The organism is Azovibrio sp. (assembly GCF_049658005.1).
Classification (GTDB): domain Bacteria; phylum Pseudomonadota; class Gammaproteobacteria; order Burkholderiales; family Rhodocyclaceae; genus Azovibrio.
The window spans coordinates 1-55,000 of sequence record NZ_JBASOH010000036.1; the positions used below are offsets into that span (position 1 = coordinate 1).

Genomic DNA, 55,000 nt, shown 5'->3' on the forward strand with positions numbered 1-55,000 from the left:
CGACAACCGCCTGCGCCAGTGGGAACAGCGGCTCGATGGCCTCGCCGCCCGCCTGCCCTCCCCAGCCCGGCAACTGGGCACCCGCCGGGAACGGCTGCGGGAACTGCAGCAACGCCTGGAACAGGCCGGCCAGCGCCAGATGGACGCAGCAACCCGCCATCTCCAGCATCTGGCCTACCGCCTGCAGCGCAATCAGCCCGCCCTGGGAGCCTATCGGGAAGCGGTGGATATGGCGGCCCTGCGCCTCCGGCATGCCTGGCGCCGCCAGCAGGAACACCGGGCCACCCGGCTCGAACAGGCGGATCAGGGCCTGCGCCAGCTCGATCCCCACGCGGTCTTGTCGCGCGGCTATGCCATGGTTTTTGCCCCCGGCGGCACCGCCGTGCGCGATGTCAGGGAACTAAATGCCGGAGACTCCCTCAAACTTGTCTTCGCCCGGGGAGAAGCGCGTGCGACCGTCGCTCAGACCGTCGCTCAAGTTGCCACCCCCGAGGAAGCCCAATAGAATCATCGGCTCACAACCCCAACAACCGGAGAAATACAAGATGGAACATCAACTTCCCGCCCTGCCCTACGCTCAAGACGCCCTGGCGCCGCACATCTCCAAGGAAACCATCGAATACCACTATGGCAAGCACCACAACGCCTACGTGGTGAACCTGAACAACCTGATCAAGGGCACCGAATACGAGAGCCTCGATCTGGAAGCCATCATCAAGAAGGCCCCCGCCGGCGGCATCTACAATAACGCCGCCCAGGTCTGGAACCACACCTTCTTCTGGAACGGCATGAAACCCGACGGCGGCGGCGAACCCAGCGGCGCCCTGGCAGAAGCCATCAACAAGAAGTGGGGCTCCTTCGAAGAATTCAAGAAGGCCTTCCAGGCTTCCGCCGTAGGCAACTTCGGCTCCGGCTGGACCTGGCTGGTGAAGAAGGCCGACGGTTCTGTCGACATCGTCAACATGGGCGCCGCCGGCACCCCGCTGACCACCGGCGACAAGGCCCTGCTCTGCATCGATGTGTGGGAACACGCCTACTACATCGACTACCGCAACCTGCGCCCCAAGTTCGTGGAAGCCTTCCTGAACCACCTGGCCAACTGGGACTTCGCGGCCAAGAACTTCGCCTGACCGACTTCAGTCTGACCGGCTGACGTTCCACTATCACCCCAAGGGCTCGACAGAGCCCTTTTTGCATCAGCAAAAAAGGCGGCCAGCCGCCGCCTTGTCCTGCATCACCTGCATCAGCAAACGAGCATCAGCAAACGAGCCAGCAAACGAAGTTCAGTCCTTGATACGGAAATCGTCGTGGCAGGCCTTGCAGGTTCCGCCCACCTTGCCAAACTGGGCCTTGACGGCGGCAGCATCGCCGGTGGCGGCGACGCGGGCCAGTTCATTGGCCTCCTGGTTGAAAGCCAGGGCCAGCTTGCCGACCTCCTGCTGCTTGGTGAAGAACTCGGGCTTGACGCGGGTCTTGACGCCCTTCACATTCTTTTCGGAACCCGGCACATACAGCGCCCCCATGCCGGAATTGGCAATGGCGGCAATGGTATTGGCGGCCAGGATCACCTGCTCCTTGTCATAAGTACCTTCGAGATTGGCCTTGATCTTGCTCATGGACCAGCTCATGTAGGCATAGCCGGACTGGCGATACTTGATGGCATCTTCCGGCTTCAGTGCCTGTTGGGCAAAAGCGGCACCGGTGACGGCCAGGGCTGCAACAGCAAGCGTGATCTTCTTCATCATGATTTTTTCTCCGTTTATCTTGTAGGACGATTCCCCGGGATGGGGAGTCCGGGATTATAAGTCAACAGCATGACGCTGCCACGACCAGGCCATCTTTGCTGCATGCCTGCATATCACACGGCAAAAACATGCTTCACTCTCAAGGCCGGACTGCCGGCCTCGATTTTCAGCAGGCGGTCGATATTGGGGTGCTTGCCCGGATTCTGGCGGGCGTCCTCGCCATGTTCGGCATAGATTTCCAGGCCTTTCTTCGCGGCTTCCTGGGTGATGGAACCGTAGGTCTGGGCCAGGTGGTTGTACACCGCCACGGAGCCGGCGCTGCCGGGCTTGTTCTCGATCAGGGCCACTTCCTGCCCCTCGCCATCCAGAAGCTGGAGGGCGGCCAGATGGGAAATACCGGGCAGTTTTTTCAGATTTTCGGCAAACGACATCGATCCATCCTCGTAAAAAGGCCGGTCCGCCTGGACGGCCGGGTATGAGAATCAAACTCGGAATCAAACTCGTGGAATCAAACTCGTGGAATCAAACGCAGGATCAATCGCAAGATCAATCGCAAAATCAGGCGCTCAGATGCGCCGGGCCAGCTCGGCGGCCTTGCCGATATAGTTCCAGGGGGTGAGCTCCAGGAGCCTCGCCTTGGCGGCTTCGGGGATCTCCAGGGATTGCACGAAGGCCTGCATGCCTTCCCGGGTGACCCGGGTGCCGCGGGTCAATTCCTTCAGCTTCTCGTAGGCGCCGGGCACGCCATAGCGGCGCATCACGGTCTGGATCGGCTCGGCCAGCAGTTCCCAGTTGGCATTCAATTCATCGAGCATGGCCTGGGCATCGACTTCGAGCTTGTTCAGGCCCTTTAGCAGGGAATCGTAACCGAGCAAGGTGTAACCCAGGCCGACGCCCATGTTGCGCAGCACGGTAGAGTCGGTCAGGTCGCGCTGCCAGCGGGAAATGGGCAGCTTCTCGGAAAAATGCCTCAAGACGGCGTTGGCCAGACCCAGGTTGCCTTCGGAGTTCTCGAAGTCGATCGGATTGACCTTGTGCGGCATGGTGGAAGAGCCCACTTCGCCGGCCTTCACCTTCTGCTTGAAAAAGCCCAGCGAGATGTAGCCCCAGACATCGCGGTCCAGGTCGATCAGGATGGTGTTGGCGCGGGCGAAGGCGTCATAGAGCTCGGCCATCGCGTCATGGGGTTCGATCTGGATGGTGTAGGGGTTGAATTCCAGCCCCAGGCTCTCGACGAAGCGCCGGGCAAAGCCTTCCCAGTCGAAATCCGGATAGGCGGCCAGGTGGGCGTTGTAATTGCCGACGGCGCCGTTGATCTTGCCCAAGAGGCTTACCGCGGCGATGCGGGAGCGGGCGCGATCGAGGCGATACACCCCGTTTGCCATTTCCTTGCCCAGGGTGGTGGGGGTGGCGGGCTGGCCATGGGTGCGGCTCATCATCGGCACCTCGGCGAGTTGATGGGCCAGCTCGCGCAGGCGGCCGATGACCTCGTCCAGGGCGGGCAGCAGCACCTCGTCCCGGCCGGCCTTGAGCATCAGGGCGTGGGCGAGGTTGTTGATATCCTCGGAGGTGCAGGCGAAGTGGATGAATTCGGCGACCCTGGCGACTTCGGCATTCCCCTTCGTCTTGTCCTTGATCCAGTATTCCAGGGCCTTCACGTCGTGGTTGGTGCGGGCCTCGATGGCCTTCACCTCGGCCGCCTGCTCGGGGCCAAAAGCCGCCACCAGGGCATCGAGCTCGGCCACGGTGGCGGCGGAGAAGGCGGGAATCTCGGTGAATCGGGGTTCGGCCGCGAGGGCCTGCAACCATGCGATTTCCACCTCCAGGCGGCGGTGGATCAGGCCATATTCGGAGAACCGGGGGCGCAGGGCATCCACCTTGCCGGCGTAGCGGCCATCGAGGGGGGAGAGTGCCGTGAGGGCGTGCAGGGACATGGGCAAATCCTTGAAAAACAAGGGCGCGATTCTACCCTCCGGGAAGAGCGGCGGCAAACCAGAGCCCACTACGCCGCCCCATGACGATCAGGCATCCCCCACCTCCGGACGCGCCAGCTTCAAGCGATCGGCGTTCTGAAGCAGGGTGCCGCAGCGCCAGGAGTCCGGGTCGCCACCAGTGCCGGCATGAGTGGAGGGACGAGCTATAATCCGCTCACGCTAACTCACGAGATTTCAATGAAGCTGCTTGGCTCCTTGACCAGTCCTTATGTGCGCAAAACCCGTATCGTGCTGGCAGAAAAAAAGATCGACTACGACTTCGAGCTCCAGTCGCCCTGGAGCGAAGATTCCGTTGTGCCCAACTTCAATCCGCTCGGGAAGGTTCCCGTCCTCATCCTGGATGATGGCACCGCCTTGTTCGATTCCCGCGTCATCGTCGAGTATCTGGACAACGTCACCCCCAACAACAAGCTGATGCCCGGCCCCAACCGCGAGCGCACCGAAGTCAAGCGCTGGGAAGCCCTGGCCGACGGCCTGCTGGATGCCGCCGTCGCGGCCCGTCTGGAAAGCCAGCGTCCGGCGGCAGAGCAAAGCCCGGCTTTCATCCTCCGGCAGCGGGAAAAAATCATGCGCAGCCTGGCGTTCATGGCCCGGGAACTGGGCGACCAGCCCCACTGCATGGGCATCCCGATGAGCCTGGCCGACATTGCGGCAGGGACCGCTCTCGGTTATCTGCGGTTCCGTTTCCCCGACATCGAATGGAGCCAGGCCCATCCGAATCTGGCCTGGCTCTATGACAAACTGTCCCAGCGCCCCTCCTTCCAGGACACGGCGCTTCGAGAAGAGTGATCACGGACGTGCGCAAGGCCCGCCCCGGCTCGTTTCAAGCCCTTCCGGCGACCCCTGAGCCGTCTTTTCTCTCCGGTCTGCCGCCGCCCTCTCCTGGCTTTCATGTTGAAGACATGAAATAATCCGGAAAGAATCACTCTCGCCGCATCGGCCGAAAAACGCATCCTGCGGCGGCATACTCCACAACTGCGCCCACAACTGCGCACCCCAAAAAATGGCAAATGAATTTACCTGGTCAGACAGCTACAGCGTCGGCATCCCGGAAATAGATGAACAGCACAAGGCCCTGTTCGATCTGATCGAACGCCTGCACAAGGCCATCGCCGCCCGCCAGGGCTCGGCCGCCTGCATCGAGATCCTCAAGGAGCTGGTGGACTACACCCGCATCCATTTCACCCTGGAGCAGAGCCTGATGCACCTGGGGGGCTACCCCGGTTATGACGACCACTGCCTGCTGCACAAGAATCTGGTGGCCGAGGTGGAGAGCCTGCAGAAGAAGATCGATTCCGGCACCGTGGCCATCAGCTTCGAGCTGCTGCACTTCCTGCGCAACTGGCTGACCCAGCACATCCTGGTGGAGGACATGAAATATGCCGCCTTCTTCCAGAAAAGCGGCCACAAGCAGTTCGACCACTGGGCCCGGAAATCGGAACAGGCCCTGCGCTCCCACAAGAAGAAGTGGTGGAAATTCTGGTAAGCCGCCCCCCGGCAGTGCGCTGATCCATGCGTGGCCGTTCGGGCCGAGCCTGGCGAAGCCCGGGCTTTTCCCGGCAAGGCCCGGCAAGGCCCGGCGATGAGACCGGAACGAAGAGCAGGGTTCAGCCCGAGCAGATGATCCCGCCGCCCAGGCACACCCGGCTTTCATAGACCACCACCGACTGGCCCGGCGTCACGGCCCACTGCGGCTGGGCAAAGCGGAGCTCGCAGCGCTCCCCATCCACCCGCTCGATCTCGCAGGGCGCATCCTCGCTGCGGTAGCGCGTTTTGGCGGTGTAGACCCAATGCGTGCGTGGGGCTTCCCCGGCCACCCAGGAGAGTTGTTCGGCCACTAGAACATCGCGGGCCAAGGCCGGATGATCGTGGCCCTGGACCACGTACAGCACATTTTTTTCCATGTCCTTGCCGGCCACGAACCAGGCCTCGTGCTCGCCTCCCCCGGGCTGGCCCTTTTCCTTCTGGCCGCCGATGTGCAAGCCCTTTCTCTGGCCGATGGTGTGGTACATCAGACCGTCGTGCTCGCCCAGCACCTTGCCGTCATCCAGACGGCGGATTTCTCCCTTTCTGGGCGGCAGGTAGCGGGCGAGGAAGTCCTTGAAGGGCCGCTCGCCAATGAAACAGATGCCGGTGGAATCCTTCTTCCCGGCCACATGCAGGCCGGCGGCGGCGGCCATCTTGCGTACCTCGCGTTTGTAGAGACTGGCCAGGGGAAACAGGGTTTTCGAGAGCTGGGCCTGGTTCAGGCGGTAGAGGAAATAACTCTGATCCTTGCTGCCATCCTCGGCCTTGAGGAGCTGATAGCGCCCGGCGAATTCCCGCACCCCGGCATAATGGCCGGTGGCGATGTAATCGGCACCCAGCCCCAGGGCATGATCGAGGAAAGCCTTGAACTTGATCTCGGAATTGCACAGCACGTCCGGGTTGGGAGTGCGGCCGGCCTGATATTCGCGCAGGAACTCGGCAAACACCCGGTCGCGGTACTCGGCGGCGAAATTGACCACTTCCACGTCGATGCCGAGCACATCGGCAATGCTCATCACGTCAATCAGATCCTGGCGCGAGGAGCAGTATTCCTCGGTGTCGTCGTCCTCCCAGTTTTTCATGAAGAGGCCGATCACATGGTAGCCCTGCTGTTTCAGCAGCAGCGCCGAGACAGCGGAATCCACGCCTCCGGAGAGGCCCACGACAACAGTTTTTCCCTTGCTAGACATCCGGACCTTCTCCTTGCATCCAGGCCTCCAGCGGCAAAATTACCGCCGGCTTGCCGTTATCCACAAACCAGCTATCGACCACGAAACGCCGGGCCGGCACGTCATCCGACGCCACCCGCGCTTCGATGACGGCGGAGTAATGCTGGAAAATGATGCCCCGGGTGCGCCGCGCCGGTTCCAGCACCCGATGCCAGTGCAAGCCACCCTGCTGCTCCAGCAACTGCAGCAAGCGGGTCGTGGTGGTGGAATGGTCGACGCAGTCCATGCGGCCAAAGACGCCCTGGTCCGCGTAATTCCCGCCCCGGTCTTGACCAATGGGCGTCTGCTCCGCCGCCAGGGCATACAAGTCGCCTATCGCCACGGCCAGACGAGCCCGCTCCTCTTCCGGGCTCCCGGCCTCATCCAGATTTTGCAGCACGGCCTGTAGCCGCTGGGCGTCAAAAAGGACGGGCCGATGGCTGACACAGCCGTAATTGAAGCACACCTCCACGGCCGGCAAGGCGGACGGGGCCGCCATGCCGGGCAGGGCCGGGAACAGGCCCAGCAGGAACAGCAAAGGCGCCCGGCTCATCCGTAATGGGTGATCGCATCGAGGGGCAGACGCCGCCCGGTCAGATAATCTTCGACACAGCGCAGGATCAGGGGACTGCGATGGCGTGCCACCGTTGCCCGCACTTCTTCCAGGCTCAGCCAGCGAGGGCCGAGGATGCCTTGATCCAGCGGCCGCTCGGGATCGTGACCGCGCAACTCCCCCGTAAAGGCAAAGCGCAGATAAGCGGCCTCCCGATCGGGCCGGGGCCATTGGTAAATCCCCAGCAGGTGCTGGGGATGAAAAGAGTAGCCCGTTTCTTCCAGGCACTCCCGCACCACCGCCTCGATCAGGGATTCCCCTGCCTCCAGATGCCCGGCAGGCTGGTTGAAGCGGACACCTTCGCTGGTTTCCTCCTCCACCAGCAAAAATTTTCCATCCCGCTGCACCACGGCAGCAACGGTCACATGGGGTTTCCAGACAAGTTCGGACATGGTCGGAGCCAATGGGAAAAGACGTTATTCTAGCGGACGAAATCCGCTAAAATGAGCAGCTTTCACGCTTCAGGTTAAATTAAAGGAGACTAGCATCATGTCCATGGCGGATCGCGACGGGTTCATCTGGTACGACGGCAAACTGGTGCCGTGGCGGGACGCCACGACCCACGTTCTCACCCATTCCCTGCATTACGGCATGGGGGTTTTCGAGGGGGTGCGCGCCTACAAGACCGAGGCGGGCACCGCCATCTTCCGGCTCAAGGAACACACCAATCGCTTCTTCAACTCTGCCCACATCTTCCAGATGGACATGCCCTTCGACAAGGACACCGTCAACGAAGCGCACAAGGAAGTGCTGCGCGCCAACAATCTCGATTCCGGCTACCTGCGCCCGCTGGCCTTCTACGGCTCGGAAAAGATGGGCGTATCTCCCAAAGGCGCCAAGGTGCATGTGATCATCGCCGCCTGGCCCTGGGGCGCCTACCTGGGTGAGGATGGCATGGAGCGCGGCATCCGCGTCAAGATTTCCAGCTACACCCGCCACCATGTGAACATCACCATGGTGCGCGCCAAGGCTTCCGGCTCCTACATGAATTCGATCCTCGCCAACAACGAAGTGACCACCGACGGCTACGACGAAGCCATGCTGCTCGACCCCGAAGGCTATGTCGCCGAAGGGGCCGGCGAGAACGTCTTCATCGTCAAGCAGGGCAAGTTGTACACCCCCGACCTGACCGCCTGCCTGGAAGGCATCACCCGTGCCACCATCATCACCCTCGCAGCCGAGCTGGGCATCGAGGTCCAGGAAAAGCGCATCACCCGCGATGAAGTCTATTGCGCCGACGAGGTCTTCTTCACCGGCACCGCCGCCGAGGTCACGCCGATCCGCGAACTGGACAACCGCACCATTGGCACCGGCAAGCGCGGCCCCGTCACCGCCTTGCTGCAGCAGAAGTATTTCGAAGTGGTGTACGGGCGCTCTCCCGACCACAAGGACTGGCTCGCCTACGTGTGAGAGAAAGGGAATCCGGACATGGCAGATCAAAACCGTACCGTCGAAATCACCGCAAGCGACCTCCCCCTGTGCTGCCCGCCTCCCGGTGCCGCCCTGTGGAGCCAGCATCCCCGGGTATTTCTGGAGGTAGCCCACACCGGCGAAGTGCGGTGCCCCTATTGCGGCACCCATTATGTTCTCAAGGGTGATCTGCCCAAGGGACACCACTAGGAGTCATCGGTGAAGCCCGGCGGCTCCCCCGGCGGCTCCCCTGGCGGCTCCCCCGGCGGCTCCCCTGTGCGGGCCTTGATTGTGGCCCCCGCCTGGATTGGCGACGCCATCATGGCCCAACCCTTGTTTGCCCGCCTCAAAGCCCGCGAACCCGAGCTGATGCTGGATGCCCTGGCGCCCGTCTGGGTCGAGCCGGTACTGGCCCGCATGCCGGAAATCACGCATATTGCGGAAAACCCCTTCGCCCACGGGGAACTTGCTCTCAAGAAACGCTTCGCCCTGGCCCGTGAAATCGCCCAGCAGGGCTATCAACGCGCCTACCTGCTGCCCAACTCCCTGAAGTCAGCCCTGATCCCCTTCCTTGCGGGAATACCCCGGCGCATCGGGTTCACCGGCGAAAGCCGTTTCGGGCTGGTCAATGTCCGCCACACCCTGGACAAGACCGCGCTCCCCCTGATGGTGGAGCGTTTTGCCCAACTGGCGGAAACACCGGGCCAGACCATCGAACGTCCCATCCCCAATCCGCGCATCACCTCCACCCCGGAACAGCAGGCCGCCGCCCTCACGGCCCTGGGCCTGGAAAAGCCCAAACGCCTGGTCGTGCTCTGCCCCGGGGCCGAATTCGGCCCCGCCAAGCGCTGGCCGGTGAATCATTTCGCCGCCCTGGCCCGGGTCCTGGTAGAACGCGGCCACCCGGTCTGGCTGCTGGGTTCCGGCAAGGACAAGCCAGTGGGAGACGCCATTGCCGCCCAGACGCCGGAGAATTGCCTCAATCTTTGCGGCAGCACCAACCTCGCTCAGGCCATCGACCTGATCGCCCTGGCGAAACTGGTGGTCTGCAACGATTCGGGCCTGATGCATGTCGCCGCCGCCCTGGACCGGCCCTGCATCGCCCTGTTTGGTTCCTCCAGCCCGGAATTCACCCCTCCCCTGTCGGATCAGGCCACCGTGCTGCGCCTGGACTTGCCCTGCAGCCCCTGTTTCAAGCGGGAATGCCCCTTCGGCCACACGGACTGCCTCGCCAAGCTGGAGCCCGCCCGAGTCCTGGATGCCTGCCTGAGCCGCCTGGGTAGCTGAGAGAATCTGACCATGAACCCGCCTGTCCCCCCCTTGTTCGCCACGCCGGAAGATGTGGAATCCGCCTTTTACGACGCCATTGCCCGGGGCGATCTGGAAGCCCTGATGGCGGTCTGGTCCGAAGATGAAGAAGTCATCTGCACCCACCCCACCGGCCAGCAACTGGTAGGGCTGCCCACCCTCCACGAAAGCTGGCGCCAGATTCTTGCCAGCACCCGCCTGCAGATCAATAGCAGCCGCATCGCCCAGTGGCAGAGCATGCTACTGTGCGTGCATCAGATCACGGAAACCCTGCAGGTCGGCCAGGAGGTGACCGGCCCCCTCCAGGCCACCCATGTTTATATCCGCGGCCCCCATGGCTGGCGCCTGGTCTGCCGCCATAGCTCCGCCGCAGCGGAACCCAGCGTCAGCGAAAGCGATCACCGGGTCTTGCACTGATTCAGTCTTCCCCTGCGCCAATGCTTTACGCATTGCGCGTCGCCCACTACACTCCCCCACCAGCATGACGAGAAAATAATGACGAACCTTCCCGCCGAAATTTTCAAGGCCTACGACATCCGCGGCATCGTGGATCGCTCCCTGACTCCGGACGTGGTGCGGCTCGTGGGCCAGGCCCTCGGCTCCCTCGCCCGGGAACAAAACCAGAGCGCCATCGCCGTCGGCCGCGACGGCCGCCTCTCCGGCCCCAGCCTGGCCGGCGCCCTGATGGACGGCATCTGCGCCGCTGGCATGGACGCCATCGACATCGGCTGCGTGCCCACCCCCCTTACCTATTTCGCCGCCTACGAGCTGGGCTGTGATTCCTGTGTCTCGGTCACCGGCAGCCACAACCCTCCCGACTACAATGGCCTCAAAATGGTGATCGGCGGCACCACCCTGGCCCTGGACGCCATCTTGCAACTCAAGACCCGGATCGAGGCCGGCCATCTGCTCACCGGCCAAGGGCAGCGCCGCAGCGCCGAGGTGCGCTCCGCCTATCTGGAACGCATCCTCTTTGACGTGAAGCTCGCCCGTCCCATGAAGATCGTCATCGACTGCGGCAATGGCGTCGCCGGGGCCGTGGCACCGGAACTGTTCCAGGGCCTGGGCTGCGACATCGTGCCCCTCTACTGCGACGTGGACGGCACCTTCCCCAATCACCATCCGGACCCCTCCAAGCCCGAGAATCTCGCCGACCTGATCCAGGCGATCGAGGAGACCGGCGCCGAGCTCGGCATCGCCTTCGATGGCGATGGCGACCGGCTCGGTGTAGTCACCCGGGATGGCGAGATCATCTATCCCGACCGGCAGCTGATGCTGTTTGCCGCCGACGTGCTCTCCCGCGTTCCGGGCGGCCAGATCATCTACGACGTGAAATGCACCCGCCTGCTCGCCCCCTGGATCCGCAAGCATGGCGGCGAAGCGCTGATGTGGAACACCGGGCACGCCCTGGTAAAAGCCAAGCTCAAGGAAACCGGCGCTCCCCTCGCCGGCGAGATGAGCGGCCACATTTTCTTCAAGGAACGCTGGTACGGCTTCGACGACGGCCTTTACGCCGGCGCCCGGCTGCTCGAGATCCTGTCCCGCAGCCGCGATGCCAACCCGGTATTGAAGGCCCTGCCCAAGGCCGTCTCCACCCCGGAACTCAACATCAAGATGGCCGAAGGCGAACCCTTCGTGCTGGTGGACAAGCTCAAGGCCAGCGCCGGATTCGCAGGCGAAGTGGAGCGCATCACCCTCGACGGGCTACGCATCGAATACGCCGACGGCTTTGGTCTTGCCCGCCCCTCCAACACCACCCCGGTAGTCGTGCTGCGCTTCGAAGCCGACGATGAAGCTGCGCTGGCCCGCATCCAGGCCGATTTCCGCCAGGCCCTCCTGGCCGCCTGGCCGGGCCTGGCGCTGCCATTCTAGGAAGCCACATGAACAGTTCCTCGATCTACCTGGGCCGCCAACCCATTCTGGATCGACAGGGGCTGCTCTATGGTTGCGAGTTGCTGTTTCGTTGCGCCCAGTCGCAGGACCGGGCTCTGGTGCTGGATGACAGCGCCGCCACGGCCACGGTCATCACCCACGCCTTCACCGAACTTTCCCTGGGCAATGCCCTGGATGGCAAACATGTCTTCATCAACGTGGGGGAAGAACTGCTGTTTTCCGAAGCCCTGGAATTCCTCCCCACCCACCAGGTGGTGCTGGAAATCCTGGAAACCATCACCGTCACGCCCCGGGTGGTGGAACGCTGCCAGGCCCTGAAAGCCCGGGGCTTCGCCCTGGCCCTGGACGATCTGCTGGAGATCACCCCGGCCGTCCAGCCTCTGCTGCCCCTGGCGGACATCATCAAGGTCCCCCTGCTGGACGACTGGGAAAACCAGTCTGCCCTGCTGGCCTACCAGCTCCAGCCCTATCCGGCCCGGCTGCTGGCCGAGCGGGTGGAGACCCTGGACCAGTACCGCAAGTGCAGCGCCCTGGGCTTTCAGTTGTTTCAAGGCTATTTCTTCGCCCGCCCGGCCCTGCTCCAGGGACGCAAGCTCAGCCATGACAAACTCACCCTGCTGCAGTTGCTGGGGCAGATCCTGGCCGATGCCGAAACCGCCGATCTGGAGCGCACCTTCAAGAGTGCCCCGGACCTGACCATGAACCTGTTCCGCCTCACCAACTCCGTCGCAGCCGGACGCCGGACCCAGATCACCTCCCTGCGCCATGCCATCACCCTGATGGGCCGCCAGCAACTGCAACGCTGGCTGCAGCTACTCCTGTTCGCCGGCAGCCATCAGGAAGACCCGGGGCGCAATCCCCTGCTGCAGATGGTGGCGATCCGCGCCCGACTCATGGAAATGATGGTGCTAAGCCAGACCCCACCCGACAAAGCCCTGGCCGATCAGGCCTTCATGGTCGGCATCATGTCCCTCACCCCGGCCCTGCTGGACATGGGCATGGAAGAAGTGCTCAGCCAACTGAGCAATCTGCCGCCCCGGGTGCGCGAAGCCCTGCTTTCCCACACCGGACACCTGGGCAAGCAGCTCCTGATCGTGGAGGCCCTGGAATGGCAGGACAGCGAACAACTCCCCTCGCTCCTGGCCGAGATTCCCGGCCTGCGCCAGGAAACCCTCAACGACCTGCTCTGCGAAGCCATGGCCTGGGCAGCGGCGCTGGGACAAACAGCCGCCCTGAACGACGACTGAACCGTTCTGCTCCCTGGCGGACCACTGCACCGAATACGTTCAACCGTGATCGGGAGCCATTGCGGCATTCCCGGATTCAGCGCTCCAGGCGCAGGCGACAGGCGTCAACGACCGATTTTATCTCCCGCGCCATAGCCGGCCTGATCTGAACGCGATCAAACCGCTCAGCCAATGAGCTTGCCTGCAGCAACATCCGGTCGATGACCTCCTCCGCCTGTTTCGTCGGGACGCCACCTTCCTCCGCCAGACGCAATAAATGCCGGCGTTCGATGGCAGCACCTGCGCCGCACACGTCCAGGTGGTGCTGACCCATCGGGCCTTCGCTGAAGGTCAGATCAAAAGCCGGCGCCAGCCGCCAGCGCCGGTCACGCCCGAGACGCCAGGCGAAGTTTTTCGGATGGTCGTCACGGTTGTGGAAGAGCACATTGAAGACGGCTCGTGCATAGGCTTTCTCCACTTCGCGTTCGTCGCGCGTCAAGAAGCGGGTGGCGCGCAGGAAGGCGGTGTAGTCGGTGGCACCGGGCAGGCGAAAATCCACCTGCAACAATCCAGCCAGACTGTGCACCGGGACGCGTTGCCCACCTTCCCGGTCGAAGCGCGCGACGCCGAAGGCGGCCAGTTCCGGGCCAAGGTCGAACCAGCGACTTTCGGGCACATCCAGTCCGCAATCCCGAGCCAATTCGGCATAGAGCTGCTCGATGACGCAGACCTCCTTGTGTTCGTTCTGCGCCGGGAACTTGACCAGCCAGGGACTGCCGGGCGCATCAGGACGGGTGCTGACTTGCCCGGTCGCTGCGTCGTACTGCACCAAGGCCTTGGGTCGAGCCCCTTGCGGCGAGCCGCCAGTGAGCGCGAGTTCGCGCAGGGCTGCCCCCGCCTCGCCCGCGAGCGCGAGACGGCTTTGCTCGGCCAGCACCCGCAAGGACCAGTCGGGCGCCTGGGCGCCGGCATCGCTCGCCGGAACAAAGCGCAGAGCGCCCATGGCGCGCTCACCAATGCAGGCCAGACGGTCCAGTGGCCCGGGATGACGCAAGCCGTGTTGACGGAACAGGCGATCCATCAGCAGCAAACCCCAGCCGTCAGGCAGACTGTCGGCGATCAGGCCCGGAAGGCGATGCAAATGGGTCGGAAAGCTCCCATAGGCTTCGGCACGCAGCTTCAAATGCAGGGGTGACAACTCCAAACCCTGAGCCAGAGCCTCGGGGGAATATTCGAAGAGCAGGGTTTGGCCGTCATCGGCCAGTCGCCCCAGCGGCCAGTCCTCGCCCCAGCCGCAATAATGCACGGTGAGCTGCTTCATGAGGTCTTCTTGCGCGGCGCGCGCCGGCGTCGACTGACGGCGTCAATCTGTTCCATCTGGGCGATGGATTGCCGTTTGAGGACGAAGAGATCATCCATCGCCTCCTGTAGCCCGAGCGCCTGCGCGACGCGGATCAGCGTTTCCAGCGAGCACTGGCCGTTGCTTTCGAGTTTGCGCAACGCCCCCAGCGACAGTCCGGCCATTTGCGCCAGTTCACGTTGCGTCAGCGACTGGGCAAGGCGCTGCTCCCGCAGACGAACACCCAGCGCGTGCTGGATCTCAGCGGAAGTCGAGAGATGAAAAGTCACTTTAATGACCCTTAACGCCAAAAAAATTGCGTAAGCGCCATTTTAGCGGACTTTACTTATTCTTGAAAGCAGATGGCTGCGATAGCTGCCGCGAGCGATCATGCGGTGACCATCGTAACGCTACGATAACGTAGCGCTACGATGTTACGGTGCAGGCTCCTGTCCAGCCGCAGGCGCCCCCAGCAGTACGGAAGGCTCCACCCCCAGTGCCTCGGCCAGCTTGAAGATGTTGAGCAATGCGATGTTGCGCTGCCCACGCTCAACCCCCCCCAGATAGCTGCGTGCCAAGCCACTTTCCAGTGCCAGGCGTTCTTGCGACCACCCTCTGGTCTTTCTGATTTCTATCAGCTTCAGGCCGAAGCGTAGTCGGGGATCAAGGGCCATATTTCTCTCTGCTTAAAGAGAAATGACTCTATGAGTACCCCCTCTATAGGGCTACGCCCGATAAGTACCCGCACTATACGTGACAATTGAATTCAAACGCCATAGAATGGCCTCTATGAGTAACAAAATGGAGGAGATGACGTATGGCAAGCGTCTGGAAGACTGCTGGGATGGAAGCGGCTGCGGGGCTTGCTGTTCCGGTGGCTGGGCTTTCAGGTCTCGCTGCCGCTGGTCTTACGCTGATTTTTGTTCTGGCGATGTTCGGCGTGGGGCCTGCGCGCCTGTCACAGACATCGCTTTGGGGGCTGCTGACCAGTGAGCTGATGCTTTATCTGCTGATTTCACTGGCGATCTTCACGCTGTCCTTCCGCTTTCTGGCGCGCTTGCAGGCCCGCTGTCAGGCACTTGTCGCCAGGATCAACGCCCAGCAGGGCCTGTCATTCGATGCTGGACATCTCTTGGGCTATCCCGCGCCAGCCTTTCTGGTGTTTGACCGGCAGCATCGCAAACTGGCTGTCTGCTCAATCGTGGATGAAGCCTGGCGCATCTACGACTTCTCTTGGCTGCTCGGCTGGCGAATGACCTGGCGCGAGGTCGAGAGCATGGAGATGAACAGCGGTAGCCGTCAGGTCAACGCCAGCGGCATGAGCGTGCCGACCTTCGAGCGCACGGTACGCGCCAAAAACTTCGCCATCGAGCTGCAAACCGCCGATCCGCAACGATCAGTGCTCAGTTTTCCCATGAGCCGTCGGGCGGCGGAAACCTGGTGTGCCCGGCTCAATGCCATCTTCAACGGATAACCTCGCGAGGAACTGCGATGAAACACTACCGGAGCTTGCTGCTTCTGCCTTTTGTATTGACGGGTTGTGCCACAACCGAAATGCAGGGGGCGCTGGATTCCCTGAACGGACTGGGACAATCCATTGGGACCAGTCTGTCGCAAGCGGCTACGCCCGCAAGCGCGGCAAACCGCAACAGCTTGCTGGGCACTCCACTGCATAACGCCTTGCGCCAGAATCTGTCTCCCGACGGTCGCGCCCCGGAGTGGCCCAAGGTGGTGATCAGCAATCTGCAAATTCCGGCGGATCAGATGACCCTGACCCGTAGCCTCACGCTCAAAGCCAGTGATTGCATTCGCTTTGACGCAGTGCTCTGGCACGACGCCAAGCGCTCCGAGCGCTTCAGCAATCTGTCGCTCTGCGCGCCGGAGCTGCCGAAACAGTCGAACAATTTCGTGCTGACCTGGAAGAGCTTTTCCATCTCCGGCAAAACCACCGGTCAAATTCGTAGCGATGGACCGACCCCACCGTACAGCAAGCTGCTTAACATAATGGTTTTGCATACCTGAGAACCCAAGCTGGATGGGTTTGCAACAGTGGGAATGGATGCATGAGCCGGCACCATCGAAAGCAACGCCCTCCCTTCAGCTCTTTGCCACGGCATAAGCGAAGCGATGAGGTCATCCGCCTCAAAGGCAAGATGCGTCGCGACGCCGCCGAATATGGCGGGCGATTCACCAGTCACCTTGTGCTAATCGAGCCGGGCCGCCCCGATCTGTACAACCAATGGTTCGACTTTTACTTCCCCGGCAGGGATCGATTCACGATCTGGAACGCCGAGATCGTAACGGCACGGCAAGCGTTCTGGGATGCCGCGCACAACGAGGCGTCCTCGCGGGCCTACGCAGCACTGGGAGACGCCGACCTGGACAGGGAATCAAAGCTGGATTTCGAGCCCGCCGATGTCTCGCGCACGGGGAAGGTTCTCACCTATCGGAGGGTGAAGCGAGAACCTGTTCGGTACGTACAGTTCGACGGACGGACACTCTCCGAGCAGATCGACCTGCTGGAAACCGCCATCATTCGCGACGAGCCGCCTGTGATCTACGAATCGTTCAAGCTCGACTGGAGCTACGCCTACGGGATTGGCCTTCGTATCGTCCAGGATGTGGAGGTCATCCATCAAGCAGCTATCGAAGCTGCGATTGACCGCTTCCTCGCGATTGGAGAAACCGACGGGGTGTCGTCCGAGGCGGTGCCGCGTGATCACCTGCCATTGGTGCGTGAGCAAGAGGCACTGGCAAGCGTTGACTACCCTTCTGCCCAACTTGGGATGCCAGTTCGATGAAGCCGAAGAAAAAGCCGCTGTTGCCTGTGGACATCAAGTTGCCCGAGCGCGTCTTGCTTGAGGATTTTGTCATGTTTGCCACCCTGCGGACACTCGATGAGCTTGAGCAATTCCGGGAAGAGCACAAGGGGGAAGAGCACAAGGGGGAAGAGCACAAGTGGGAAGAGCACAAGAGGGAAGAGCACAAGGGCCAATTCGAGCTTGCCTGCGAGGGCAAAGGCGTAACCAGCGGACAGACCTTCTTGCGCGAATACGAATGGGGGTTCGGCACGTCGAAGTCTGCCGTCGTGCGAACCGTTATGAGTCCTGGCTTGGTCATTTCGTACCCGCTTTCATACCCGCTTCTGAAAATCCATCCACCCGGTCAGGCGATGGCCTGGATGCCGTTCTTTTCCACCACGGTCAGCAGGCGCAGGGCCGGGCCGCCGGGCTTCTTCACGCCGCGCTCCCAGTCGGAAACCAGGTTCTTGCTCACGTTCAGGTAGAGGGCAAAGATGGGCTGCGACAGGTGTTCACGCTCACGCAGGGCGCGGATGCGCTCGGGCGGCATGGGTTGCACCGGCGTCAGGCAGCTTTCGTCGAACTTGCGCATGGTTTGCTTGTCGATGGCGCCGACTTCATGCAGGGCCTCCATCGTCTCGTGGATGGCCGCGTAGGCTTCACTCCGGTATTTCTTCGCCATGATCGTGTACCTCCGTAAATTGCCCTGCCTCGATCAGCTTCGCCAAGTGCGCTTCCGACAGCCCCAGCACATGCTCCGCCGCCTTCTTGAAGTCGGCCTCTTCGTCATCGTCGATGTTGTCGCGGTCGCTCTTGGCGAAGCCGTACACGAAGAAAGCCCGCTCCGCCGTGCGGTACAGGATGATGGTGCGGAAACCGCCCGACTTACCCTGCCCAGGCCGCGCCACGCGCTGCTTGATGACGCCGCTACCAAGGTCAGCATCCACCAGGCCCTGCTCGGCGCGCTCGATGGCCTCCATAAGCGCCTTGTCCGCGATGCCCTGCTTGCGGGCAAACCGCTCGAACCAAGCGTTCTTGAAAACCCTCACGTACTAGCCTCGGCAAATTTAATATAACACATAGTATTACACCATGCAGGGAAAGGCAAGGACGGGCAAAGAGTGGTCAGGCCGTCTTTTTCAGCACGGCCCGGTTGATCTCGAACCCCTCGCGCACGACCTGGCCGCAGCAGGGACATACATCCTTGTCTTGGCGCCGCCCCATTGCCCGATACACCGTACTGGGGGCAATCCCCATTTCTTGGGCGGCGGCATAGGGCGTCATGCCATTGTCGATGAGTTCTAGCGCCGCCTGGGTCTTCGATTTCGTCACGGGTATGGCTCCTTTTATGGCTCCTTTTTCACAGGTGCAGTATGCCAGTAGCAGGAAGTGCTTGACAAAATGTATGTCAGTTCCTGCTATAGGCATGACAGGGAAGCGAAAGCGCCCTGGAAAAAACGAAGCCCGGCAGTGCAGCAACACCGCCGGGCCTCTAGCCACCACGCCGAACCCTTGAATGTCATCATCATCCTGAAAACCTCGGTCACCCCATACCGTTTGCATGTTTTTGCAGCAAACGGAGGGATTTTGGTGGTCCGATAGAGGCGAGGGTACGTTTGAGATGATCACAGCACAGGCTCCAGACCGAGGTGACGCCCAACTGCTCCGCAGCTTCACTCACCCAGGCTTGAAGCTGGCTGGAGATGCGCATCAGCACCTGCCGTGCTTTGTCGAAGTAGGCATGCTGGCCGGTCAGTGCGATCACGGTCTGGCCGGCGTGCTCGGTACGCCGGCCAGACCGAGGACATCAGCCAGGGTCGGCGGGTCATGGCTTCCAAGCGGGCTTCGGGATTGGCCAGGCGCACGAATAGACTCCACCCGTTGTAGATCAGCGCCACTGCGCGCGCCGATAGTTGGCAGCGATGCGGGTCGTGCGTGGTGAAGCCGCCCCAGCCCCACTGATTCTTGAGTTCATCGAAATCGTTTTCCGCGTCCGCCCGGTCGCGGTAGAGCTGGCCGAGCGAGAGGATCTCGTGATCAAGATTGGTGACCCGCACAGCGTACTCGTAGCCGGTGATACAACTCGATGAAGTACGCCAGTTGCCCCATCGGCGTCGCCGCACTGTCGGCTTCCCAACGAACCCGCACACGGCTCCCCCGCCGTCTGCACGCCAGCACAGGACAAAAGCATTTCTTTGCTCTGCAAACGCTTCAATTTCGACTCACCCATCGGGTGACTCCCTTGATCAACCCCCAAAACCATAGCTTGCCAGCCGTTCCGACTAAATGCACGTCTCCAACTGAGATTTTCAGGGTTATTCGAACCGAAGAGGGTGAGTGCAGCTAACTCATCAAAGAAAATCGACCGTACTTCGTCGGGAAGCGTCTTGAAATCACGGTGTCGCCGAATTTTGGCAATCAGGCGCTCCCTGAACAGCGAACGTCCCGCCTCCGTGTCGGGCAGAAACTCATTACGTTCAACAGGCTTCACCTGCGACCTCCTGCTTCCAGAGTTCGAGCTTGTCCGCCCACGCCTTCATCATGACCCGCCGCTCTTCGAGGTAGGTGGCATGGTTATAGGTGCGGCGCACCGAGTTGGGTTCCGCATGGGCAAGCTGCGCTTCGATGGCGTCCGGGCGATAGCCCATCTCGTTAAGACGGGTACTGCCGCTGGTCCGCGTGGCGTGTGGGCTATAGGCGCCACTCCACCCCAAAACCTTGAGTGCCTGGCGAAGCGATGCGGCGGACAAAGGGGCGTTGCGATCATCCCGGCCAGGAAACAAGTGCTTGCGATTGCCGGTAATGGCATGCAGTCCTTTGAGCATCTCCACTGCCTGTCGTGGCAGAGGCACGACGTGCTCCTTGCGTGCTTTCATGCGCTGCGCCGGGATACGCCAAACAGCCTTCTCAAGGTCAAACTCATCCCATTTTGGCTCTGCCGCTGCGCTCGGGCGTGCCAGTTTCCACCACATCAACTGCATGCAGAAATTGACCTGATAGCCGTAGCGGTGGTTTGCGAAGTCACTCAGCAGTTTGCCGATCTGCTCTTTACTCAGCGCCGTCTTGTGCTGCGTTTTGTTGGCGGGCAACGCCTTGCGGACGGGCCAGACGGGATCGTTGTCTGCCCGCAAGGTGGCAACCGCCAGTTCGAAGATGCCGGACAGGGTGCGCTTGGCTTCGGCTGCGACGGTCGGCGCACCGCGTTTTACGGTCTTGGTGAGGATGTCGAGAACGGGCGCAGGGGTGATGTCGCGTACCGGGAGTTTGCCGATGCTGGGGAATACCCCCCGTACCAGCATATCAAGAGCTTTCTTGAAATGAAAATCCCCATTAAAACCGGGGATTTTTCGTTGTTTTCAGGTTCCAATGCAATCTTGTGAAACCTCCAGAAAGAGCTTGAGTTACTTTAGACGTTGAACAGGAAGTTCAGCACATCTCCGTCCTGGACGACGTAGTCCTTGCCTTCCGAGCGCATCTTGCCGGCTTCCTTGGCGCCTTGTTCGCCCTTGTACTGGATGAAATCTTCGTAGGCGATGGTCTGGGCGCGGATGAAGCCGCGTTCGAAGTCGGTGTGGATGACGCCGGCGGCCTGGGGGGCGGTGTCACCCTTGTGGATGGTCCAGGCGCGCACTTCCTTGACCCCGGCGGTGAAGTAGGTCTGCAGGCCGAGGAGCTCGTAAGCGGCACGGATCAGGCGGTTGAGGCCGGGCTCTTCCAGGCCCAGGTCGGCCAGGAAGGCTTGCTTGTCTTCTTCATCGAGATCGGCCAGTTCTTCTTCGATCTTGGCGCATACGGCGACCACCGGGGCGCCTTCCTTGGCGGCATGTTCGCGCAGGCGGTCCAGGTGGGGATTGTTCTCGAAACCGTCTTCCAGCACATTGCCGACATACATCGCAGGCTTGATGGTGAGCAGGCAGAGGGGCTTCAGCAAGACCTTGTCGTCTTCGGAAAGACCGGCGGTACGGGCGGGCCTGCCTTCATTCAGGTGGGGCAGCAGCTTTTCCAGCACGGCCACCAGCTTCAGGGCGTCCTTGTCACCGGAACGGGCCTTCTTGATGTCCCGGTTGAGGGTGCGCTCCACCACCGCCATATCGGCCAGGGCCAGTTCGGTGATGATGGTTTCGATGTCGGCAATGGGGTCCACCTTGTTGGCGACATGCACCACATTGGGGTCGTCAAAACAGCGCACTACATTGACGATGGCATCGGTTTCGCGGATGTTGGCCAGGAACTTGTTACCCAGGCCTTCACCTTTGGAGGCCCCGGCTACCAGGCCGGCAATGTCTACGAACTCGACGATGGCGGGCTGCATTTTCTGGGGTTTGACGATCTCGGCCAGGGCTGCCATGCGGGCATCGGGGACTTCGACGATGCCGACATTGGGCTCGATGGTGCAAAAGGGGTAGTTGGCCGCTTCAATGCCGGCCTTGGTCAGGGCGTTGAAGAGGGTGGATTTGCCGACGTTGGGCAGGCCGACGATGCCGCATTTGAGACTCATGTTGGTTTTCCTTCAACGGCTTTGCCGTGCAATTGTTGTTGGGCCACAGGATAATCGCCCGCCGCCAGATAGGGCCAGGCCCTGAGACAACGCGCCAGGGCCCGGTCAATCTCGATCTGCTCTTCCACCCGGGGACGGTGCAGCACAAAATCCACCACCGGCTGGTTCAGGTTGAGGCTGCGCGGGTGGCCAATGCCAATCCGCAGACGCCAGAACTCCGGCGTGGAGAGGGCAGCCTGGATGTCCTTGAGCCCGTTATGCCCACCGTTGCCGCCGCCTTTCTTGAGGCGGATGCCGCCTGGAGGCAGGTCCAGATCGTCGTGTACCACCAGAATTTCTTCCGGCGCGATCTTGTAAAACCGGGCCAGGGCGCCCACGGCCTGGCCGGAGCGGTTCATGAAGGTGGCAGGTTCCAGCAGCCACAGTTCCCCCTGCCGCCCGACATTGCCGAAGAATCTGGCCTGGGGCGCCAGGCTGACCTTGAGCTGCCGGGCCAGCTGGTCGACAAACCAGAACCCGACGTTGTGGCGGGTGGCTTCGTAATCGGCGCCCGGGTTGCCCAGGCCGACGATGAGGCGGGGAATGGTCATGGTTTTACCCTGGCTGGCACTAAAATCAGCTGACGGCTAAAACAAAGGGCCGCCGTCGGTAAAACCGGGGCGGCCCTGAGTTTCCGATCGGCAGGATCAGGCGGCGGTTTCGCCTTCATCGGCAACCGCTGCGCCCTTCTTGGCCACACAGGTCACCACGGCCTGGTCGTCGCCATGCATCACAACGACCACGCCCTTGGGCAGGTTGAGCTGGGAGACATGCAGGGATTCACCGACCTTCATGTCCTTCAGATCCACTTCGATGAACTCGGGCAGATCGGCGGGCAGGCAGTTGATTTCCAGTTCGGTGATGACATGAGCGATCTGGGCGCCGCCCAGCTTCACGGCAGGGGCGACATCCTGGTTCACGAAGTGCAGGGGCACCTTCTGGTGCAGCTTCTGGTTGGGGTCAACGCGCTGGAAGTCCGCGTGCAGGCACAGGGGCTTGTAGGCGTGCACCTGGAAGTCGCGCAGCAGAACCTGTTGCTTCCTGCCTTCCAGTTCGATGGTGAGCACGGAAGCGTGAAAAGCTTCCTTGCGCAGACCTTGATACAGCTGGTTGTGGTCGAATTCGACGACTTCGGGTTCCTGACCGGCACCGTAAATGATGCCCGGGACCTTGCCGGCACGACGCAGGCGGCGGCTCGCACTCGATCCTTGCAGCGTACGCTTTTGAGCATTGAGAAGAAATTGCATGATGACTCCAGTAAGAAGACCGACCCGCGACCAGGTCAGCCGGTGAAAAAACTCAGTCGATGAACAAGGAGGAAACGGAATCGTCGTTACTGATGCGACGAATGGTTTCCGCCAGAATGGGGGCCACGGACAGCTGACGGATGCGGCGGCAGGCAGCGGCGGAATCCTGCAGCGGGATGGTATCGGTGACGACCAGGGAATCCAGGTCGGAATCGTAGACCCGCTCCACGGCGGGACCGGACAGCACCGGGTGGGTACAGTAGGCCACCACCTGCCTGGCGCCGTGGGCCTTCAGGGCGGTCGCGGCCTTGCACAGGGTGCCGGCGGTATCCACCATGTCGTCCATGATGACGCAGGTACGGCCTTCGACCTCGCCAATGATGTTCATCACTTCCGAAACATTGGCCTTGGGGCGGCGCTTGTCGATGATGGCCAGATCGCATTCCAGGCGCTTGGCCAGGGAGCGGGCGCGCACCACGCCGCCGTGATCGGGTGAGACGACCATGGGGTTTTCGTAGTTTTGCCGGTTGATGTCATCGAGCAGGATGGGCAGGGCGTAGATGTTATCCACGGGAATATCGAAGAAGCCCTGAATCTGCTCGGCGTGCAGATCCATGGTCAGGACCCGGTCGACGCCGGAAGCCATGAGCATGTTGGCGACCAGTTTGGCGGCAATGGGCACCCGGGAGGAGCGGGAGCGGCGATCCTGGCGGGCATAGCCGAAATAGGGAATGGCTGCGGTGATGCGGCCGGCGGAGGCGCGCTTCAGGGCATCGACCATCACCAGCATTTCCATCAGGTTGTCGTTGGTGGGGGCGCAGGTGGATTGCAGAACGAACACGTCGCGGCCGCGCACATGTTCCTGGATTTCGACGCTGACCTCCCCATCGGAGAAGCGGCCCACATGGGCGCGCCCCAGTTCCACATTGAGGGCAGTTGCCACATCGGCGGCCAACTTGGCGTTGGCATTGCCGGTAAAGACCATCAGACTGTTGTAGGCCATTTGCTTTCCCTGTGGGTGCGCCCACCCGCCAAAAACGACTTCGGGCAGGTGGAGTACCTGCCCGAGGGATTCAGTGGCTGGGGAAGAAGGATTCGAACCTTCGAATGCCGGAATCAAAATCCGGTGCCTTGACCAACTTGGCGACTCCCCAGCGGTTCGCTTGAGCAGATTCCCGTTCAAGCGAGGCGCGCATTATATACAAAAAAATTTCGATTGCGCTATAGATTGATGAAAGTTTTTCTTCTTCAGAGCCCAAGCAGGGGGTGCGCCGCCAGCCCCTGCGCCACCCAGCCCTGCCAGCCGGCCGGCAATTGCCTCGCCAGCTGGCGGGCCTCCGCTTCCCCGGCAAAGGCGGCAAAGACACAGGCGCCGGAACCGCTCATGCGGCTGCCCTCCGCCCCGGCCCGGCGGCGCAGCCAGTCCAGATGCTCGCCCACCTCCGGAAACAGGCGGCAAGCCACGGGCTCCAGATCGTTACGCCCGTCGCCGGGCCGCCAGTTTTCCGCCGACAACGGGGGCGTGGCGCGGCACAGGTCTGGCGCCCGGAAGATGTCCTGAGTCGGCACCGCCACCGGCGGCTCCAGCACCAGGTACCAGGCCTCGGGCAGGTCCACGGGCAGCAAGCGCTCGCCCACCCCCTCGGCAAAGGCATTGCGACCGAAGACAAAAACGGGCACATCCGCCCCCAGGGCAAGCCCCAGTTCCTGCAGGCGACTACGGCTCAGGCCCAGGCCCCAGAGGTGGTTGAGGGCCAGCAGCACCGTGGCGGCATCGGAACTGCCGCCGCCCAGGCCGCCGCCCAGGGGTAGCCGCTTGTCCAGAAAAATGCGGACACCCTGGCGGCAACCGGTACTGGACTGCAGCAGGCGGGCGGCCCGCACGGTCAGGTCGGAGTCGGGCGGCACTCCGGGCAAGGGAGTTTCCAGTACCACCGCTCCATCGTCGCGGGGCTGAAAGCGCAGGCGGTCGCCATGATCGAGAAAGCGAAATACGGTCTGCAACAGGTGATACCCATCGGGACGCTGCCCCACCACATGCAGGAACAAGTTGAGCTTGGCCGGCGCCGGCCAGTCCGACGCCCAGGTCCAGACCGCGCTCAAGGCAGGGATTCCCAGCTTTCCATCGAGAGGCGCAGCTTGAGCACTCCATCGAGGCTGGCATCGAGGCGGGACGGCAGGCGGGCGCCATCGCCGTAGTGGTAGGTCAGCAGCCAGCCGGATTCCCGCACCCGCCAGGGCCGGCCTTGGGCATCCGGCTCCACCAGGGCACCGGGTCCCGGACGGGCCTGGACCCAGGCCGACAACTCGTCCAGGGGCAGGGCGACGCCCAGCACCTCGGCTAGCAACTGGTCTGGGTCGCTGGATTCACGCCGGCTGCCATCGGCCAGTTGCAGCACCACCGCTCCTTGCTGAGGACGCTGCAGTTCCGCCACCCCCTGCCCCAGAGGATCGGAGAACAACAGGCGGTCGCCCGCCCTCCCGTGCTGCCACTCCAGACGCCCGGAAAACTGCCGCCCCCCTTCCTCCCCGGCCGCGGCCAGCAACTGCACGCTAAAGCGTGCCACCAGATCGAAGGTATCGGGCCCGCCGGTGTCGGTAGCCAGGGCCAGGCCGTCTCCCAGCCGGGCAGACGGCACGGCACAGGCCGAAAGAAAGCCTGCGCTCAGCAGGCTCCAGATCAGTTGGCGGCGGGAATTCACGGTTTGAATTTCTTCAGGATGGCTTGCAGGGTCTCATTATGGGGCGCCTGAGCCTGGGCCTTCTGCCACAGCTCCAAGGCTTCCTGGTGCCGCCCCTGGCGCCAGAGCACCTCGCCCAGGTGGGCCGCAATTTCCGCGTCGGCCTTGAGGGCATAGGCCTTTTCCAGCACCTCCCGGGCTTCCTGGAGCTTGCCTTGACGATACAGCACCCAGCCCAGGCTATCCATGATGAAGGGGTCCTGGGGCGCCAGGCTGGTGGCTTTCTGGATCAGTTCATGGGCTTCCTTGAGGCGCAGATTGCGATCCGCCAGGGAATAGCCCAGGGCGTTGTAGGCATGGGCATTGTCGGGCTGCAGCTTGATCAGCTTCTTCAGAAGGGTTTCCATTTCCTGGAACTTGCCCAACTTCTCAGCGGCCAGGCTCGTGTCATAGAGCAGATCCGGCTGTTCCGGCTGCAGCTTGAGGGCGGCGGCCAGGGTGGCGTAGGCTGCCGCATACTGCCCTCCTTCGCGCAGCAGCTGGGCTTGCATCTGGGCCAGATGGACTTTCTCCTGGGGGGTGCGCACCGTGCTCTGGCGCAAGAAGGCCAGGGCCTCATCCCGCTTGCCCTGCTCCACCAGCAACTGGGCGCCACGACCGCGCGCCATCAGGTACTGGGCGCCGCCCTCGACCTGCTTGTAATGTTGCAGGGCGGCCGCCTTGTCCCCCGCCGCCTCTTCGATCTGGCCAAGGAAATACCGCACCACGTCCCGATCCGGAAAGGGCAATTCCAGCAGGCGGGAAAACTGGCGGCGGGCAGTTTCCAGATCCTGTTCCTGCAGGGCCAGCATGGCGACGGGGTAGACCACCTCGGGATTGTCCGGCTCCAGCTTGAGCAAGGCATCAAACTGCTGCCTGGCTTCCGGATAGCGCTTGGCGCCGATCAGGACCCGGGCCAGATGCAAGCGCACTTCGACCGCCCCCGGATGACGCTGCAGATAGTCGGAAAGCAGCCGGACCGCTTCATCGACCCGCTCCTCACCGGCCTCCTTGAGCACGATCTGGGATTCCAGCAGCACCGGCGCCTCCCATTCCGGCTTCAGTTTCTGAGCCCGGCGCACCTCGAACCGGGCTCGCTCCAGCTGACCGGCATTGAAAGCCGCCAGGGCAATGGCGTAATAGGCCTCGGGCAGGGTGGGATAAGGCTGGGCCATGCGCTCCACGAACGCCAGCACCGCCGGCTTGTCCGGATGTCGCGCCAGCAACCGGTTCAGGTCGAGAAAATTGGCGCCCAGGCTGGCGGGGTCCGCGGCCAGCAACTGGCTGATGGGGCCATCCAGTTCATCGATGCGCCCGGCCATCACCAATAGCCCGGCCAGACTCTGACGGGCCTGTTGCGATTCCGGCTCCAGCTCGACCCAGATCCTTGCCAGCTCCAGGGCCATGCCATATTGCTGGGCAGCCCCGGCCAGTTCCACGGCGCGCTTCACCACCGCCGGGTCGCGGGTACGCAGGGCCAGATCCTGGTAGGCACTCACCGCCAGATTCACCTGTCCCCGCTGCAGGGCGACCTCCCCCAGCAGGAGCTGGAAGACGACCTGGCCCGTCAGCCCCTCGGTCTGGCCGGCCCGGGCCAGCCAGGCCGCTGCCTCATCCTGTTCGGAAGGTGCGGCCAGCGCAGCCCCGCCAACCGGCAATAACAGGGCCATGAAAAGGAGAGATGCCAGCAATCGGGAAGACATGATTTACATCCAGTACAGGTGAACGATAGGGTGAAGCCGGTAAACTCGGGCTAGCGGCGCATGTTATTGCGCTTTTCCTGGAGTCACAAGCCAATGCCCGAATTACCGGAAGTGGAAGTCAGCCGTCTGGGCCTGGCGCCTCATCTGGAAGGCCAGACCCTGTCGGCCTTCACCGCCCGCCGCGCCAACCTGCGCCTGCCCATTCCCATCGAACTGGCGGAGCGGCTGCGGGGCGAGCGGCTTGCCACCCTGAGCCGGCGCGGCAAATACCTGTTGTTCCACTTTCCCGGGGCGGGAGGCTGGCTGATCCTGCACCTGGGCATGTCCGGCAGCCTGCGCCTGGTGCCGCCGGGCACCCCGGCTGGCCTGCACGACCACCTCGACCTGGAATTCCCCCACACCGTGATGCGCCTCCGGGACCCGCGCCGTTTCGGCCTGGCGGTCTGGCAGGCGGGGGACGATCCCGAAATCCATCCGCTGCTGGCAGTGCTCGGCCTCGAACCCCTCTCCGACGCCTTCACCCCGGACTGGCTCGCCGCCCGGGCCCGAGGCAGGCAGCAGCCCATCAAGCAACTCCTGATGGATGCCCGCACCCTGGTCGGAGTGGGCAATATCTATGCCGCCGAAAGCCTGTTCCGGGCCGGCATCTCGCCCCTGCGCCCGGCGGGCCGCATCAGCCCGGCGCGCCTGGGCCAGCTCGTGGCAGCAGTGCGCGAAACCTTGCTGGACGCCATAGCCTCGGGCGGCAGCAGCGTCCGCGATTATGTGCAGAGCGACGGGGGCGCCGGCAGCTTCCAGTTGCGCTGCGCGGTGTACGCCCGGGCCGGCCAGCCCTGCCCACGCTGTGGCGGCAGCATTCGCCAGGTGCGCCAGGCCGGCCGCTCCACTTTTTATTGCCCCGCCTGTCAGCGTTGAAGAATCCCGGGCCACCCTTGCGGGGGTTTGCCAACGTGCTAAATTATCGTTTCATTGCCTTTTTTCAGGGAAATCCCGATGTCCCTCGCCCAACAATTTGCCGCCTACAGCCAATGGCGCAGCCAGCTTGCCGAAGCGGTGGCCAATTTCCGCCAATGGTTGATGGATCAGGAACTCAGCGATGCCCAATCGGAATTGCGGCTGTCCCAGTTACTGGAACGCCTCAAGGAAGACCGCTTGAATGTGGCCTTCGTGGCGGAATTTTCCCGGGGCAAGTCGGAACTGATCAATGGCATCTTTTTTGCCGAATACGGCAACCGCATCCTGCCCTCTTCCGCCGGCCGCACCACCATGTGCCCGACGGAACTGCTCTACAGCCCCGGGAAGGCACCGGGCATCGAGCTGCTGCCCATCCAGACCCGCCACAGCAACACCAGCATCAGCGAGTTCAAGCGTTTCCCCGAGGAATGGCAGATCGTGCCGCTCGACATCGGCTCGGCCGAGGCCATGCAGTCCGCCCTGCGCCAGGTCAGCGAGGTCACCCGGGTCAGCCCCGAAGAGGCCCGCAACCTGGGCTTCGATGTCGGCGGCGAGAGCGAAGCCGGACTGTTCCATGCCGGGGAGGACGGTCAGGTGGAAATCCCCCGCTGGCGCCACGCCGTCATCAACTTTCCCCATCCGCTGCTCAAGCAGGGCCTGGTGATTCTCGACACCCCGGGTCTGAACGCCATTGGTACCGAGCCGGAACTGACCCTTTCGCTACTGCCCAATGCCCATGCGGTCCTGTTCATCCTGGCCGCCGATACCGGGGTGACCCAGTCCGACCTGTCGATCTGGCAGGAGCATATCGACACCGGCAACAGCAAGCGCGGCCGCATGGTGGTGCTCAACAAGATCGACGGGCTCTGGGACGAACTGAAGACCGAGGCGGAAATCGAAGCGGAAATCGCCAAACAGGTGCGCTCCTGCGCCAGCATCCTGAATCTGAAAGAAAGCCAGATATTCCCGGTCTCGGCCCAGAAAGGCCTGGTCGCCAAGATCAACGGGGACGAGGAACTGCTGGCCAGAAGCCGCCTGCCGATCCTGGAAACCGCCCTCTCCGAGGAACTGATTCCCGCCAAGCAGGATATCGTCCGGGATAACACCGAAGGGGAATTCAACGACATCTACCTGCGCGCCCGGGACCTGCTCGAATCCCGCCTGGCCGGGCTGCGCGAACAGCTCGCGGAACTGACCGAACTGCGCGGCAAGAACAAGGGCGTGGTGGAATACATGATGGGCAAGGTGCGTTCCGAGAAGGAAGAATTCGAGGCCGGCCTGCAGCACTATTATGCCGTGCGCAGCGTCTTCTCCGCCCTGACCAACAAGCTGTTTGCCCACCTGGGCCTGGATGCCCTGCGCAGCCTCACCCACGAGACCCGGGAAGCCATGCTGGAGGCCGCCTTCTCCAAGCACCTTTCGGATGCCATGCAGGGCTTCTTCAGCGTCACCCGCGGCAACCTGGAAAAATCGCGGGAAGAAGTGGAGGAAATCCGCAGCATGATGGAGGCGGTCTATAAGCGCCTCGCCGTCGAATATGGCCTCAAGCTGCCGGCTCCCGCCGCCTTCTCCCTGATGCGTTACGAGAAGGAACTGGCCCGCCTGCAGGCCTGGTGCGACACCCACCTCAACACCCCCTTGAGCCTGCTCACACACGAGAAGAAGAACATCACCCAGAAGTTCTTCGAGGAAGTGGCGCTCCAGGTCAGAAAGGCTTTCGAGCGGGCCAACCGGGATGCGGAAAACTGGCTCAAGGCCATCATGGCCCCGATGGAAACCCAGGTGCGGGAACACCAGATCCACCTCAAGCGCCGCCTGGAAAGCATCAAGCGCATCCACCAGGCCACCGACACCCTGGAAGACCGGATCGGCGAACTCGAAGGGATGGAAGCCGAGTTGCTGGCGCAGATCCAGTCCCTGGAAAACATCGCCTCCGCCCTGCGCGGCCTGCTCCAGCCCCAAGCAGCCGATCAGGAAGCCCTGGCGGCCTGATCCAGGACGGGGAGCAGGGAACGGCCCACCTCCTCCGGGCTGCTCTCCAGCCACCCCTGGACGGCCAGGATGCCGTCGCCACGCAGGTACAACCCCTGGGGCAGCGCTTCCAGCCCGTTCAAGAGCAGGCGCCGGGCCATTCACGGCCTCTCTCCTCAGGGCACGCTGGGGATCACCTGCCCGGAAAACAGCAGCCCCACCGCCTGCACGGCCCGCACCGGCAAAGCCTGGCCCAGTTCCGTCTGTGCCTTGCGGCGCAGACGGGAGAGCAGCACCTCCACCCCGTGATAGTCCCGGTCGCTGTACTTGCCCCAAAGCAGGATGACCAATTGTTCCTTGGTCAAGGTCTGGCCGTAGCAGGCCATGAGTCCCCCCAAGAAGCGCTGCTCGGTGGTGGTCAGCAACATGCTCCGGCCATCGGGGGCCACCAGCCGGGGGCCCTGCGGGTCCAGCCACCAGCCCTCGGAGCGCAGGTTCTGCTGACAGCGGCTTTCCCACAACATGGCAAGGCAGTAGAGCAAGCGCTGGAAGTGGACCGGCTTGGCAACACAGCAATGAACGCCTCGTTCACGCACTTGCGCCTCGCTCTCCGGGTGCACCAGGGCAATCAGGCCATGGGTCCCCAGCGGCTGGAGATGGCTCAGGATGGCGGTTCCGGCCCCATTCGGCAAACTCTCGTCCACCAGGACCAGATCGGTCTTGCGCACTGCCAGTCCCCGATAAAAGGCCAGTTCGCTGTCCGCGCCCCAGACTGCGGCCCCCCGGGAGCGCAACTGGTCGAGCAGGTTTTCTCGCAATACGGAGTCGGCAATCACCACCGCCAGGGTTGGCGCCGGGTCGGAAAACAGGAAATCACTGCTGGCCATGGCACATCTCGGTTGTCTCAAGCAAGGCCGCATTGTGAAAACCAGGCCGCCCCCGTGCACTCACAAGCGCTCTCTCAATCCGCTACCGGGCTTTTGCCCCCCGCCAGCATGGCCTTCATGGCCTCCAGGCGGGCCGAGCCGGTGGCCTTGTCGGCCGGGGCCGCTGCCTTGCCGCCGGAAAACCGCAGATCCTCCTTGCCCATTTCGGCGATGAAGCGCGACGGCTCAGAGGTGACCCACTCACGATTCTGCTTTCTGCGCTCGCAGTAAGAAACATGCAGGCTCTGGCGGGCCCGGGTGATGCCCACATACATCAGGCGGCGCTCCTCCTCCACCTTGCCGGTTTCGACCGATTCCCGGTGCGGCAGGATGCCCTCTTCCACCCCCACCAGGAACACATGCGGGTATTCGAGGCCCTTGGCGGCGTGCAGGGTGGAGAGCTGGACCGCGTCGAATTCCTCTTCCCGCTTCTCGAGCATGTTGATGAGGGCGATGGTCTGGGTCAGATCGACCAGGGTTTTGTCGTCCTCCTCCCCTTTCTTCGTCAGCCAGGCGGTGAATTCACAGACATTGGCCCACTTGCTTTGGGCCGCGCGCGGCTCCTCGTGGTCGAACAAGAAGGCTTCGTAGGCGATCGCGGCAAGCAGATCGGGCAGCACCTGCTGCGCCGGCTCCCGCTCGGCGCGGGCCTGCATCCGGGCGATGAAGTGGCAGAATTCGAGCAGGGGTTCGAGCTGCCGGGCCTGGACTCGCTGGGCAAAGCCCTCCTCGAAGGCCGCCGCGAACAAGGAGAGGTGCCGCTCCCCGGCATAGGCGCCGAGGGTCTGCAGGGTGCTGGCGCCGATGCCGCGCTTGGGCGTGGTGGCGGCGCGGATGAAGGCCGGATCGTCCTCCAGATTGGCAAAGAGGCGCAGGTAGGCAATCAGGTCCTTGATCTCGGCCTTGTCGAAAAAAGACTGGCCGCCGGAGAGCAGGTAGGGAATGCGCTGGTTCCTCAACTGCTGCTCGAACAAGCGGGCAAGGTGGTTGGAGCGGTAGAGAATCGCGTAGTCGGACCACTTGCCCCGGTTCTCGAAACGGTGGGCCTGGAGCCGGATGGCGACGCTCTCCGCCTCCCGCTCGTTGTCGGGGCAGACGGTGACGCTGATCTGTTCCCCTAGTCCCAGTTTGGACCAGAGCTTTTTGTCAAACAGCTTCTCGTTGTGGGCGATGAGGTTGTTGGCGGCCTTGAGGATGCGCAGCGTGGAGCGGTAGTTCTGTTCGAGCTTGATCACCTTCAAGCGCGGAAAGTCCTGCGGCAATTTGCGCAGGTTCTCGATATCGGCGCCGCGCCAGGCGTAGATGCTCTGGTCGTCGTCGCCCACGGCGGTGAATTGCTGGCGCGGCCCGGTAAGGCGCTTGAGGAGGGCGTACTGACAGGCGTTGGTATCCTGGTATTCATCGACGAGCAGGTAGCGCAGGCGGTTTTGCCACTTCTCCCGCAGTTCCGGCTGCTGCTCGAACAGCAGCACCGGCAGCCGGATCAGGTCGTCGAAATCCATGGCCTGGTAAGCCTTCAGGGTGGCTTCATAGGAGCGATAGACCTGGGCGGCGAGCTTTTCCGTCTCGCTTGCCGCCAGGCCCTGGGCGGCCTCCGGCGGCACCAGGGCGTTCTTCCAGTTGGAAATGATGGACTGCAGCGTGCGCAAGTTGCCCTTGTCGACGCTACCGGCCAGGTCGGCGATGATGCCGGCGCAGTCGGCCGCATCGAAGATGGAAAAGCGGGGCTTGTAGCCCAGCACCTTGGCTTCTTCCCGCAGGATGCGCACCCCCAGGGAATGGAAGGTGGAAACCTGCAACTGCCTGGCGGCCTGGGCGGAGATCCGCTTCCCCAGGCGCTCCTGCATTTCCCTGGCGGCCTTGTTGGTAAAGGTGATGGCGGCGATGTTGCGCGGCTCGAAGCCGCAGCCTTGCACCAGATAGGCGATCTTCTCGGTGATCACCCGGGTCTTGCCCGAGCCGGCGCCGGCCAGCACCAGAAGCGGCCCATCGAGGTAATGAATGGCTTCTAGCTGCTGGGGATTGAGACCTGACATGGAAGAGGCAAACCGGGAATGAAGAACGGGCGCGGTTGAAACCGCGGGGTAAAAACAAGGGCAGAAACGAGAACAGGGCGGATTCTACCCTGTTCGCCCCTCAGGCTTCCAAATCCACCCTGGCCAGGCCTTTATCTGCTTCGGGCAGGGACTGCAACAGGCGGGAGGCTCCGCTCCCGAGCCGGCCCAGATCGGCGGCGAGCGCCAGCGCGGCCTGATGCATCTGCGCCTCGCCCTGAAAAGGCCCCTGGGCGAGGGCCTGAACGGAATTGAGCAATTCCTGCAAGGCGTAATGCGGGGCGACTTCCAGCGCCGCCGCCGCCGTCACCTGGCGCGGCCCGAGCCGGACCCGCCGGGGCGAACGGGCGTCGCCGGCAGCGGGCAATGCGTGGGAAAGCTGGGACAGTTTCATGGCAGACCTCCTGACTCATTGACGGCCCGAGGCCCCGCCACCTTGAGGAAAGCACTCCCGGAAAGCACCGGAAAGCACCGGAAACCTCAGGAAAATACAAGGGTTGAAAAATACGAGGGATCAAAGGGCGCCAGGTACTTTTTCAGCAGATCGCTGCCCGCGCCCAAGGGATTCTGGCGCAGGGCTTTTTCCTGTTCGCCAATCGGCATGGTGATCGTCGTGCTCGACCGGAAAAGACTCAGCCGGCCGCCAGGCCCACCACGCTGCCGATCACGATCAAGGCCGGCGGCTTCACCCCGTGCCGGGTGGCGGTATCCGGCAGGCTGGCGAGCGTGCAGGACCAAAAGCGCTGCTGCGGCAGGGTGGCCTTGTAGATCAGGGCGGCGGGCGTGGCCGGGTCGAGACCATGGGCCTCGAGTTGCCTTGCGATACTTTCCAGCCCGGCCATGCCCATGTAGAACACCAGGGTCTGGCCGGGCCGGGCGAGGGCCGGCCAGTCCAGATCGACGCTGTGGTCCTTGAGGTGGCCGGTGACGAAGACGCAGCTCTGGGCGTGGTCCCGGTGCGTCAGGGGAAAACCGAAGGCGGCCCCGGCCCCCAGGGCGGCGGTGATGCCGGGCACGATCTCGACGGCGACCCCCGCCGCCAGCAGCGCTTCCATCTCCTCGCCACCCCGGCCGAAGACGAAGGGGTCGCCCCCCTTGAGCCGCACCACCCGCTTGCCGGCGCGGGCCAGCCGCAGCAGCAGGGCGCTGATCTCCTGCTGCGCCAGGGTGTGGCGGGAAGCCTTCTTGCCCACGTAGATGCGCTCGACACCGGCGGGAATGCTCGCCAGGATCGCCTCACCCACCAGGTGGTCATACACCACGACCTGGGCGGCCTGGATCAGGCGCAGGGCCTTGAGCGTGAGCAGTTCCGGATCGCCAGGTCCGGCCCCCACCAGGGCCACGGCCCCGCTTGTCTGTGCTTGGCTGGTTTTCATCATTCAGGCTTCATCTTCGGCCGTTTCGGCCTCCGGTTCGAAAGGCATGCTCAGGACCGATTCAATGTACTCGACCGGCAAACGATGCTCCTGTGCCAGGTCTCCGGCACTTTTCCCGCTCGTCCAGATCATTTCCAGCCAGCCATCGAGGCCAGTGGACAGGGAATGGCCCGCCTGTTCCCCGTCACGCGTGTTGCGCTCGCCCTCCTCCACCGCATATTTGCTGGCATAGCCCCGGGGGGTAACCATCAGGCCGTGCTGGATGAAGGTATTGGAATTGCCGATCAGCACGGTGGACAGCATGCCGATATCCGCCTCCGCCATTTTCGCCAGGGTGGTGAACTCGATGCGCTGCCTGGGCCGGTAGGCGGACTTGACGATGGCCACCGGGGTATCGGGGCTGCGGTGGCGCAGGAACAGGCGCTGAGCCTCAAGAATCTGGCGGGTACGGCGGCCGCTCTTGGGGTTGTACAGGGCTACCACGAAATCCGCGTAGGCCACCGCATCAAGCCGCCGGGCGATGGTGGGCCAGGGGGTGAGCAGGTCGGAGAGGGAAATGGCGCAGAAATCATGGGTCAGCGGCGCCCCCACCAGGGCGGCACAGGTATTGATTGCCGAGGCACCCGGCACAATCTCGACCTCGACGCCGCAATCCGGCGTCCAGCCCGCCTGGAACAGGACCTCGAAGGTAGGGCCGGCCATGCCGTAAACCCCCGCATCCCCGGAGGACACCAGGGCCACCTTCTTGCCCGCCCGGGCCCGCTCCAGGGCCTCGATGGCACGGTCCAGCTCTTCCGTCATGCCTTTCTTCACCACCTCCTTGCCATCGATCAGGCTCGCCACCAGGCGGATGTAGGTCGCGTAACCGATTACCGAATCGGCCTCGGCAATGGCCGCCCGGGCTCGGCCAGTCATGTGTTCCACGGCGCCGGGGCCCAGGCCCACGAGCATGATCTTGCCGGTTTTGGAAAGCGTTGCATTCATTCTGGAATCCTTGCAATGGAGACGGTGGCATTGCGGCCACCTTGGCCGCGCAGCTTGTATTTTTCGATGAGCAGACAGGACGCATCGGCCCCAGCCGCCAGCAGGGCGGCGGCTTCCGAGACCGAGGGGGTACCGGTGTACTTGCGCACGATTTCGGAAGGGTTGGGCACCGGCACGACGGCCAGCACTTCCGGCGGGTAGAAGGTGAGGGTGAGGCCAAAGCGTTCGGCAAAACCGAGCAGGCCCACTTCGTCCGCCTTCAAGGTGATGCTGGCGCCGGCCGCCACCTGTTCCGGAGCGAGACCGGCGGCGGCCAGGGCCTCCTGCACCGCTTGTGCAATGGTCGCCTCCGGGGTGCCACGGTCGCAGCCCAGGCCCAGGGCCACTTTCGGGCCGGCCAGGCTCAAGCGCCTTGCTCCACGGGCGGCCGGTAGGTGACCAGCCGGCCGGCCAGGCGGGGTGCCAGTTCCGGCGGCAGAGGGCGGTGGCTGATCCACAGCACGGCGGCGACGACGTCCAGATCCACATCTTCCAGGCGGGAGAACAGGATGACATTGGCCGGCAGGGGACCGCTGCGGCCATTGGCGTGGCGCGGCCACCAGTCGGCGCTACCGGCTTCCTGCACCAGGGCCACGAGTTCGTCGTTCACCACGGCGGCGCTGGCCTTCACCACTTCGTCGTGGGTCGCCTCAAAGGTCCAGCCCAGCTCTCGTCCCAGCAGGTCGACTGCGATGGTTTCCCGGGCATCGGAAGCCGTGGTCAGCACGGGCTGAGCCCCCAGGGCGGTAGCCAGATGGCCGGCCAGCTGATTCGCCCCGCCCAGATGGCCGGACAGCACGGGTATGGCGAACTTCCCGGCTTCGTCGACCACCACGACAGCCGGGTCGCTCTCCTTGTTCTTCAGGTGCGGCGCGATCAGGCGCACCACCGCCCCAAGGGAAATGATGCAGACGATGCCATCAAAAGCGGCAAAGAGGGCGGGCACCTGTTCGCCCACCTTGCCGGTATAGCAGTGCGCCTGACTGCCGGGGGTGTTGCCCGCGGCGGCTTCGGCTTCGAGGCGGAATTTCTCCGGGGCGAACAACTGGGCTCCGGGCAGGGCGGCCACGACCCGGCAGGCCATGGCGATACCGTGCCTGGTGATGGAGACGACGGCGATCTTCATGCTAGCGCCTCGGAGCTTTGGGCGGCATCCGCCAGGGCCTTGCGGGCCCGGCAGCCGCGGCGCAATTCTCCCCGCACCCGCTTGGGATTCTGCACCAGCAGCAAGGAGAGGTAATTCACCTTCTCGTCCTTGAGGGAGGCCACGTCGCGGACAATGCGCTCTTCCGGCGAACCGACCCTTTCCACAAACACGGAGCTGCCCAGCAAGTCGCGTTTTTCCAGCAGTTCGATGACCTCCCGCATCAGGGGTTTGACCTTGAGCAGGGCCAGGGTGTCGAACTCATCCAGCAGGTGGTTGATGACTTCCACCCCGTAAGCGGCAGGGATGATGGCGAAGGTTTCATCCTCTTCCGCCAGAATGACTTCCGCACTGGCGGCCGCGGCGGCAAAAGAGGAGACACCGGGGATGGTTTCCACCCGCACCTCCGGGGCCCGTTCCCGCACCACCCGGGCCAGGTGGCCAAAGGTGGCGAAGGTGGAAGCATCGCCTTCCACCAGGAACACCAGGTCGCGCCCCTCGGCCAGCAGGGCCACGGTCTGTTCCGCCGCCCGGGCCCAGGCCCTGGCCAGGATTTCCGCATCCCGGGTCATGGGGAACACCAGTTCCACCGCGTCGGCGGGTACGGCAATGCCGCCCCGCTCGACGATGGAGAGGGCACAAGAGGACTCCTCGGCCTTCTTCACCGGGTACAGCCAGCGGGCGCCGGATTGCAGGGCGATCCAGGCGCGGCGGGTGATGAGTTCCGGGTCGCCGGGGCCCAGGGAGGCACCGATCAGCTTGCCGTAGATTCGGGATTGGGGATGATTCATGGATTTACCTTGTCGTTCCAGGCGGTCACGATCCACACCGGGTTCTGGGCCACCATGCGATGCATGTGCAGGATGGGCTGGCTGCGACTGGCCTGAATCTGCACCACGTCCCAAACGCCCCCCTTGTCCTTGAGAGTCTGGGTGGCCGTGGCCAGGTTTTCCAGGGTTACGAAGTTCATCACCAGGCGCCCGCCGGGCCGCAGCCGGGCCAGGCTGAGGTCGATCAGTTCCGCCAGTTCGCCGCCCGAGCCGCCGATGAAAACCGCATCCGGGTCGGGCCAGGTTGCCAGGCCGGACGGGGCCTTGCCTTCCACCAGGGTGTAGTTGCCGATGTGGAATCGCAGGCTGTTGGCCCGGGCATTGGCGGCATCCGCCGCATTCTTCTCAATCGCCCAGACATGGCCCAGGGGGGCCAGCCGGGCACATTCGAGACCGACAGAACCGGAGCCTGCGCCGATATCCCAGACCCGGGCGTCGGGTTTCAGGGCCAGCCTGGCCAGGGACAGAGCCCGGGCCTCCTGCTTGGTGATCAGCCCATTTTCCGGGGTGCGCTGCTGGTAAGCCTCGTCCTCCAGACCGAAGGCCGGGCCAGGTTGCAGCTCGTGTTCCACCAGCACCACGGCAGGTTCCGGAAAATCCATGGCGGCGGCCTGCTCCAGGCTCAGTTCCTGGTGGATGGCCTCGTCTGCCAGCAGCAGGCGGCTGGCGACGCAAAGGCGCACCGGCGCTCCAGCGCTGCCGTAGCCTGCCGCCAGCAAGGCCCGGGCCAGGCGGGCTGGATCGTTCTCGGGGCTGGTGAAAGCAAACACCCGGGGATGCAGAGCAATGGCCCGCATCAGGGAATACAGGCCATGCCCGGGCGTGGCCCCGGGCTGCCATTCGCCGGCATCTTTGCTGTGGCAGGAGGCAATACGCACGTCCTGCCAGGGCTTCTGCCAGCGGGCAAAAGCCAGTTGCAGTGTTGAGGGAGCAGGCAGCACTTCCAGCGTTCCCCGCCCCAGCTTGCCAATCAGATAGCTGCCCACGCCATGGCAAAGGGGATCGCCGGTGGCCAGCACGACCACGCACTGGCCGGCGGACCGGGCGCTTGTCACCCACTCCAGGGCTTGCATCAGCGCGCCGCCCATGTCGCGCACGGCACAGGCGGGTGCGAGATGCGGCCGCACCAGTTCCAAGGTACGGCCGACCCCGATCACCAGATCGGCGCTGGCCAGCAACTGGCGAGCCCGGTCTCCCAGACCGGCCCAGCCATCATCGAGAATACCAAGGATGTGGACGCGCTTCATGCCCAGGCCTCCGCCTGATCGACCCGGCAGACGAACCGCCCCTCGAAGTCGCAGACCAGCACTGCCAGATGGTAGTTGCCCGGATACTGCCCCTTCAGCGCCCGGATCGCCTTCTTCGCCAAACGGCGGTGGAATTCGACGGACAAATCCAGGGCCGCCAGACGCTCGGCGGCAAAGCGGGCCGTTTCGGCGACGCGAATTTCCTCGATCAGGTCATCCGGCGCCCCTGCTTCCCGGGCCGCATCGGCCAGGATGTCCCGGTCCACCTCCGCCTTCCAGGCATGGGTCACGGCCAGGCCCTGACACATCTTGGTGAGCTTGCCCACCATCGCCCCCACATAAACGTGAGGCAACTGGCGCCTGATGGCGCTGATGAACGCCGCCTTGACGAAATCCCCCATCTGCACGAAACAGGATTCCTCCAGATCGGGCAACTGGCCCATGGCGAATTTCTCCGTGCGGCCACCGGTGGTGAACACCACGCTGGTCTGGCCCTGCTTCGCCGCCACATCCACCGCCTGGACCACGCTGGCGCGGAAGGCCGCAGTGGAATAGGGGCGCACGATGCCGGTGGTGCCCAGGATGGAAATGCCGCCCAGGATGCCCAGGCGGGCGTTCAGGGTTTTCTTGGCCATCTCCTCGCCGCCGGGCACGGAAATCGTGACCTCCAGCCCGTCATGCTCCAGCAATTCGCCGGCCACGGCGCGCAGGTTGTCGCCGATATTGCGACGCGGCACCGGATTGATGGCCGGCCCCCCTACCTCGAGCCCGAGCCCCTCCTTGGTGACGGTCCCCACACCGGTTCCGCCCAGCAGGATGATTTCTCCGGCCCGGTGCTGCAGCAGGCGTACTTGAGCCGTCATGTAGGCGCCATGGGTAGCATCCGGGTCATCGCCGGCATCCTTGACGATCATGGCCAGGGCCAGTTGCTCGGCCTCCAGCACCATTCCCTGCTGCACGGAAAAGCTCACTTCCTGGCCGTTGGGCAGACGGCACAGGACCTTCTCCGGCACCTTTCCGAGCAACAGCCCGAGGGCGGCGGCACGGGCCGCCGCCGCCGCACAGGCGCCGGTGGTGAAGCCGGTACGATTGCCCCGCGCCCGTTTGCCATCCCCCTTGCGCATCTTCCCGGGCGGGGTGGTAGCGGCCGGGAAGGCGGCAGATGTGGCCCTGGCCGTCATGCCACCTTCTTCTGTTCAGCTTCTGCCAGGGACAGCATGGCGTGAATCGCGGCCACCACCAGGGTCGAACCGCCCTTCCTGCCCTTGATGACCACCCAAGGCACTTCATTCACGGTCATGAGCAGGTCCTTGGATTCGGCGGCGGAAACAAAACCCACAGGCATGCCCACCACCAGGGCAGGACGCACCCCTTCCTCGCGGATCAGGCGGACCAGTTCGATCAGTGCCGTGGGGGCGTTGCCGATGCCGACAATGGCCTCATTCAGGGTGCCTTGCCGCTGTGCCTTGCGCATGGCCTGGACGGCCCGGGTGGTGTCCTGGGCCTGGGCGGCGGCAATCACATCAGGGTCGGAAATGTAGTGGTGGATGCTGAGGCCGAAATGCTGGAGGCGAGGCCTGGAAAGGCCGACACAGATCATTTCCACATCGGCTACGATCGGGGTGCCGCCCTTCAGCACCGCCAGCATGCCGGCCTGCATGACGTCGGGATGGAAGGCGGTCAAACCGTTGAATTCGAAATCGGCATTGGCGTGGATCATGCGCCGCACCAGGGGCCATTGCTCGGCCGTATAGGCGTGGGGGCCGGTTTCGGCATCAATGATGGCAAAGGAGTCATGCTCGATGGCACGGCCGGCGGCAGTCAGTTGCTCGGTGATGGTATTGGACATGCGGGAGACTCCAGATCAGGCATGCGCACGGCCTTGGGCGCAGGCGGTATGGGTGTGGCGGTGGTCAAGCAGATGCTCGGCTTCGGCCATCTCCCGGTATTTGCAGCCGTCACACTCCAGCATGCCGCCGGCACTGTCTAGTTCGGCAACACGCATATCGAGCAGTTTGAAAACCCCCGCATCGAAGCCGAAGTGGCTGCCCTGGGCAAACACCACCTGGGGATACTGCTGGCGCAGACGCACCACCTGCTCCTTGATCCGCTCAATGAGCACACCGGTAAACAGATACACCGGCAAGATGACGATCTGCATCATGCCCAGCCTGACCTGGCGCTGCACCACGGTCTCCAGGCGCGGCCAGGTGACGCCGGTAAAGGCCAGGTCCACCAGTTCATGGTCGTGCTCCTCATAGATCCAGCGGGCCATCTTGGCCAGTTCGCCATTGGCCCCGGCATCGGAGGAACCCCGGCCCAGCAGGATGGCGCCGGTGGTGCGTGGATCCGGCATGGCCATGGCCTTCACCTGCCGGGCAAGCTGATCCTGGAGAAGGGCGAATATTTCCCGGCCCATGCCCAAGTGGCGGGTGATGCGGAATTCGACTTGGGAATGGCGCTCCCGGGCTCGCTCCAGGGCGGCGGGCATTTCCATCTTCACATGGCCGGCGGCATTCAGGATGAAAGGGATGGCAAGCACCAGGCGGGCACCTTCGGCCGCCCTGTTCAGTCCTTCTTCGAGAAGCACGTCCGCATGCTCGATGAAACAGACCTCGATGCGCCAGTCCGGGTGGAACGCCCGCCAGCGGGCAACAAAATCGTAAGTCTCCCGATTGCCATCGGGTCCACGGGAGCCATGGCAGACCAGCAGATAGGTGATGTCGGTTTTCATGCGGGATTCTCCGGGGCCAGTATGGCTTTACGGAAACGATGGCCAAAGACCGGGTCATACAGTTTCGAACGCACCAGGTCCGGCCAGTCGGCGGCGCCCAGGGTCGGACTGGCAACAATCATGGCCTGGCTGCCGATCTTTCCGGCCTGACACTTCTGCTTGATGTCGGCCAGGGTACCCCGGACGACCTTTTCCTCGCCAGGCCAGGAAGCCTTCTGCACCACCAGCATCGGCGCCGTCCCGGGCCAGCCGGCCGCCAGCAGCGCCTCCTGCACCTTGTGCAGCAGGGTGATCGACAGGTAGATGCAAAGCGTGGTCTTGTGCGCCGCCAGGGCCTCCAGTTCCTCTCCCGGGGGCATCGGGGTGCGCCCCGCCACCCGGGTCAGGATCACGGTCTGGGTCACCTCCGGCAAGGTCAGGGTCTCTCTTGCCGCCGCCATAGAGGCCATCGCCGAAGACACTCCAGGCACCACAGCCCAGTCAACGCCGGCAGCCGTGAGGGGACGGGTCATCTCGATCAGGGCACCATACAGGCCCGGGTCGCCGGTCTGCAGGCGCACCACGGTGGCGTGGCGGTGAGCGGCATCTAGCAACCAGTCCGTCATTTCCTCCAGGGTCATGTCCTTGGAGTCGCGGATTTCGCAGTCCGGTGGGGTGTAAAGGTTTGCCGCCTGATCCACCAGGGAGCCGGTGAACAGCACAGCCCCCGCCGCTTCCAGCAACTTGCGCCCCTTGACGGTAATCAGGTCGGGATCGCCGGGACCTGCGCCGACAAACCAGATTTTTCCAGGCATTTAATGATCTCCACCGGGTTCAAACTCAAATTTCGGACAATTCGTCCGCAGGACGGCCTGGAGTGCGGCCAGGCTGCGCGGCACCGGCACACCGGCCAGCAGTCCCCGCTCGACCAGGCTGCGATGCAGGGCCACGACCGCCGGCAGGGGCTGCCCCGCCGCCAGCAGTTCACTGCTGTACTCGGGCAAAGCCAACGCCGCAAAAGAGGCGACACAGCCCCCCCTCTGCAGCAGGTGAATGGCATCGGCCCAGCGATAGGCAAAATCCACATCGTGAGTGGACAAGAGCAGGGTGACGCCCCGCCCGGAAAGGGAATCCAGCACGGTCAGCAGTTCTTCCTGCATGGCCGCGTCCAGCCCTGCCATGGGTTCGTCCAGGAGCAATAACTCCGGCTCCATGGCCAATACTCCGGCGATGCAGATCCGCTTTTTCTGGCCATGGCTCAACTGCTGCACCTGGCGACCGGCCAGGTCGGCGAGCCCCACCGCCTGCAGGGCCTCGACCGTGCGGCGGCGCACTTGTGCCGCATCCAGCCCAAGATTGAGGGGGCCGAAGGACACATCCTCGAAAACCGTTGCTGCCAGCAACTGCTGATCCGGATTCTGGAATACCAGGCCAACCCGGCGACGCAGGGCAGCCAGGCCAGCCCGACTGTAATCCAGGGCCCGCCCATCCAGCAGCAAGCCCCCCGAACTGGGGCGCAGGAGGCCATTGATATGCTGCAACAAGGTGGTCTTGCCGGAACCATTGGCACCCAGCAGCGCATTGCGACTGCCCGGGAGCAGCACCAGGGAACAGTCGGCCAGACCATGACTGCCGTCCGGGTAACGATGACCAAGGGCACGGATTTCCAGCAGGGGCCTCATACCGATTCTCCTGCCACAGCAGCCAGCAGGCAGATGCCCGCCAGCAAGGCAAGCCAGCAGTCGCGTCGGGCATGCACAAAGCCGGCGGACAGAAAGCGCAATCCCCCCTCCCCGTTACGGGCGGCTGCAGCCAGATGCAGACCCAGAGCCTGATGCCAGACCTGCACCAGCAAATTGGCGGCCAGCAGCCCCAGGGATTTCAGGCTCTGCCGCCTCGAGGCATGTCCCAGACGGGCCTCCTGGGCCTTGCAGGTCGCACGGACAGCGGCAGTCAGCACGAACAGCATGCGATAGGCCACCACCATCAAATCAAGCAAGGCATCGGGACACCGCAGTCGGCGCAGCAAGCCCACCAGGTCCGGCAAGGGAGTGCTCAGCACCAGGAACAACAGGGCGGACAGGGCCGCCAGGGAGCGCCCTGCCAGTTCACTGATCCGTGCGCCGGCATCCGGGGCCCAGTGCCAGCCTGCCTCCGGCGTCACGGAAAACAGCAGGGACAAGCTGCTCAGCGCCAGAAAACCCAGAGGCAGCAAAGCCACCCGCAGCCACAGCCTCCCGGGCACCCCGGCCCCCAGTACCGCCAGCAAGGCGAACAACAGGGCCAGCATCAGGGCAATCACGGGAGAACCCGCCAGAAAGGCTGCCAACAGGCCGGCCAGGGTAAAACCAGCCTTGGCTTCGGGGGCAATCCAGCGCCAGCGGTTGCCATAGGCGGCAGTGTCGATCAGCACGCCAGGCTCACTCCCGTTCACGCTCGGAGGCTGGGCGCTGCCACAGCAGGCGTTCGCGCATCACAGCACCGCCCAGCCAGAAGCCGAGAAACCCGGCCCCAAACGCCGCCTGCAAGGCAAACAACAAGGACTCCACCTCGCCCCCTGGTGGTTTGAACAGGGGATCGAACCAGGGTTCATAAGCAGGCACCATGGCGACAATGGCCGCCTGGGCCTTGCCGTCAGCCCCGGCAAAAGTCTCCGGCTCCTGGCCCTCTGCTCCCAACACCGGGGCCAGCATCAGGGATGCAGGCAAAACCAGGGGCAAAATCAGGATCAGCAAGGCCAGCAGGGACAGCAGCAGGTTCTGGCGCCTCATGCCTTTGCCTCCGGGGTATGCAGCAGGGGCAGGCGGCGCAACTCATCCGCATTGAAACGGCGCAGGGCATTGACGATCATCACCGTCAGCAGTCCCTCGACGATCGCCAAAGGAATCTGGGTGAGGGCAAAAATCCCGGCAAACTTGGCCAGGGCGGCACCAACGCCCCCTACTGGGTCGGGAAAAGCCAGGGCCAGCTGCAAGGAGGTCATCCCGTAAGTTGCCAGATTACCCAGGCTGGCACCACAGAAGACAGCAGTGGAAAGGCCCAGGCCCCGGGTCAGGCGAAACACCCCGTAGGCGACACAGGGGCCCACGACCCCCATGGAAAAAAGGTTGGCTCCCAGGGTGGTCAGCCCCCCATGGGCCAGCAACAGTGCCTGGAACAAGAGAACCACAAAGGCAACTGGCACCATGGTCAGAGGGCCGAACAACAGGGCCCCCAGGCCGACGCCCGTAGGATGGGAACTGCTACCCGTCAAGGACGGCAGCTTCAAGGCAGAAAGAACAAAGGCGAAGGCGGTCGCCACACCGAGCAGCATGCGCTGTTCCGGTTGCTCCGCCAGCCGACGTTTCAGTTTGACAATGCCCCAGACCAATACCGGAGCCGATGCCGCAGTCCAGCCCAAAGCGTGCTGAAACGGCAGGAAACCTTCCATGATGTGCATAAAAACCCTCACCCGAGTCAGGAGAAAGCATCATGCCAAAGGTATGGACGGAAGGCGCAGAATGAAAATGGCCCTTCCCCACCCCGGGGAATGATGCAACATCTACTTCGGGCCGGTCTTCTGGCTTGCCCTCATCCTTCGCTATGCCTTCCCGTGCAAGAACACAGTGGCGTGGAAATAGCGTCGTCAGGCTTACAGCAGCGGGGGCTGCGCCGGAATGGCTGAATGGCAAACATTCAGGGACACCGGACTTCCCGTTTCACCCACCCGCCATAAACTGCTGGCGGCAGGCACCCGAAGTCCGGGATTGTAACCTGAACTGGCGGCACGACAATATCTCGCCAGCGCAGCGCAGAAGCCAAAACAGGGGCGTCACCTGCCTTTATACTTCGAACTTCGCAACAAGCCGTCCCCACAAACGAGGGCCCTGCCCTGATTCGACTTGCACCAAGGACCTCTCATGGATAACGCCGAGGAATACGCGGCCAGCCCGATCCACTGGCACACCGGCGGCCTGGGCCATGGCACGGGGCGGGCGCTGGAGCGAAGCACCAACCAGGTATCCGGAACCCCGGCCGCCGCTCTCATCGACATCCAGTCCCTGCGTTCCCTGCTCGATGGCCTGACCCGGTTGACCGGCATCCCCACCGCCCTGCTGGACCTGGAGGGCAACATCCTCCAGGCCGCCGGCTGGCAGAAGGCTTGCACCGGCTTTCACCGGGCCGTACCCAGCTCCTGCGCCAACTGCACCGAAAGCGACCTGTTCCTGGCCCGCCACCTGCGCAAAGGGGAGTTCGTCGATTACAAGTGCAAAAACGGGCTCTGGGACGTGGTCACTCCGGTCTTTGCCGGGCAAGCGCACCTGGGCAACCTCTACTGCGGCCAGTTCTTTTACGACGACGACAAGGTGGACGACGCCTTCTTCACGGCTCAGGCCCACCACCATGGCTACGACCCGAAAGCCTATCTGGCCGCCATCCACGCCATGCCCCGCTTCAGCCGCGAACAGGTGCGTCTGGCCATGGGGCTGATCGTCAATCTGGCTTCCTATCTTTCGCATCTGTCCCTGACCAATCTGCAACTGCAGGAAAGCCGGGCCCAGATGGAAACCCTGCTCAACACCCTGCCGGACCCGGTCTGGATGAAAGATCTGGCAGGCCGCTTCCTGACCTGCAACCAGGCCATGGCGCGCATGATGGGCGCCCCCATCGCGGAACTGATCGGCAAGACCGACCACGACTTCATGCCCCCGGACCTGGCCGACTTTTTCCACCAGAAGGATCGGGAAGCCTTCGCCGCCGGGACTTCCCGTACCAACGAGGAGTGGCTGCCGCACGCGGAAAGCGGCGCAACGATCCTGCTGGAAACCATCAAGACCCCCGTGTCCGACCTGAACGGCAAGCCCATCGGTGTGCTCGGCATCGGCCGCAACATGACCGAGCGCAAACGCGTGGAGGATGAGCTCCAGCTGATGTCGCGCGTGTTCTCCAATAGCGGCGAAGCCATCTTCATCACCGATGCCGACAACCGCATCCTGGCGGTGAACCGCGAGTTCACCCGGCTCACCGGCTACAGCCAGGCAGAGGCGATGGGTGAAAGCCCCGACATGCTCTCCGCCGGCAACACGCCCCCCGAGGTGTATCGGAAAATGTGGGCCACCCTGGCCGCCGCCGACGCCTGGCAAGGTGAGCTCTGGTACCGGCGCAAGTCCGGCGAGATCTACCCCAAACGCCTCTCCATTTCCGTGGTGCGCGATGGCGACGGCCGCATCACCAACTACATCGGCGCCTTCGAGGACATCACCGACCGCAAGGCCGCCGAGGACAAGATCCGCTACCTGGCGCATCACGATACCCTCACTGGCTTGCCCAACCGTTTCAGCCTGTACGAACGCATCGAGCAGAGCATGGCGTTTACCCGGCGCCTCGGCGAATCCCTGGCCGTGATGCTCATCGACCTGGACCGCTTCAAGGCCATCAATGACACACTGGGCCACAATGTCGGCGACCAGTTGCTGATCCAGGTGGCCCAGCGGCTGGAACGCACGGTGCGGGGCAGCGACATCGTCGCCCGCCTGGGCGGTGACGAATTCGTGGTGGTGCTGACCGGGGTGGATGACGCCGATGCCAGGGTCAAGGTCGCCGAAGTGGCCGCCAAGATCGTCAGGCAGGTGGCCATGCCATATGACATCGCCGGCCAGGAACTGCACACCTCCCCCAGCATCGGCATCTGCTTCTACCCCCAGGACGCCAGCGCGACGGACGAGCTCATCAAGAACGCCGACATCGCCATGTACCACGCCAAGGCCATGGGGCGCAGCAACTACCAGTTCTACACCGAACCGATGCGCGCCCAGGTCAGCCAGCGGGTGAGCGCCGAACAGGAACTGGAGCAAGCCCTGGAATCAGGCCAGTTCCTGCTCCATTACCAACCCCAGGTCGAGCCTGGCAGCGGCCAGGTGGTGGGGGTGGAAGCCCTGGTGCGCTGGCAGCATCCGACCCGGGGCCTGGTCCCGCCGCTGGACTTCATCGAACTGGCCGAGGAAACCCGGCTCATCATCCCCCTGGGCCAGTGGGTGCTGTACGAAGCCTGCCGGCAACTGAAAGCCTGGCACGAGGCCGGGCTGGATCAGCTGCACATGTCGGTGAACCTGAGCCCTTACCAGTTTCAGGACGAAAACCTGCCCGAACGGGTGCGTCAGGTCCTCGCCAGCACCGGCCTGCCCCCCGCCCGCCTGCACCTGGAAATCACCGAATCCATGGCCATGAAGAATCCGGAAGCCACCGTGCGGATGATGCAGACCCTGAACGAAATCGGCGTCAAGCTGGCCCTGGATGATTTCGGCACCGGCTATTCCTCCCTGGCCTACCTGAAGCTCTTCCCCATCCACATCCTCAAGATCGACCGCTCCTTCGTGAAGGACATCGAGACCGACGAGAACGATGCGGCCATCTGCGAAATGACCATGCTGCTGGTCCACAAACTCGGCCTCCAGGCCGTCGCCGAAGGGGTGGAAACCCAGGCCCAGCTCGATTTTCTCCGCCGCATCGGTTGTCAGTGGATTCAGGGCTACCTGTTCAGCAAGCCCTTGCCGACGCCCCAGGCCTGGGAATTCCTGAGCACCTTCCGGCTCGCCCCGCACTGAAGCCCGCTCCGCCCCTGCCGCGCAAGGTCTCAGTCCCGCCCCTCGGGCGACGGCTCACGGGGAGGCGCCTTGGGATTTCCCGGCGGATGGGCCGGCGCGAACCTGGGCTCGGTCGCCGGCTTGATGAGGCCGCGTGATGGCGCGGCAGCGCGATGCTCACAGTCCCCCCCGACGCAGTCCGCCTGCCGTCCCGGCGCCATGGCACCGGGACGGTGCGCCGGCGGCAGCACCGGCACGGCAACCGCCGGGCGCTCCGGCAACGTCGCACCATGGCAGCTGGCAATGGCGCGGGCTTTGTCGTGACCGGAATCGGGCTGACGTTCGACATTGATCACGCATGCTCGCACCAGCTCGGCATCGACCTGGCGCTTTTCCTGATTCACGCCGGCATCCTGGCAGGCGGCGATCAATTCGGTCCGGTCACGCTCGGCAACCCCGGTGCGTTCCACATCCGCGACACAGGCCCGGATCGCCTCGCCATAGCGGCGCGATCGGGCGGCCTCGGCGGCCATGCGGGCTTCCTGGCGACGTTGGGCCTCCAGCGCCTCAATTTGCCGCAGGCGTAGCTGTTGCTCCTGCATGGCCTGCTGGCGACGGGCTTCGGGAATCACCTCGGCCGGCACCACGGCCTCGGTCTTGCTGCCATCCTGGCAAGGCGTCGAAGAAATCGTCACCTGGCCGGAGGGCAGGCGGCATTTGAACGCCTGGGCCTGAGCCCAGGCCGGCAAACACAGCAACAACAGGAAAATTCCCTTGTACCTGCGCCCCATGGGCCGCCGTCGCTGCTCACTGCTGCTGCTCATCCTGACCTCCTGCATCGTTCATGCCTTACCCGTCATTCAAGTTCCGACACCGGCTCCGGAGCGGCTTCTAGCGCCGCGGCGGGGGCGCTCAACGCGGCGCTGGCCGCCTGCAGCAGGGTCGCCCGGGTTTCCGGGGTTTCCAGGCTGATGCGGCCGAGGGCGCCGCTGCGGTAATCGGTGAGCAGGATCAAGGCGGCCTTTTCGATATCCAGCCCCCCTCCCTTGAGCCGGCAACCCCGGCGCGCGGCGATGGTTTCGATCAGGCTGGCCCCGTCGAGGCCGCGCACCGGGCATTTGTAGCGGGCGCTCAATAAGTCGCCGTAACGTTCGAGCAGCAGCCCGGCCAGGAAGGTGGCCACTTCTTCTTCGATGACCGCATTGGTGCCGATGGCGTGGCTGGCGGCGAGCATGTAGCCATCCGAATCATGCTCGATCCTGGGCCACATCAGGCCCGGCGTGTCGGTCAGGGTCATGCCCTTACCCAGGTCCAGGGTCTGCTGGGACTTGGTGATGGCAGGCTCGTCCCCCACCTTGGCCACCCGTTTTTTCAGCAGGGCATTCATCAGCGTCGATTTGCCGACGTTGGGAATGCCCATGATGATCATGCGCAAGGGCTTGGTGGGGTCGTTGCGATGCGGCGCCAGAGCGCGGCACAGGGCGGGAATGCGCCCGGGCTCGCCGGGATGCTTGCAGGACAGGGCAACCGCCTTGACCCCGGGCTGGCGGTTGTAGAACTCCAGCCAGGCCGCGGTGACGAGGGGGTCGGCCAGATCGGATTTATTCAGTACCTTGAGGCAGGGCCGCTGCCGGAAATCGCGCAGCTGACGGATCATGGGATTGCAGCTTGCCTCGGGAATCCGGGCGTCGAGCACTTCGATGACGATATCGGTGCGGGCCAGGGTCTCGGCGGCCTTCTTGCGGGCCGTGGTCATGTGACCGGGGAACCATTGGATGGGCATGGTGTTTTCCTGCCAACTTTGAATGGCCGGATTATCGCACCACCCTTCGCTGATCCCTACCTTCTCCGCGCCAGCCCTTCCAGTCCCCAGGCTGCGCCCTTACAATCGAGCTTCTTTTTCTGCCCGGCTCCGGCCTCATGCCATCTTGACTGCAAGCACCCCGACTCTCCCTTACAGCCTCAAGATTAAAATCGTTCTGACCGTGAGCCTGCTGGCCTTGCTGTTACTCGGTCTCCAGGCCCTGGCGCAAATCATTCTGCTGCGCCCTGAATACCAGCACATGGTCGAATCCCAGATCCACACCCTGGTGGAGCAAACGGGCCGCAGTCTGGACGAGAAGATTGCGCTGCGGATGCAGGCCCTGGAAAAATCAGCCCGGCACTTTCCCCCCCAGCCCCTCACCCCCATCCGGGAGGCGGCACTGGAGGGCCAGCTCAGGGAAATGAACGCGCTGTTGTCGCTGTTTGACGATTTGTACATCTTCGATACCAAGGGCCACCTGCTTGCCGACTGGCCTCGCGTGCCCGGACGCCGGGGGCTGGACATGTCGGAGCGGCAATACGTCCGCCAGGTCATCCAGGAACGGCGCTCCCATATTTCCGAGCCGATCCTGGGGCGCATCACCCGGCAGCCCCTGATCATCCTCTCCACGCCCCTCTTCGACGAGCAGGGTGAACTGCTGGGCATCCTGGCCGGGGTCATCAACCTGTTCAAGGCCAATATCCTGGGAGAGTTGCGCGATGTGCGCATCGGCAACAGCGGTTATTTCATGCTCACCCACCCCGACGGCCAGGTCATCATGCACCCGGACCCGGAACGCATCCTCCAGCCGCTGCCTGAAGCCGATGCCGGGCTCCTGCCCCAAGCCGGCGAAGCCCTCGCCAACAAGGCCAGGCAGATCAACCTCCTGGACCGCCCCGCCGCCCTGGTCGCCCGCTACCCGATGCAGAGCACTCACTGGCTGCTGACGGCCATCTATCCGGTCGAAGAAACCTACAAGCCGGTGGAACGCATCACGCACTTCATCCTGACCATCGCCCTGGTGCTGTGCCTGCTCACCGTGCCGCTGATCTGGCTGATCGCCCAGCGCTTTCTCCACCCCCTGGAGGCGCTGACCCGGCAGATCCGCAACCTCGCCCAGCAGCACAAGCCCGGCCGGGTGAGCGCCGGGGGCAGCGAGGAAATCGAAGAGCTGGCACTGACCTTCAACGACTTCATGGACCGGATCGAAACCGCCGAACAGCACATCCGGGTGCATGAGCAGCGCCTCTCCCTGGTGCTGGAAACCGCCAGCGACGGGATCTGGGACTGGGACCTGGCCCAAGACGACTTCCTCGGCAATCAGGCCCTGGCCCAGATGCTGGGGCTCGAACAAAGCGGCCCGCTCGCCACCACCCCGGCCCAGATCGCCACCCACCTGCTCGACGAGGAGCGCCCCTCGGTGCGCCGGGCCATCATCGACTGCCTCAAGGGCAAGACCGAGATGTATTACTCGGAGCACCGGCTGCGCCGCGCCGACGGCAAGATCATCTGGGTACTGGAGCGCGGCCGGGTGGTGGAGCGCAGCCCGGACGGGCGCGCCCTGCGCATGGTCGGATCGTTCTCCGACATCACCGTGCAGAAAAACAACGAAGAACGCATCCGGGTCATGGCCTTCTACGACGCCCTCACCGGCCTGCCCAACCGCAGCTTGCTCGAAGAGCGCACGGAAGCCAGCATGCAGCGGGTCAAGGATCAGCGCAGCCAGCTGGCCCTGCTGTTCGTGGACCTGGACCATTTCAAGAACATCAATGATTCCCTCGGCCACTTCACCGGCGACCTGCTGCTCCAGGCCGTGGCCCAGCGCCTGTCCCGGCTGGTGGGAGACAAGGGCTTCTCCCACCTGGCCGGGGAAAACGGCCTGGTAAGCCGCCTGGGCGGCGACGAGTTCGTGGTCGTGCTGCCCCACATCAACCCGGAGCAGGCCGCCGACCTGGCCCGGCGCATCCTCTACGAAGGCGGCAAGCCCTACCAGGTGGAAGCGCGCCAGCTCACCATCACCCCGAGCATCGGCATCAGCATTTTCCCCGACGACGCCAGCGACTTCGAGACCCTGCTGCGCCACGCCGACATCGCCATGTACCGGGCCAAGGAAGAAGGCCGCCACCATTTCTGCTTCTTCACCCCGGAAATGAACGAAATGGCCTGCCAGCGTCTGGAACTGGAAAGCGCCATGCGCGAAGGATTGAGCAAGGGGGAATTCTCTGTGCACTACCAGCCCCAGGTGGCGCTCCAGAGCGGCCGCATCATCGGCCTCGAAGCCCTGGCCCGCTGGCACAACCCGGAGTTGGGGGCGGTGCCGCCCGCTCTCTTCATTCCCGTGGCAGAAGATTCGGGCCTCATTGCCCCGCTCGGAGATTTCGTCCTCAAAGCCGCCTGCGCCCAGGCCCGGGCCCTGCAGGATGCCGGCCTGCCCCCGATGGTGATGGCGGTGAACCTCTCCGGCGCCCAGTTCCGCCACCCCACCCTGCCCAGCCTGGTGGCCGATACCCTCGCGGCCAGCGGCCTGGCGCCGCAATGGCTGGAGCTCGAACTGACCGAAGGGGTGCTGATGGAAGACACGACGAGTGCCATCCAGATGCTGGGCCACCTCAAAACCATGGGGGTGCGCATTGCCATCGACGATTTTGGCACCGGCTACTCCTCGCTCGCTTACCTGAAGTCGTTCCCGATCGACAAGCTCAAGATCGACCGCTCCTTCGTCGCCGACCTGGAGGACAACCCCCAGGATCAGGCCATCATCCGCGCCATCATCAGCCTGGCCCACAGCCTGGGAATGGAAGTGATTGCCGAGGGCGTGGAAAACCTGGCCCAGTTGCAGCAACTGCAAGGCTATGGCTGCGACGAGTATCAGGGCTACTTCTGCGCCCGCCCCCTGCCCGCCGCCGGACTCGAAGCGTGGCTCTCCACCGCCCGCTGTCCGAGCCAGGCCCCGGCCCGGCCCGATCGTGCGCTCTGAAAAAAGCCTCCGGGCCGAATCCGCCGGCCTTTCTCAGCCCTGCTGCAACTGCTTGAGGAAGTCCTCGATCGGCACCGGCCGGCCATAGAGATAGCCCTGCAGCAGCATCTCCCCCCGGGCAGTGAGGAAGCTGGCCTGATCCGGCGTTTCCACCCCTTCTGCCACCACCTTCAGGCGCAAATGCCGGGCCACGGACAAGATCACATCCACCAGGGCCGCATCGCTGGGGTTTTCCGGCGCGTCCTGGACGAAGGACTTGTCAATCTTCAGCTCGTTCAAGGGCAGGCGCTTCAGGTAGGAAAGCGAAGAGTAGCCGGTGCCAAAATCGTCGATGGAAAAATGAATCCCCAGGGCCCTGAGCTCGCTCATGGTGGCCGCAGTCTGGTGCACGTTGTCGATCACCAGGCCCTCGGTCACTTCCAGGGTCAGGTAGTTCGGATCGGCCCCGGTCTGGGCCAGCACCTGCTTGACCCGCTGCACGAAATCCGGGCGATGGAACTGGCGCGGGCTGACATTCACCGAGATGCGCAGCGACTCATGCTGCATGGCCGGGTGGTTGAGCAGGCGGCACGCCTCTTCCAGCACCCAGTCGCCCAGCGCCAGGATCACGCCACTTTCCTCTGCCACCGGGATAAAAACGACCGGGGACACCATGCCCTGCTCCGGATGCAGCCAGCGCAACAGGGCTTCGCCGCCGCGCACTTTGCCCTCCTGATCCACCTGGGGCTGGATGTAGACCTGCATCTGGCCCCGCGCCAGGGCCTGGCGCAGATCCCCTTCCATGGAGAAACGGGCCTCCACCCGGGCCTGCATGCCGGGCTCGAAGAAGCGCACCTGATTGCGCCCTGCCGCCTTGGCCTGGTGCATCGCGGTATCAGCAAACTTGATCAGATCCAGGGCGGTGTTGCGCTGCGTCGAGGGAAACAGGCTGATGCCGATACTGGCGCTCAGACTCACTTCCCCGGCACCGAGACTGATGGGCTGGGCCAGACAGAGGCGGATACGCTCACCCACGGAACGGGCCTGTCTCACGGCCAGATGCTCCTGCCTCGTCAGCTGGGGTAGCAGCACCCCATATTCATCGCCAGAAAAGCGCGCCACCGTGTCGGCATCCCCCAGCACGGCGCGAATGCGGCGAGCGCATTCCTGCAACACCTGGTCGCCCACCTCGTGGCCCCGGGCATCGTTCAGCGTATTGAAACCATCCAGATCCACGAACAGCACCGCCCCGTAGACCCGGCTGTGCTGGGCCGCCGCAAGGGCGGTTTCCAGGCGGTCGAGGTAGAGGCGCCGGTTGGGCAGGCCGGTGAGAGGATCGAAATAGGCGAGCTGCTCGATTTCGGCCTCGGCCCGCTTGTGCTCGGTGATGTCGCGCCCCACCACCACCAGCCCCTTGCGCCTGCCGTCGGCGTGAAAGAGCGGCACCTTGATGATGTCGAAAATCCTGGCCTGCGCATCGGGGACGCGAATCACCTCTTCACACCGCACCATCTGCCGGGCCTGCCACGCTTGTTCGTCGGAAACCACGCAATCCATGAAGGCTTCCCGGTGGAAATCCTGGTAGCGGGCCAGCTCCTGGTCGGTCTTGCCGCGGTAATCCACATGCTCGAGACCAAACAGTTTCAGGTCGAAGGCATTGGCCAGCTGCCAGCGCCCCTGACCATCCTTGAAACAGACGATGTCGGGCATGGCCTCAATCAGGGTGGTCAGCTGCTCTTCCCGGTGGATCAGGGTCGCCTCGGCTCTGCTGCGCCGCAGCATCGAGGCCATCAACATCAGGATCACCGCCAGTGCCAGGACCAGCCCGGCAATGAAGTAATCGCGTTCGCGCAGGTGGTCCGCCTCGAGCCGCTCCGTGTAGCTCGCCACGGCCTGCTCCAGGCGCTGCTGGTAGAGCACCTGCTCATCCGGCGACACCGCCCGGTTCGTCACGTCGTGGAGGATGGAAAACAGCACCTGCCGGCCGCTTTCCAGGATCACCGGGGAGGAATGGACCTCCACGGTGCGCAGCGCCCCATTGGCGAGGCGATGGGGAAAGATGAAGTAGTTGCGCGCTTCGGCCCGGGCCCGCTGCCGCTCGGCCATCACGGCCTCGGGTTCGAGGGCGTTGATCTGCTGGATGGTCATGCGGCGCAAGGTCGCCACCG

Annotated in this window: 59 protein-coding genes, 1 tRNA gene and 1 riboswitch (1 of these 61 cut by a window edge); of the genes, 17 read left to right on the top strand and 43 right to left on the bottom strand. The window is 63.6% G+C overall.

Translation table 11 applies throughout. The annotated features are described in order from the left end of the window. Both WBH99_RS03420 and WBH99_RS03425 read left to right on the top strand, forming a co-directional pair. Positions 1–505: exodeoxyribonuclease VII large subunit (locus tag WBH99_RS03420; protein ID WP_424218711.1), on the top strand; the 505-nt coding region annotated here is incomplete at its 5' end. Between the two features lie 40 nt (positions 506–545). After that, positions 546–1,130: a superoxide dismutase gene (locus WBH99_RS03425; RefSeq protein ID WP_424218712.1), complete on the top strand. Its 585-nt coding sequence runs from the start codon at positions 546–548 to the stop codon at positions 1,128–1,130. A 153-nt stretch (positions 1,131–1,283) separates the two neighbouring features. Here the strand turns inward: WBH99_RS03425 and WBH99_RS03430 are convergent, their stop codons facing one another. From WBH99_RS03430 to purB, 3 genes are all read right to left on the bottom strand, one after another. Then, complete coding sequence (locus WBH99_RS03430; protein ID WP_424218713.1) at positions 1,284–1,745, bottom strand: c-type cytochrome; 462 nt, start codon at positions 1,743–1,745, stop codon at positions 1,284–1,286. A gap of 113 nt (positions 1,746–1,858) precedes the next feature. After that, positions 1,859–2,176: a DUF2322 family protein gene (locus WBH99_RS03435; RefSeq protein ID WP_424218714.1), complete on the bottom strand. Its 318-nt coding sequence runs from the start codon at positions 2,174–2,176 to the stop codon at positions 1,859–1,861. 135 nt (positions 2,177–2,311) lie between these two features. Further along, a complete protein-coding gene (gene purB / locus WBH99_RS03440; protein ID WP_424218715.1) occupies positions 2,312–3,679 on the bottom strand; it encodes an adenylosuccinate lyase in 1,368 nt (455 codons plus the stop codon). 237 nt (positions 3,680–3,916) lie between these two features. Here purB and WBH99_RS03445 point away from each other — a divergent pair, with 237 nt between their 5' ends. Together WBH99_RS03445 and WBH99_RS03450 are read left to right on the top strand one after the other, a co-directional pair. After that, positions 3,917–4,528: a glutathione S-transferase gene (locus WBH99_RS03445; protein WP_424218716.1), complete on the top strand. Its 612-nt coding sequence runs from the start codon at positions 3,917–3,919 to the stop codon at positions 4,526–4,528. Positions 4,529–4,742: 214 nt separating this feature from the next. Continuing rightward, on the top strand, positions 4,743–5,225 hold the full coding sequence (locus WBH99_RS03450; protein WP_424218717.1) for a bacteriohemerythrin: 483 nt from the start codon (positions 4,743–4,745) through the stop codon (positions 5,223–5,225). A gap of 121 nt (positions 5,226–5,346) precedes the next feature. On the opposite strand, the gene mnmA is transcribed toward WBH99_RS03450, so the two are convergent. The 3 genes from mnmA to WBH99_RS03465 are packed head-to-tail and all read right to left on the bottom strand — an operon-like array spanning position 5,347 to position 7,479. Then, positions 5,347–6,456, bottom strand: a complete 1,110-nt coding sequence (gene mnmA, locus WBH99_RS03455) for a tRNA 2-thiouridine(34) synthase MnmA (protein WP_424218718.1) — start codon at positions 6,454–6,456, stop codon at positions 5,347–5,349. Next, complete coding sequence (locus tag WBH99_RS03460) at positions 6,449–7,027, bottom strand: hypothetical protein (RefSeq protein WP_424218719.1); 579 nt, start codon at positions 7,025–7,027, stop codon at positions 6,449–6,451. Before WBH99_RS03460 ends, mnmA begins: the two co-directional genes overlap by 8 nt. Further along, positions 7,024–7,479, bottom strand: coding sequence for an NUDIX hydrolase (locus WBH99_RS03465; RefSeq protein WP_424218720.1), 456 nt, complete (start codon positions 7,477–7,479; stop codon positions 7,024–7,026). Before WBH99_RS03465 ends, WBH99_RS03460 begins: the two co-directional genes overlap by 4 nt. A 97-nt stretch (positions 7,480–7,576) precedes the next feature. On the opposite strand from WBH99_RS03465, the gene WBH99_RS03470 reads away from it, so the two are divergent. From WBH99_RS03470 to WBH99_RS03495, 6 genes are all read left to right on the top strand, one after another. After that, on the top strand, positions 7,577–8,497 hold the full coding sequence (locus WBH99_RS03470; RefSeq protein WP_424218721.1) for a branched-chain amino acid transaminase: 921 nt from the start codon (positions 7,577–7,579) through the stop codon (positions 8,495–8,497). An 18-nt stretch (positions 8,498–8,515) separates the two neighbouring features. Beyond that, the gene (locus WBH99_RS03475) at positions 8,516–8,707 is read left to right on the top strand and encodes a zinc-finger domain-containing protein (RefSeq protein ID WP_424218722.1); all 192 of its coding nucleotides are present in this window, start codon (positions 8,516–8,518) and stop codon (positions 8,705–8,707) included. A 9-nt stretch (positions 8,708–8,716) separates the two neighbouring features. Continuing rightward, positions 8,717–9,784, top strand: coding sequence for a lipopolysaccharide heptosyltransferase II (waaF, locus tag WBH99_RS03480; RefSeq protein ID WP_424218723.1), 1,068 nt, complete (start codon positions 8,717–8,719; stop codon positions 9,782–9,784). Positions 9,785–9,796: 12 nt separating this feature from the next. After that, positions 9,797–10,222, top strand: coding sequence for a YybH family protein (locus WBH99_RS03485; protein ID WP_424218724.1), 426 nt, complete (start codon positions 9,797–9,799; stop codon positions 10,220–10,222). Between the two features lie 78 nt (positions 10,223–10,300). Continuing rightward, complete coding sequence (locus WBH99_RS03490) at positions 10,301–11,677, top strand: phosphomannomutase/phosphoglucomutase (RefSeq protein ID WP_424218725.1); 1,377 nt, start codon at positions 10,301–10,303, stop codon at positions 11,675–11,677. Positions 11,678–11,685: 8 nt separating this feature from the next. Beyond that, entirely contained in the window at positions 11,686–12,945 is a 1,260-nt protein-coding gene (locus WBH99_RS03495; protein WP_424218726.1) for an EAL and HDOD domain-containing protein, read from the top strand. A 76-nt stretch (positions 12,946–13,021) separates the two neighbouring features. On the opposite strand, the gene WBH99_RS03500 is transcribed toward WBH99_RS03495, so the two are convergent. From WBH99_RS03500 to WBH99_RS03510, 3 genes are all read right to left on the bottom strand, one after another. After that, positions 13,022–14,245, bottom strand: coding sequence for a type II toxin-antitoxin system HipA family toxin (locus WBH99_RS03500; protein ID WP_424218727.1), 1,224 nt, complete (start codon positions 14,243–14,245; stop codon positions 13,022–13,024). Continuing rightward, positions 14,242–14,553 (bottom strand): helix-turn-helix domain-containing protein, encoded by a 312-nt coding sequence (locus tag WBH99_RS03505; RefSeq protein ID WP_424218728.1) that lies wholly within the window; start codon positions 14,551–14,553, stop codon positions 14,242–14,244. Before WBH99_RS03505 ends, WBH99_RS03500 begins: the two co-directional genes overlap by 4 nt. Before the next feature lie 144 nt (positions 14,554–14,697). Further along, positions 14,698–14,937 carry a helix-turn-helix domain-containing protein gene (locus WBH99_RS03510; RefSeq protein ID WP_424218729.1) on the bottom strand — a complete coding sequence of 80 codons (240 nt, stop codon included), beginning with the start codon at positions 14,935–14,937 and terminating at the stop codon, positions 14,698–14,700. 143 nt (positions 14,938–15,080) lie between these two features. Here WBH99_RS03510 and WBH99_RS03515 point away from each other — a divergent pair, with 143 nt between their 5' ends. The 3 genes from WBH99_RS03515 to WBH99_RS03525 are packed head-to-tail and all read left to right on the top strand — an operon-like array spanning position 15,081 to position 17,064. Beyond that, on the top strand, positions 15,081–15,737 hold the full coding sequence (locus WBH99_RS03515) for a hypothetical protein (RefSeq protein ID WP_424218730.1): 657 nt from the start codon (positions 15,081–15,083) through the stop codon (positions 15,735–15,737). A gap of 17 nt (positions 15,738–15,754) precedes the next feature. Next, positions 15,755–16,285 carry a hypothetical protein gene (locus WBH99_RS03520; RefSeq protein WP_424218731.1) on the top strand — a complete coding sequence of 177 codons (531 nt, stop codon included), beginning with the start codon at positions 15,755–15,757 and terminating at the stop codon, positions 16,283–16,285. A gap of 41 nt (positions 16,286–16,326) precedes the next feature. Continuing rightward, positions 16,327–17,064: a hypothetical protein gene (locus WBH99_RS03525; RefSeq protein ID WP_424218732.1), complete on the top strand. Its 738-nt coding sequence runs from the start codon at positions 16,327–16,329 to the stop codon at positions 17,062–17,064. A gap of 364 nt (positions 17,065–17,428) precedes the next feature. Here WBH99_RS03525 and WBH99_RS03530 read toward each other — a convergent pair whose 3' ends face one another. The 13 genes from WBH99_RS03530 to WBH99_RS03590 all read right to left on the bottom strand — a co-directional run bounded on the left by WBH99_RS03530 (position 17,429) and on the right by WBH99_RS03590 (position 27,271). Further along, a complete protein-coding gene (locus tag WBH99_RS03530) occupies positions 17,429–17,746 on the bottom strand; it encodes a helix-turn-helix domain-containing protein (protein WP_424218733.1) in 318 nt (105 codons plus the stop codon). After that, positions 17,724–18,113: a type II toxin-antitoxin system RelE/ParE family toxin gene (locus WBH99_RS03535; protein WP_424218734.1), complete on the bottom strand. Its 390-nt coding sequence runs from the start codon at positions 18,111–18,113 to the stop codon at positions 17,724–17,726. Before WBH99_RS03535 ends, WBH99_RS03530 begins: the two co-directional genes overlap by 23 nt. Before the next feature lie 76 nt (positions 18,114–18,189). Beyond that, positions 18,190–18,396, bottom strand: a complete 207-nt coding sequence (locus WBH99_RS03540) for a helix-turn-helix domain-containing protein (protein ID WP_424218735.1) — start codon at positions 18,394–18,396, stop codon at positions 18,190–18,192. 211 nt (positions 18,397–18,607) lie between these two features. After that, entirely contained in the window at positions 18,608–18,829 is a 222-nt protein-coding gene (locus WBH99_RS03545) for a hypothetical protein (protein ID WP_424218736.1), read from the bottom strand. A gap of 712 nt (positions 18,830–19,541) precedes the next feature. Continuing rightward, a complete protein-coding gene (locus WBH99_RS03550; RefSeq protein WP_424218781.1) occupies positions 19,542–20,408 on the bottom strand; it encodes a tyrosine-type recombinase/integrase in 867 nt (288 codons plus the stop codon). A 62-nt stretch (positions 20,409–20,470) separates the two neighbouring features. Beyond that, on the bottom strand, positions 20,471–21,562 hold the full coding sequence (gene ychF, locus WBH99_RS03555) for a redox-regulated ATPase YchF (RefSeq protein ID WP_424218737.1): 1,092 nt from the start codon (positions 21,560–21,562) through the stop codon (positions 20,471–20,473). Further along, positions 21,559–22,152, bottom strand: a complete 594-nt coding sequence (gene pth / locus WBH99_RS03560; protein ID WP_424218738.1) for an aminoacyl-tRNA hydrolase — start codon at positions 22,150–22,152, stop codon at positions 21,559–21,561. The genes ychF and pth overlap by 4 nt, the downstream gene beginning before the upstream one ends. A 96-nt stretch (positions 22,153–22,248) precedes the next feature. Beyond that, positions 22,249–22,848: a 50S ribosomal protein L25/general stress protein Ctc gene (locus WBH99_RS03565; protein ID WP_424218739.1), complete on the bottom strand. Its 600-nt coding sequence runs from the start codon at positions 22,846–22,848 to the stop codon at positions 22,249–22,251. 52 nt (positions 22,849–22,900) lie between these two features. Next, positions 22,901–23,851, bottom strand: coding sequence for a ribose-phosphate pyrophosphokinase (locus WBH99_RS03570; RefSeq protein WP_424218740.1), 951 nt, complete (start codon positions 23,849–23,851; stop codon positions 22,901–22,903). A 74-nt stretch (positions 23,852–23,925) separates the two neighbouring features. Further along, positions 23,926–24,002 (bottom strand) — tRNA-Gln (locus WBH99_RS03575). Between the two features lie 94 nt (positions 24,003–24,096). Beyond that, on the bottom strand, positions 24,097–24,951 hold the full coding sequence (ispE, locus tag WBH99_RS03580) for a 4-(cytidine 5'-diphospho)-2-C-methyl-D-erythritol kinase (protein ID WP_424218741.1): 855 nt from the start codon (positions 24,949–24,951) through the stop codon (positions 24,097–24,099). Continuing rightward, positions 24,948–25,550 carry a lipoprotein insertase outer membrane protein LolB gene (locus WBH99_RS03585; protein ID WP_424218742.1) on the bottom strand — a complete coding sequence of 201 codons (603 nt, stop codon included), beginning with the start codon at positions 25,548–25,550 and terminating at the stop codon, positions 24,948–24,950. The genes ispE and WBH99_RS03585 overlap by 4 nt, the downstream gene beginning before the upstream one ends. After that, positions 25,547–27,271 (bottom strand): tetratricopeptide repeat protein, encoded by a 1,725-nt coding sequence (locus WBH99_RS03590; RefSeq protein WP_424218743.1) that lies wholly within the window; start codon positions 27,269–27,271, stop codon positions 25,547–25,549. Before WBH99_RS03590 ends, WBH99_RS03585 begins: the two co-directional genes overlap by 4 nt. Positions 27,272–27,364: 93 nt before the next feature. On the opposite strand from WBH99_RS03590, the gene mutM reads away from it, so the two are divergent. Both mutM and WBH99_RS03600 read left to right on the top strand, forming a co-directional pair. Then, entirely contained in the window at positions 27,365–28,186 is an 822-nt protein-coding gene (gene mutM, locus WBH99_RS03595) for a bifunctional DNA-formamidopyrimidine glycosylase/DNA-(apurinic or apyrimidinic site) lyase (RefSeq protein WP_424218744.1), read from the top strand. 78 nt (positions 28,187–28,264) lie between these two features. Continuing rightward, positions 28,265–30,217: a dynamin family protein gene (locus tag WBH99_RS03600; RefSeq protein ID WP_424218745.1), complete on the top strand. Its 1,953-nt coding sequence runs from the start codon at positions 28,265–28,267 to the stop codon at positions 30,215–30,217. Here the strand turns inward: WBH99_RS03600 and WBH99_RS03605 are convergent. From WBH99_RS03605 to WBH99_RS03690, 18 genes are all read right to left on the bottom strand, one after another. Beyond that, a complete protein-coding gene (locus WBH99_RS03605; RefSeq protein ID WP_424218746.1) occupies positions 30,196–30,357 on the bottom strand; it encodes a hypothetical protein in 162 nt (53 codons plus the stop codon). The genes WBH99_RS03600 and WBH99_RS03605 overlap by 22 nt on opposite strands. A gap of 15 nt (positions 30,358–30,372) precedes the next feature. After that, positions 30,373–31,083, bottom strand: a complete 711-nt coding sequence (locus tag WBH99_RS03610) for a response regulator transcription factor (RefSeq protein ID WP_424218747.1) — start codon at positions 31,081–31,083, stop codon at positions 30,373–30,375. A 74-nt stretch (positions 31,084–31,157) separates the two neighbouring features. Beyond that, on the bottom strand, positions 31,158–33,158 hold the full coding sequence (locus tag WBH99_RS03615) for a UvrD-helicase domain-containing protein (RefSeq protein WP_424218748.1): 2,001 nt from the start codon (positions 33,156–33,158) through the stop codon (positions 31,158–31,160). 100 nt (positions 33,159–33,258) lie between these two features. After that, a complete protein-coding gene (locus tag WBH99_RS03620; RefSeq protein ID WP_424218749.1) occupies positions 33,259–33,570 on the bottom strand; it encodes a hypothetical protein in 312 nt (103 codons plus the stop codon). 238 nt (positions 33,571–33,808) lie between these two features. Then, positions 33,809–34,555, bottom strand: a complete 747-nt coding sequence (gene cobA / locus WBH99_RS03625; protein WP_424218750.1) for a uroporphyrinogen-III C-methyltransferase — start codon at positions 34,553–34,555, stop codon at positions 33,809–33,811. Beyond that, a complete protein-coding gene (cobJ, locus tag WBH99_RS03630; protein ID WP_424218751.1) occupies positions 34,556–35,536 on the bottom strand; it encodes a precorrin-3B C(17)-methyltransferase in 981 nt (326 codons plus the stop codon). Next, positions 35,533–35,943 (bottom strand): cobalamin biosynthesis protein, encoded by a 411-nt coding sequence (locus WBH99_RS03635; RefSeq protein WP_424218752.1) that lies wholly within the window; start codon positions 35,941–35,943, stop codon positions 35,533–35,535. Before WBH99_RS03635 ends, cobJ begins: the two co-directional genes overlap by 4 nt. Beyond that, positions 35,940–36,701, bottom strand: a complete 762-nt coding sequence (locus WBH99_RS03640) for a cobalamin biosynthesis central domain-containing protein (RefSeq protein ID WP_424218753.1) — start codon at positions 36,699–36,701, stop codon at positions 35,940–35,942. Before WBH99_RS03640 ends, WBH99_RS03635 begins: the two co-directional genes overlap by 4 nt. Further along, positions 36,698–37,510: a precorrin-2 C(20)-methyltransferase gene (gene cobI / locus WBH99_RS03645; RefSeq protein WP_424218754.1), complete on the bottom strand. Its 813-nt coding sequence runs from the start codon at positions 37,508–37,510 to the stop codon at positions 36,698–36,700. Before cobI ends, WBH99_RS03640 begins: the two co-directional genes overlap by 4 nt. After that, positions 37,507–38,796 carry a precorrin-6y C5,15-methyltransferase (decarboxylating) subunit CbiE gene (gene cbiE / locus WBH99_RS03650; RefSeq protein WP_424218755.1) on the bottom strand — a complete coding sequence of 430 codons (1,290 nt, stop codon included), beginning with the start codon at positions 38,794–38,796 and terminating at the stop codon, positions 37,507–37,509. Before cbiE ends, cobI begins: the two co-directional genes overlap by 4 nt. Continuing rightward, positions 38,793–39,977, bottom strand: a complete 1,185-nt coding sequence (locus tag WBH99_RS03655; RefSeq protein WP_424218756.1) for a cobalt-precorrin-5B (C(1))-methyltransferase — start codon at positions 39,975–39,977, stop codon at positions 38,793–38,795. The genes cbiE and WBH99_RS03655 overlap by 4 nt, the downstream gene beginning before the upstream one ends. Continuing rightward, positions 39,974–40,645 carry a precorrin-8X methylmutase gene (locus WBH99_RS03660; RefSeq protein ID WP_424218757.1) on the bottom strand — a complete coding sequence of 224 codons (672 nt, stop codon included), beginning with the start codon at positions 40,643–40,645 and terminating at the stop codon, positions 39,974–39,976. Before WBH99_RS03660 ends, WBH99_RS03655 begins: the two co-directional genes overlap by 4 nt. Positions 40,646–40,660: 15 nt before the next feature. Beyond that, positions 40,661–41,530 (bottom strand): sirohydrochlorin chelatase, encoded by an 870-nt coding sequence (locus tag WBH99_RS03665; RefSeq protein WP_424218758.1) that lies wholly within the window; start codon positions 41,528–41,530, stop codon positions 40,661–40,663. Beyond that, positions 41,527–42,324, bottom strand: coding sequence for a precorrin-4 C(11)-methyltransferase (gene cobM, locus WBH99_RS03670; protein WP_424218759.1), 798 nt, complete (start codon positions 42,322–42,324; stop codon positions 41,527–41,529). The genes WBH99_RS03665 and cobM overlap by 4 nt, the downstream gene beginning before the upstream one ends. Then, positions 42,325–43,191 (bottom strand): energy-coupling factor ABC transporter ATP-binding protein, encoded by an 867-nt coding sequence (locus WBH99_RS03675; protein ID WP_424218760.1) that lies wholly within the window; start codon positions 43,189–43,191, stop codon positions 42,325–42,327. It abuts the gene before it with no gap. Next, complete coding sequence (gene cbiQ / locus WBH99_RS03680; protein ID WP_424218761.1) at positions 43,188–43,922, bottom strand: cobalt ECF transporter T component CbiQ; 735 nt, start codon at positions 43,920–43,922, stop codon at positions 43,188–43,190. Before cbiQ ends, WBH99_RS03675 begins: the two co-directional genes overlap by 4 nt. Positions 43,923–43,929: 7 nt before the next feature. Beyond that, positions 43,930–44,280, bottom strand: coding sequence for an energy-coupling factor ABC transporter substrate-binding protein (locus WBH99_RS03685; RefSeq protein ID WP_424218762.1), 351 nt, complete (start codon positions 44,278–44,280; stop codon positions 43,930–43,932). After that, entirely contained in the window at positions 44,277–44,948 is a 672-nt protein-coding gene (locus WBH99_RS03690; protein WP_424218763.1) for an energy-coupling factor ABC transporter permease, read from the bottom strand. The genes WBH99_RS03685 and WBH99_RS03690 overlap by 4 nt, the downstream gene beginning before the upstream one ends. Before the next feature lie 93 nt (positions 44,949–45,041). Then, positions 45,042–45,261: riboswitch (cobalamin riboswitch) on the bottom strand. A gap of 147 nt (positions 45,262–45,408) precedes the next feature. On the opposite strand from WBH99_RS03690, the gene WBH99_RS03695 reads away from it, so the two are divergent. Continuing rightward, positions 45,409–48,093 carry an EAL domain-containing protein gene (locus WBH99_RS03695; RefSeq protein WP_424218764.1) on the top strand — a complete coding sequence of 895 codons (2,685 nt, stop codon included), beginning with the start codon at positions 45,409–45,411 and terminating at the stop codon, positions 48,091–48,093. 29 nt (positions 48,094–48,122) lie between these two features. On the opposite strand, the gene WBH99_RS03700 is transcribed toward WBH99_RS03695, so the two are convergent. After that, positions 48,123–48,896, bottom strand: a complete 774-nt coding sequence (locus WBH99_RS03700; RefSeq protein ID WP_424218765.1) for a DUF4124 domain-containing protein — start codon at positions 48,894–48,896, stop codon at positions 48,123–48,125. A gap of 32 nt (positions 48,897–48,928) precedes the next feature. Then, positions 48,929–49,855, bottom strand: a complete 927-nt coding sequence (gene ylqF / locus WBH99_RS03705) for a ribosome biogenesis GTPase YlqF (RefSeq protein ID WP_424218766.1) — start codon at positions 49,853–49,855, stop codon at positions 48,929–48,931. A gap of 145 nt (positions 49,856–50,000) precedes the next feature. On the opposite strand from ylqF, the gene WBH99_RS03710 reads away from it, so the two are divergent. After that, entirely contained in the window at positions 50,001–52,853 is a 2,853-nt protein-coding gene (locus tag WBH99_RS03710; RefSeq protein ID WP_424218767.1) for a bifunctional diguanylate cyclase/phosphodiesterase, read from the top strand. A gap of 33 nt (positions 52,854–52,886) precedes the next feature. On the opposite strand, the gene WBH99_RS03715 is transcribed toward WBH99_RS03710, so the two are convergent. Further along, positions 52,887–55,000 carry the 3' portion of a sensor domain-containing protein gene (locus WBH99_RS03715; protein ID WP_424218768.1) on the bottom strand. Its footprint extends 229 nt past the window's final position, so the window shows 2,114 of its 2,343 coding nt (coding positions 230–2,343); the start codon falls outside the window, past its right edge — the gene reads right to left on this strand; it ends in the stop codon at positions 52,887–52,889.

Bases quoted from the DNA above. Each gene is read 5' to 3' on its own strand.
- cobI (WP_424218754.1), bottom strand. From the start codon at position 37,510: ATGAATCATCCCCAATCCCGAATCTACGGCAAGCTGATCGGTGCCTCC.
- WBH99_RS03465 (WP_424218720.1), bottom strand. From the start codon at position 7,479: ATGTCCGAACTTGTCTGGAAACCCCATGTGACCGTTGCTGCCGTGGTG.
- WBH99_RS03495 (WP_424218726.1), top strand. From the start codon at position 11,686: ATGAACAGTTCCTCGATCTACCTGGGCCGCCAACCCATTCTGGATCGA.
- WBH99_RS03490 (WP_424218725.1), top strand. From the start codon at position 10,301: ATGACGAACCTTCCCGCCGAAATTTTCAAGGCCTACGACATCCGCGGC.
- WBH99_RS03525 (WP_424218732.1), top strand. From the start codon at position 16,327: ATGAGCCGGCACCATCGAAAGCAACGCCCTCCCTTCAGCTCTTTGCCA.
- WBH99_RS03515 (WP_424218730.1), top strand. From the start codon at position 15,081: ATGGCAAGCGTCTGGAAGACTGCTGGGATGGAAGCGGCTGCGGGGCTT.
- WBH99_RS03530 (WP_424218733.1), bottom strand. From the start codon at position 17,746: ATGGCGAAGAAATACCGGAGTGAAGCCTACGCGGCCATCCACGAGACG.
- WBH99_RS03640 (WP_424218753.1), bottom strand. From the start codon at position 36,701: ATGAAGATCGCCGTCGTCTCCATCACCAGGCACGGTATCGCCATGGCC.
- WBH99_RS03570 (WP_424218740.1), bottom strand. From the start codon at position 23,851: ATGGCCTACAACAGTCTGATGGTCTTTACCGGCAATGCCAACGCCAAG.
- WBH99_RS03590 (WP_424218743.1), bottom strand. From the start codon at position 27,271: ATGTCTTCCCGATTGCTGGCATCTCTCCTTTTCATGGCCCTGTTATTG.
- WBH99_RS03665 (WP_424218758.1), bottom strand. From the start codon at position 41,530: ATGAAAACCGACATCACCTATCTGCTGGTCTGCCATGGCTCCCGTGGA.
- WBH99_RS03620 (WP_424218749.1), bottom strand. From the start codon at position 33,570: ATGAAACTGTCCCAGCTTTCCCACGCATTGCCCGCTGCCGGCGACGCC.
- WBH99_RS03485 (WP_424218724.1), top strand. From the start codon at position 9,797: ATGAACCCGCCTGTCCCCCCCTTGTTCGCCACGCCGGAAGATGTGGAA.
- WBH99_RS03430 (WP_424218713.1), bottom strand. From the start codon at position 1,745: ATGATGAAGAAGATCACGCTTGCTGTTGCAGCCCTGGCCGTCACCGGT.
- WBH99_RS03435 (WP_424218714.1), bottom strand. From the start codon at position 2,176: ATGTCGTTTGCCGAAAATCTGAAAAAACTGCCCGGTATTTCCCATCTG.
- pth (WP_424218738.1), bottom strand. From the start codon at position 22,152: ATGACCATTCCCCGCCTCATCGTCGGCCTGGGCAACCCGGGCGCCGAT.
- WBH99_RS03425 (WP_424218712.1), top strand. From the start codon at position 546: ATGGAACATCAACTTCCCGCCCTGCCCTACGCTCAAGACGCCCTGGCG.
- mutM (WP_424218744.1), top strand. From the start codon at position 27,365: ATGCCCGAATTACCGGAAGTGGAAGTCAGCCGTCTGGGCCTGGCGCCT.
- WBH99_RS03565 (WP_424218739.1), bottom strand. From the start codon at position 22,848: ATGCAATTTCTTCTCAATGCTCAAAAGCGTACGCTGCAAGGATCGAGT.
- WBH99_RS03470 (WP_424218721.1), top strand. From the start codon at position 7,577: ATGTCCATGGCGGATCGCGACGGGTTCATCTGGTACGACGGCAAACTG.
- WBH99_RS03610 (WP_424218747.1), bottom strand. From the start codon at position 31,083: ATGGCCAGCAGTGATTTCCTGTTTTCCGACCCGGCGCCAACCCTGGCG.
- WBH99_RS03605 (WP_424218746.1), bottom strand. From the start codon at position 30,357: ATGGCCCGGCGCCTGCTCTTGAACGGGCTGGAAGCGCTGCCCCAGGGG.
- ylqF (WP_424218766.1), bottom strand. From the start codon at position 49,855: ATGCCCATCCAATGGTTCCCCGGTCACATGACCACGGCCCGCAAGAAG.
- WBH99_RS03615 (WP_424218748.1), bottom strand. From the start codon at position 33,158: ATGTCAGGTCTCAATCCCCAGCAGCTAGAAGCCATTCATTACCTCGAT.
- WBH99_RS03520 (WP_424218731.1), top strand. From the start codon at position 15,755: ATGAAACACTACCGGAGCTTGCTGCTTCTGCCTTTTGTATTGACGGGT.
- WBH99_RS03700 (WP_424218765.1), bottom strand. From the start codon at position 48,896: ATGAGCAGCAGCAGTGAGCAGCGACGGCGGCCCATGGGGCGCAGGTAC.
- WBH99_RS03690 (WP_424218763.1), bottom strand. From the start codon at position 44,948: ATGCACATCATGGAAGGTTTCCTGCCGTTTCAGCACGCTTTGGGCTGG.
- cobA (WP_424218750.1), bottom strand. From the start codon at position 34,555: ATGATGAAAACCAGCCAAGCACAGACAAGCGGGGCCGTGGCCCTGGTG.
- purB (WP_424218715.1), bottom strand. From the start codon at position 3,679: ATGTCCCTGCACGCCCTCACGGCACTCTCCCCCCTCGATGGCCGCTAC.
- WBH99_RS03460 (WP_424218719.1), bottom strand. From the start codon at position 7,027: ATGAGCCGGGCGCCTTTGCTGTTCCTGCTGGGCCTGTTCCCGGCCCTG.
- ychF (WP_424218737.1), bottom strand. From the start codon at position 21,562: ATGAGTCTCAAATGCGGCATCGTCGGCCTGCCCAACGTCGGCAAATCC.
- WBH99_RS03450 (WP_424218717.1), top strand. From the start codon at position 4,743: ATGGCAAATGAATTTACCTGGTCAGACAGCTACAGCGTCGGCATCCCG.
- WBH99_RS03600 (WP_424218745.1), top strand. From the start codon at position 28,265: ATGTCCCTCGCCCAACAATTTGCCGCCTACAGCCAATGGCGCAGCCAG.
- cobJ (WP_424218751.1), bottom strand. From the start codon at position 35,536: ATGAATGCAACGCTTTCCAAAACCGGCAAGATCATGCTCGTGGGCCTG.
- WBH99_RS03695 (WP_424218764.1), top strand. From the start codon at position 45,409: ATGGATAACGCCGAGGAATACGCGGCCAGCCCGATCCACTGGCACACC.
- WBH99_RS03500 (WP_424218727.1), bottom strand. From the start codon at position 14,245: ATGAAGCAGCTCACCGTGCATTATTGCGGCTGGGGCGAGGACTGGCCG.
- mnmA (WP_424218718.1), bottom strand. From the start codon at position 6,456: ATGTCTAGCAAGGGAAAAACTGTTGTCGTGGGCCTCTCCGGAGGCGTG.
- cobM (WP_424218759.1), bottom strand. From the start codon at position 42,324: ATGCCTGGAAAAATCTGGTTTGTCGGCGCAGGTCCCGGCGATCCCGAC.
- WBH99_RS03475 (WP_424218722.1), top strand. From the start codon at position 8,516: ATGGCAGATCAAAACCGTACCGTCGAAATCACCGCAAGCGACCTCCCC.
- cbiE (WP_424218755.1), bottom strand. From the start codon at position 38,796: ATGAAGCGCGTCCACATCCTTGGTATTCTCGATGATGGCTGGGCCGGT.
- WBH99_RS03510 (WP_424218729.1), bottom strand. From the start codon at position 14,937: ATGGCCCTTGATCCCCGACTACGCTTCGGCCTGAAGCTGATAGAAATC.
- WBH99_RS03675 (WP_424218760.1), bottom strand. From the start codon at position 43,191: ATGAGGCCCCTGCTGGAAATCCGTGCCCTTGGTCATCGTTACCCGGAC.
- WBH99_RS03660 (WP_424218757.1), bottom strand. From the start codon at position 40,645: ATGTCCAATACCATCACCGAGCAACTGACTGCCGCCGGCCGTGCCATC.
- WBH99_RS03655 (WP_424218756.1), bottom strand. From the start codon at position 39,977: ATGACGGCCAGGGCCACATCTGCCGCCTTCCCGGCCGCTACCACCCCG.
- WBH99_RS03445 (WP_424218716.1), top strand. From the start codon at position 3,917: ATGAAGCTGCTTGGCTCCTTGACCAGTCCTTATGTGCGCAAAACCCGT.
- WBH99_RS03685 (WP_424218762.1), bottom strand. From the start codon at position 44,280: ATGAGGCGCCAGAACCTGCTGCTGTCCCTGCTGGCCTTGCTGATCCTG.